The sequence below is a fragment of the Massilia atriviolacea genome (genome assembly GCF_003953935.1).
Lineage (GTDB): Bacteria > Pseudomonadota > Gammaproteobacteria > Burkholderiales > Burkholderiaceae_D > Telluria_A > Telluria_A atriviolacea.
On the sequence record NZ_RXLQ01000026.1, the window covers coordinates 1 to 56453 of the forward strand.

Below are 56453 nucleotides of genomic sequence, written 5' to 3' on the forward strand. Positions count from 1 at the left end.
GAACTGGCGGCCTTCCAGCCATCCCAGCGCTACGTACTGATCGACCAGCAGCGCCTGGACCTGAAGGCGCTGGATGCAAATGACGACCTGCTGGCGCTGTTGTTCAGGATCGAACTTTCACAGATCCCCGATGTCTTACATACGCATTTGCGGGTGCTGGCGACCTGGCTCCGGGACACGCCCCAGACCAGCTTGCGCAACTCGGTGTGGGCGTGGTGGAAAGCGCTGCTCGCGCGCAGGAATGACGATCAGGAAGTGCCTGACTTGAATAGTGTGGAGGTGGCTGACATGGAATCGACGACGCTAAGCTGGGCCGAGCAGTTGCGCCAGATCGGCTTTCAGCAGGGAGTCGCTTTGGCGGAAAAAGCCAAGGCAGAAGGTATGGCAGAAGGTAAGGCAGAAGGTAAGGCAGAAGGTATGGCAGAAGGACACTTGATGGCACTGCGCGGCGTGTTCAACAGCCTGTTGCGTATCAGATTCGGCACGGTCCCGGACCTGGCTGCGCAACGCATCGAACACGCCAATCGAACCGAACTTGAACACTGGATCGAGCGCACCGTCGACGCGCCCAGCGTGGAAGCGCTGTTCGACGCTTAGCGAGCGTTCTGCCAGTCGGGCACGGCCAGTCAGGCACGGCCAGTTGGGCACGGCCAGTCAGGCACGGCCAGTTGGGCACGGTCAGTCTGGCACCGATGGTTGCATGACAGGCCATGCGGCTCGGTGCATCGATGACGCCGAGCTGGAAGAGTTTGTTGACTGGATTCACCCTTGCCATGATGCGGCCATAGTGAAGGTGCTCTTCGGCGGCGATGCGGCGTCCGGGCAGGCGCGCCGCCCACTTGCTTACTTGAGCATCGATTCGAGCGCAAACAGCTCGGCTGGCTCCTCGCGCCGGCGCACCAGGTGCACCGTGTCGCCGTCGACCATCACCTCGGCGGCGCGGCCGCGCGTGTTGTAGTTGGACGACATGGTAAAACCATACGCCCCGGCCTGCATGATGGCCAGCAAGTCGCCCGGTTCCACGCTCAGTTCGCGTTCGCGCGCCAGCCAGTCGCCCGACTCGCATACGGGGCCGACCACATCGTAGCTGACGGCGGGCGCCGTGCCGGCCCGCACCTGTTGCACGTCCATCCAGGCCTGGTACAGGGCCGGGCGCATCAGGTCGTTCATGGCGGCATCGACGATGCAAAAGTTCTTTTCGGCGCCAGGTTTCAGGAACTCCACCTGGGTCAGCAGCACGCCGGTATCGCCCACGATCGCGCGGCCGGGCTCGAAAATCACCTTGATCGGCGCGCCGCCGTAGCTGGCCGCGCGCCAGGCATCGATGCGCGCGAACACGCGTCCCAGATAGTCGCCCACCGGCACCGGCGCGGCGTCGCCAGCGGCGCCGTAGTTGATGCCGATGCCGCCGCCCATGTCGAGATGGTCGAGCACGATGCCTTCGGCGCCGAGCGCGTCGACCAGTTCGATCAGCTTGTCGAGCGCTTCGAGCAGGGGCGCATCGTCGAGCAGCTGCGAGCCGATGTGGCAATCGATGCCGACCGGCGTCAGGTGCGGCAGGGCCGCCGCGCTGCGGTAGGTGGCCAGTGCATCGTCGAAGGCGACCCCGAACTTGTTCGCTTTCAGGCCGGTGGCGATGTAGGGATGGGTCTTGGCGTCCACGTTCGGATTGACGCGCAGCGATACGCGCGCCTGCTTGCCCATCGCGGCGGCCACCTCGTTCAAGCGGTGCAGTTCGGGAATCGACTCGACGTTAAAGCACAGGATGTCGTGCGACAGCGCCAGGCGCATTTCCTCGACCGTCTTGCCGACCCCGGAAAAGATGACCTTGGCCGGATCGCCGCCGGCGGCGATTACGCGCAGCAATTCGCCGCCCGAGACGATGTCGAAACCGGCGCCGCGGCGCGCCAGCAGGTCGAGGATGGCCAGGTTCGAATTGGCTTTCATCGCATAGCAGACCAGCGCATCGCGCCCGGCGCAGGCGTCGGCGAAGGCGTCGAAGTTTTCCAGCAATGCCGCTTTCGAATACACATAGGTCGGCGTGCCGAACTCCTCGGCGATGCGGGGCAGGGGGGTGCTTTCGGCGTGCAGGACGCCGTTCAGATGAAAGAAATGCGGCATGGTGTAGGTGGGAGCGTTATTGGGCGGCTGGGGTGGGTGCGGGCGGCGTTGTGGCGTTGGCGGGTGCGACGGGCTTGGCGGGCGGCTTGGGCAGGTACAGCGGGCCGGTCTGGCCGCAGGCGCCCAGCAAGCCAAAGACCACGGCGGCGATGCCGATATTGAGCGCGGATGAAGACTTCACGATTAGAATCACGGTTTGATTGGCAGACCTTGGAGTGTAGCATGAGCGAAAAAGAATTTTTGGACCTGGCCGAAACGACCTTGAACAAGATCGAAGAGGCGATGGACCGGCTGAACGACGAGGATGTCATCGATGTCGAATGCAAGCGCAGCGGCAATGTGCTGGAGATCGAATTCATCGACAGCGGCAGCAAGATCATCGTCAACAGCCAGGCGCCGATGCAGGAACTGTGGGTGGCCGCCAGGTCGGGCGGCTTCCACTACAAGCGCCAGGGCGGGGCCTGGGTCAACACGCGCGACGGCAGCGAGCTGTTCGCCGCGCTGTCGGAGCTGGCCAGCGCCCAGGGCGGCGCCCGCGTGACCCTGTAGGCGACACCGCAAAACCGGGGTCAGACCCCAAGCGGTAAAACCGGGGTCAGACCCCAAGCGGCGACACCGGGGTCAGACCGCAACCGGTAAAACCGGGGTCAGACCCCAAGGGGCAACACCGGGGTCAGACCGCAACCGGTAAAACCGGGGTCAGACCCCAAGGGGCAACACCGGGGTCTGATCCCGGTTTTACCTGTTCGTCAGAACAGCTCGTTCTTGACCGCGTCCTTGACCTTTTCCTCGGCCGGCGTGCCGCGCGCGCCGATGTCGAGGCTCTGCACCCCGGTGCCGGGCGGATTTTCGACATAGTAGTAGTCGTCGCCCGCCATCACCAGCCCGTCGGGCACCGGCCGTTCCTCGTTCGGCACCCCCTTGAGCGCCTTTTGCATGAAGCCGATCCAGATCGGCAGGGCCAGCCCGCCGCCGGTTTCCTTGTTGCCCAGGTTCTTCGGCTGGTCGTAGCCGATCCAGGCGATACCCACCAGTTTCGGCGTATAGCCGGCGAACCAGGCGTCGATCGAATCGTTGGTGGTGCCGGTTTTGCCGGACACATCGGTACGCTTGAGCGACAGGGCCTTGGTGGCGGTGCCGTAGCGCACCACGTCCTTGAGCATGCTGTCGACCAGGAAGGCATTGCGCGCATCGATCACCCGGTTCGCTTCGTCGCCCGACTTGTCCGGCGTGGCTTGCGACAGGATCTTGCCGCTGCTGTCGGTCACCTTCGAGATCAGGTAGGGACTGACCCGGTAGCCGCCGTTGGCGAACACCGCGTAGGCGCCGGCCAGCTGCAGCGGCGTGGTCGAGCCGGCGCCGAGCGCCAGGGTCAGGTAGGGCGGGTTCTTGTCGGCCTCGAAACCGAAGCGGGTGGCGTATTCCTGGCCGTACTGGGCGCCGATCTTGTTGAGGATGCGGATCGAAATCATGTTCTTCGACTTGGTCAGCCCGCGCCGCATGGTCATCGGTCCTTCGTACTTGCTGTCGTAGTTCTTCGGCTCCCAGGCCTGGCCGCCGGTCTGGCCGGCGTCGAACGAGATCGGGGCGTCGTTGATGATGGTGGCCGGCGACAGGCCGCGCTCGAGCGAGGCCGAGTAGATGAAGGGCTTGAACGAGGAGCCGGGCTGGCGCCAGGCTTGCGTGACGTGGTTGAACTTGTTGCGGTTGTAGTCGAAGCCGCCCACCAGCGCGCGGATCGCGCCATCGGTGGTGTCGGCGGCAACAAAGGCCGATTCGATTTCCGGCATCTGCGTCACCGACCACGCTGTCCCGCCATCCTGGCTGATGCGGATCACGGCGCCGCGCTTGATGCGCCGGTTGGCCGCGGCCTTGCTCGAGAGCCAGCTCTGGGCGAACGCCAGGCCGGGACCGCTGATCTTGACTTCCTCGCCCGAGGCCGTCACAGCCGTGATGCCCGTGGGCGAGGCCTGCAGCACCATGGCGGCGACGATGTCGTCGCTGTCGGGATGCTCGGCCAGTTCGTTCTCGATCGCTTCGTCGGCTTCTTCCTTGGACTTGGGAATGTCGATATACGCTTCCGGGCCGCGGTAGGGGTGGCGCTTTTCGTAATCCATCACGCCGCGCCGCAGGGCCAGGTAAGCGGCATCCTGGTCGGCCTTGGTGACGGTGGTGAAGACGTTCAGGCCGCGCGTGTAGGTTTCTTCCTTGAATTGCTCGTACACCAGCTGGCGCGCCATTTCGGCCACGTATTCGGCGTGCACCCCGAATTCGCTGCTGTCGGTCTTGATGCGCAAGGTCTCGGCCTTGGCTGTTTCGAACTGGTCCGGCGTGATGTAGCCCAGCATGTGCATGCGCTGCAGGATGTATTGCTGGCGCGTGCGCGCGCGCTTCGGATTGACCACCGGATTATAGGCCGACGGCGCCTTGGGCAGGCCGGCCAGCATGGCCGCTTCGGCCACACTGATGTCTTTCAGGTTCTTGCCGAAGTAGATCTGGGCCGCCGAGGCGAAACCGTAGGCGCGCTGGCCCAGGTAGATCTGGTTCATGTAGACCTCGAGGATCTGGTCCTTGGTCAGGTTTTGCTCGATCTTCCAGGCCAGCAGCACTTCATAGGCCTTGCGCTTGAGCGTCTGCTCGCTCGACAGGAAGAAATTGCGCGCCACCTGCTGGGTGATGGTCGAGGCGCCCTGCTTGGCGCCGCCGGTGGCGTTGTGCAGGGCCGCGCGCAGGATGCCGGTGTAATCGACCCCGCCGTGCTGGTAGAAACGGTCGTCTTCGATCGCCAGCACCGCCTTCTTCATGACGTCGGGAATATCCTTGATGTGCACCAGGTTGCGGCGCTCTTCGCCGAACTCGCCGATCAGCACATTATCGGCCGAAAAAATCCGTAAAGGCATCTTCGGACGGTAGTCGGTCAGGGTGTCGAGCGGCGGCAGATTCGGGTAGGCCATGGCCAGCGCGAAGACCACGATCAGCAAGCCCACCAGGGCCGTACCGGTCAGTCCGCCGAGGACAATTAACAACAGTCGCTTGGGCGAGCGCGCCCGCGCGTTGCGCGGCGGGGAGGAGGGGCTGGCGTCCGGTTTGGAAGAGCTCATGCGGGTCGAATCTTTCGCTTTATGGGTGCCCCTCATTATAATGCACCGCCACTGCCTTCGGCAGCCCGCCAAGTACTTGTCTTTTGGAACATTTGTACCCCTCAGACAACTGTCATGACGCCCGGTTCACAGAGTGTCGCATTCCAACCTACAGGCATAAAATTTCAAAACAGAAATACCTTTACATGGGATCACGCTTATTGCTACGATTTAATGTACTGCCTTATGTATGGATGCTAAATGGCGGTTTTGTAACAAATTCCCCGCGTCGGGCACTTTCATTTTTGGTTCTGCAAGGCCCGTTTTGCAGCGTAAGCATTGAATATAGGTAGGTAAGGGAGTACGGTCTTGATGGTCAATTTAGGTTCCTTGTTCGGTCAATCCAGCCCGCCTTTGCTCGGCCTGGACATCAGCACCTCCGGCGTCCGGCTGGTCGAGCTGGTCGTGGTCGGCAAAAACGAGCTGCGTCTCGAACGCTACGCGTCCGAACCGTTCCCACGAGGAGCGGTCGTAGACGGCAATATCGAAAATATCGAGCAGGTGTCGGAGGCGGTGCGCCGCGTCTGGAAGAAAAGCGGCACCCGCGTCAAGCTGGTTGCGCTCGGCATGCCGCCGGCCTCGGTGATCACCAAAAAGATCATCCTGCCGGCCGGCTTGTCGGAAGACCAGCTCGAAATCCAGGTCGAGTCCGAAGCGAGCCAGTACATTCCCTTCGCGCTCGACGAGGTCAGCCTCGACTTCGACGTGATCGGACAGGCTCCCAATTCGGCCGACGACATCGACGTCATGCTGGCGGCCGCGCGCAAGGAAAAGGTCGAAGACCGCGTGGCGATCGCCGAAGCGGCCGGCCTGACCGCTGTGGTGATGGACATCGAATCGTACGCCGCCCGCGCCGCGCTGGAACGCGTGACGTCGCAGATGAAGGGGGCCGAGGGCCAGATCGTGGCGCTGTTCCAGATCGGCGCCCAGGTCACCCACATTTCGGTGATGCTCAACGGCGAGACCATCTATGAGCGCGAGCAACCCTTCGGCGGCAACCAGCTGACCCAGGATATCGTGCGCTCCTACGGCCTGTCTTTCGACGAAGCCGACGCCAAGAAGAAAGCGGGCGACCTGCCCGACAACTTCCAGGCCGACCTGCTCGCGCCCTTCCTGGAAAACGCGGCCCTCGAAGTGACCCGCGCGATCCAGTTCTTCTACACCTCGACGCCCTACACCCGCATCGACCAGCTGTTCCTGGCCGGCGGTTGCGCGCTGATTCCCGGCCTGCTCGACATCGTCGCAAGCCGGACCAAGATTTCCAGCGCGGTGGTCTCGCCCTTCAAGGGCATGTCGCTGGGACCGTCCGTACGCGAGCAGCAGCTGCGTAGCGAGGCTCCCGCCTACCTTGTCGCCTGCGGGCTCGCACTGCGGAGGTTTGGCTGATGATTAAGATTAACCTGCTTCCCCACCGGGAAGAAAAGCGCAAGCAAAAGAAGAGCGCCTTCGTGGCCCTGATGGCCTTGTCGGCCGTGATCGGCGTATTGCTGGTGATCGCCGTCGGCGGTTACAACGCGCGCCGCATCGCCATTCAGGAACAGCGCAACGGCGCATTGAGCGCGGCGATTGTCGAACTCGACAAGAAGATCGTCGAAATCGCTTCCCTGAAACAGGAAATCGAAGCGCTCAAGGCACGCCAGCAGGCGGTCGAAGACTTGCAGGGCGAGCGCAACCAGCCGGTCTACCTGCTCGACGAACTGGTCAAGCAGACGCCACAGGGAGTGTACCTCAAGTCGTTCAAGCAGGAAGGCCAGCGCGTCAGCGTGAGCGGCTTCGCCCAGTCGCAGGAACGGGTTGCCGAACTGCTGCGCAATATCGCGGGCAATTCGCCATGGCTCGAGCGTCCCGACCTGACCGAGGTGCGTGCGGCGACACTGGCGCAAAGTAAAACCGGCAAGAAAGTCGTCGAGTTTACGCTGAACCTGCACATCAAGCGCCAGCGCGAAAAGGAAGAAGCGCTCAAGCCGGGCCAGAAACCGGCAGCTGACGCCACCGCCGCCCCCGGCTCACCGGCACCCGCGAAAGCGGCCCCCTAGCCAGATCGGATTGAAAGAATGAACAAAGACTTTACATCGATGGGTGGCTCGCTCAGCGCCCAGTTCCAGAACCTGGGGGATCGCCCGCCCGGACAGTGGCCGATCGTGCCGCGCATCCTGTGCGGCATCGCCGTGGTGGCGGCGGTCGTCACGGCCGGTTACTTTTTCTACTGGAGCACCCAGTTCGAAGAGTACGACGCGCTGGCCGCCAAGGAACTGACCCTGCAGGAAGAGTACAAGACCAAAGTCGCCCTGGCCATCAACCTCGATGCCCTGATCGCCCAGAAAGCCCAGGTCGACCAGTACGTCGAGCGCCTGCAAAAGCAATTGCCGAGCAAGGCTGAAATGGCGGCCCTGCTGTCCGACATCAACCAGGCCGGCGTCGGCCGCGGCCTCTCGTTCGACCTGTTCCGGCCGGGCCAGGTCGTGGTGCGCGATTACTACGCCGAACTGCCGATCGACATCCGCGTGACCGGTACTTACCACGACATCGGCGCCTTCGCCAGCGACATGGCCAACCTGCCGCGCATCGTCACGCTCAACAATATGTCGCTCACGGCCAACAAGGATGGCGTGCTGGCGCTCGAAGCGGTCGCCAAGACCTTCCGCTACCTCGATCCCGAAGAAGCGAACGCGCAGCGCAAGGTGCGCGCGGACCGCGAGAAGCAAGCCAAAGCAGGCAAAGGGGCGGCCAAATGATCATCAAACGCAACTGCCTCGCGCTGCTGAGCGGCGCCGTCCTGCTGGCCGGCTGCGCCGACAGCGACGTCCAGGAAGTGAACCAGTGGATGGAACAGACCAAGAAGGAAACCAAGGTCAATGTGCCGCCGCTGACCGAGCCGACCACCTTCGTGCCGTTTGCCTACAGCACCGTCGGCCAGGTCGATCCTTACGACCCGAACAAGCTGCTGGCCGAGCTGGCCCGCAGCTCGAGCGCCAACAACCCGCTCAAGCCGGACGACAGCCGCCCCAAGGAAGTGCTCGAAGCCTTCCCGCTCGATACCATGTCTATGGTGGGCAGCATGAAATCGAAGGGCGTCATGTACGCGCTGGTACAGATCGACAAGACCATCTACCACGTCAAGCAGGGCGACCGGGTGGGCCAGAATTTCGGCATCATCACCGGCGTGAACGATGAAGCAATCAGTATCAAGGAAACGGTCCAGGACGCCGGCGGCGAATGGATCGAACGCCCCACCAAGCTAGAGTTGCAGGAACGCAAGGAGAAGAAATGATCGCACTGAGAATGAATGGCGCCGCGCTGATGGGCACGGTGATCCGCATGGGCGCATTATTGGCTCTGGCCTTTGGCGCCAGTAACGCCATGGCGCAAGACAACGCGATCGAATCGATCACGGCCAACCAGCAAGGATCGAACGTGGTGGTGAACGTGGCGATGAAAAACGCCCCGACCAAGCTGCCGATCGGTTTTTCGATCACCAATCCGACCCGCATCGCCCTCGATTTCGGCGCCACCGTGAATGCCACCGGCAAGACCGCCCAGGACGTGAACCTGGCCGACGTGCGCGGCATTAACGTGGTCCAGGCCGGCGCCCGCACGCGCCTGGTGCTGAACCTGAAGCGTCCGCTGAACTACGCCACCGCGATCGACGGCAAGTCGATCATCGTCACCATCGACGGTTCCGGCGGCGTGGCCCAGGCCGTCGACAGCGCCGGCCAGCCGGTCCTGAACGGCGTCTCGTCGACCTCGGCCCCGTTGCCGCCGCCGGCCGGCGCCAAGCGCCAGGTCTTGCGCGACCTCGATTTCCGCCGCGGCGCGAACGGCGAAGGCCGGGTCGTGGTCGACCTGCCGAACAGCCAGGTCGCGGTCGACGTGCGCCAGGTGGGCAACACCGTGGTGGTCGATTTCATGAAGACCGGCTTGCCGGAAACCCTGCGCCGGCGCCTCGACGTGACCGATTTCGGCACCCCGGTGTCGCAGATTACCACCGTCTCGCAAGGCGACAATGTGCGCATGACCGTGGAAGCGCGCGGCCTGTGGGAACAGACCGTGTACCAGAGCGATACCCAGCTGGTGATCGACGTCAAGCCGATCAAGGAAGATGTCAACAAGCTGACCCAGGGCACCCAGGGTTATCGCGGCGAGAAAATCTCGTTCAACTTCCAGAACGTGGAAGTGCGCGCGGCGCTGCAGGCGATCGCCGACATTTCGGGCCTGAACATCATCACCAGCGATTCGGTCAGCGGCAACCTGACCCTGCGCCTGAAGGAAGTGCCATGGGACCAGGCGCTCGACGTGGTGCTGCAAGCGAAGGGCCTGGACATGCGCAAGAACGGTTCGGTCCTGTGGATCGCGCCCAAGGATGAACTGCTGACCAAGGAAAAGCTGGAACTCGAACAGCGCGCCCAGATCGCCGACCTCGAGCCGCTCAAGTCGGAAATCTTCCAGCTCAACTACCAGAAGGCCGACGCCTTCCGCACCGTGTTCGGTATTAATCCCGACGGTTCGCAGAAGGACGATAGCGACAGCAACCGCTCGCGCGTGCTGTCCAAGCGCGGCAGCGCCGTGATCGACCCGCGCACCAACCAGCTGTTCATCACCGATATCGCGTCGAAACTGGAAGACTTGCGCAAGCTGATCCAGAAAACCGACGTCGCCTCCAAGCAAGTGCTGATCGAAGCGCGCCTGGTCGAAGCCAATGACGGCTTCAGCCGCAACCTGGGCGCCAAGATCGGCTTCGCCGACCTGCGCACCCTGCGCGGCGGCGATTCCGGCTACAAGGTGCGCGGCAACGAGCGCATCGCCATCGGCGGCAACCTGGTCGGCATCGGCCAGGTCACCGGCCAGACTCCGGACACGGGCAATGGCTACACCAATACCACCATGCTGAACCTGCCGGCTGCCAACATCAACGGCAACCCGGCCGCCACGCTGGCCGCCAGCCTGTTCTCTGCCGCCTCGAACCGCTTCCTGAACCTGGAACTGTCGGCGCTGGAAGCGGACGGCAAGGGCAAGATCATTTCCAGCCCGCGCGTGGTCACCGAAGACAAGAACGTGGCCGTGATCGAGCAGGGTATCGAACTGCCGTACGAAAAAGCCACCAGCAGCGGCGCCACCTCGATCGAATGGAAAAAAGCCAACCTGCGCCTCGAAGTAACCCCGCAGATCACGCCTGACGGCAACGTCGTGCTGGAAGTGAACGTCAACAAGGATTCCAAGGGCGATGAAACGCGCGCGGGCTTTGCGATCAACACCCAGCACGTGCAAACCAAGGTGATGGTCGAAAACGGCGGCACCGTCGTGCTGGGCGGTATTTACCAGCAGGCCGAAACCAACAATGTCACCAAGGTGCCTTTGCTGGGCGACCTGCCGGTCCTTGGCCATCTGTTCAAGAGCACCGCGCGCACCAGCACCAAGACCGAACTGCTGGTCTTCATCACCCCGAAAATCGTCGCAGATCGCCTGTCGACGCGCTAACACCGAGTTTATTTAATCAGGACTTACCATGCTGCCCACTTATTTACAACGCGCTTTTGCGCATCCGGTTCGCTTGCTGACCTGCGTCTCCATGGCCGTGGCCCTGGTAGCCTGCGGCGGCGGCGGGGGCGATCCGGGCGGATCGACCTCGATCACCAATCCGGGTACCACCCCGGCCGAGCCGAAAATTACCCTGCAACTGGTCGACGCCGAAAACAAGCCGATTACCACCCTTTCCGGCGGCCAGGCCGGCCAGGTAAAAGTCACCGTGCTCGACAGCAGGGGCAAAGCCGCGCCGAATGAAGTCGTCAAATTCACCGCCGAAGACACCCTGCTGCAGTTCACGCCGGTGTCCGGCACGGCACTGACCGACGCCTCGGGCGTGGCGATCATCACCGTCAAACCGGCCAACGCGAACGCGGCCGGCGCCGCCACGATCACCGCCTCGGTCGTCGCCGCCGGCAAGACGGTCACCGGCGTCATCAACGTGGCAGTCGGCGCGGCGCCGCTGACGCTCGGCACCATCGACTTCGTGCCGAAACGCGAAGGCGAGATCCTGCCGGCCTTCGGCACCGCCCTGCTGCAAATCCCGGTCACCAGCGGCGGCGTCCCCGCCACCACGGTCACGGGCCTGACCATCAATTCCCTGTGCAGCAACGACGGCACCGCCAGCCTGGTGCTCGGCTCGGTGGAAAAAGGCGTGCAGTCGGTCACCTACACCAACAAGGGCTGCCTGCGCGTGACCGACACCATCACCGTGTCGCTCGGAAACGTCAACCAGACCATCAACATCAATGTCGGCAAGGCCAATATCGGCACGATCCAGTTCGTCGGTTCGGACCTGCAGGGCAGCTCGATCGTCCTGCGCGGCTCCGGCGGCCTGGGCCGTAAGGAATCGGCCATCCTGACCTTCCGCGTGCTCGACCAGAACAGCATCGGCTTGCCTGGCGTGGACGTGACCTTCACCGCGACCACCAACACCGGCGGCCTGATCGTGCAACCGGCCAAGGCCACCTCGGACGCCACCGGCAACGTGACCACCACCGTGGCATCGGGTACGATCCCGACGCCGGTGCGCGTGGTTGCCCAGGCGACCCGTAACGGGACCACCATCAGCGGCCTGTCCGACAGCCTGATCATTTCGACCGGCCTGCCGATCCAGAAATCGATGTCGCTCAGCGCCGACAGCTACAATATCGACGGCCTGAACTACGATTCCGCCACCGCCAAGGTCACCGTCCTGATGGCCGACCAGTACGGCAATCCGATCTCCGACAACACGGCGGTCAATTTCGTCACCGAAGGCGGCGCCATCGCGACGCCGGAAGAAGGCGGTTGCAAAACCAAGGGCGGCGGTTGCACGGTCGACATCAAGAGCCAGGCTTTCCGTCCGATCAACGGCCGCGTGACCGTCATGGCCTACGTCCAGGGTATCGAAGACTTCGTCGATACCAATGGCGATGGCCTGTACAGCTGCCGGGAGCCGATCCTTGCCAATCCTAAGGACCCAACCCCGTATCGTCCGCTGGTCGACAGCTGCACGGTCGGCACCGGCGAAGGTTTCAAGGACCAGGGCGATCCTTTCCTCAATACCGGCGACCATGCGATCATTCGCGGCAACCCGGGCGGCGATACGCTGCAACGCAATCCCGTCAAGGACCTTGACCGGAAGTACACTCCTGCCAAGGGCGATCTGCCATTCCCGTACAATCGTACGGTCTACAGTGCCGAAGGTAACCAGCAGTGGGGCTTGAACTATATCTGGCGCGAGACCGAAATCGTCTTCAGCGGCGACGAGCCGACCTTCATTCGCCAGTTCCCCCTCGGCAATGGCCTGTTGCGCGACTGGACGGAGGCCGACGGACCGACCTACGTCATCAAGGGCCTGAGCGGCGCCAATTGCTCGAGCCAGGTGCTGTACTTCCGTATCGTCGATGTGAACAACAATCCGCTGCCAAGCGGCACCACGGTCACCGCCGTGGAGGCCGACAAGGTTGGGCCGGCATCCATATCGCCGAATACGGTCGGGGCCACCAACCGCCTCGGCGGTACCCAGCACTGGGTGAACATCAAGGCCGACCAGAACTGCTTGGCAGGCGAATTTGCCATCCGCACCACCACGCCGCGCGGCAAGGGCTTTTCGTCCACCCTCTTCAAGTCGGCTCCGGCCGCTCCTTGAAGTCGGAGAATATCTTCCTGGTAGGGCTGATGGGGGCCGGCAAGACCACCATCGGCCGCATCCTCGCCAGGAAGCTCGGTAAACGCTTTGTCGATTCCGACCACGAGATCGAGGCCCGCACCGGCGCCACGATCCCGTGGATCTTCGAAATCGAGGGCGAGGCGAGTTTTCGTCGCCGTGAGGCCGAGGTCATCCGTGACCTCACGGCGCAGGACGGACTCGTCCTCGCCACCGGCGGCGGGGCCGTGCTCGACCCCGCCAGCCGCGCCTACCTGAAACAACGCGGCCGCGTGGTCTACCTGCGCGCCAGCGTCAACAGCATCATGCTGCGCACCACCCACGACAAAAGCCGGCCGCTCCTGCAGACGGCCGACCCCCGCAAGAAACTCGAAGAATTGACGGCCCAGCGCGAGCCGCTGTACCGCGAGATTGCCGACCTGGTGATCGATACGGGCCGACCTAACGTACAATCGATGGTCCAAACAATTCTGACGCAGTTGTCCGCGCTCGGCCCCGCCGCCGCGCGAACGGCGCGTGGATCCACTATGCATACTCTGCACACGCAGCATACATCGCAAGCACCGAATACCGATCCCGCGCGGATCTTCCTCAACGTCGACCTGGGCGAACGCAGCTATCCGATCACGATCGGCGCCGGCCTGCTGTCCGACCCGGCGCTGCTCGAGCGTCACATCGCCGGGCGCAAGGTCGCCATCGTCACCAATACCACCGTGGCCCCGCTGTACCTGGAGCGCGTGGCCGCCCCGCTGCGCGCTTGCGGGCGCGACGTGCTCGAGATCGTCCTGCCCGACGGCGAACAGTTCAAGAACTGGGACAGCCTGATGACCATCTTCGACGCCCTGTTGGAGCACAGGTGCGATCGCAAGACCACCCTGGTGGCCCTGGGCGGCGGCGTGATCGGCGACCTGACCGGGTATGCCGCCGCCAGCTACATGCGCGGCGTGCCCTTCGTGCAGATGCCGACCACCCTGCTGTCGCAGGTCGACTCCTCGGTGGGCGGCAAGACCGGCATCAACCATCCGCTCGGCAAGAACATGATCGGCGCCTTCTATCAGCCGCGCGCCGTGCTGGCCGATACCGCGTCGCTGGACACCCTGGCGCCGCGCGAACTGTCGGCCGGGCTGGCCGAAGTGATCAAGCACGGCGCCATCATCGACGCCGCCTTCTTCGACTGGATCGAAGCGAACATCGGCAAGCTGATGGCGCGCGACCCCGAGGCGCTGGCGCACGCCATTTCGCGCTCCTGCGAAATCAAGGCCGACGTGGTGCGCCAGGACGAGCGCGAGGGCGGCCTGCGCGCCATCCTCAACTTCGGCCATACCTTCGGCCACGCGATCGAAGCGGGCATGGGCTACGGCGCCTGGCTGCACGGCGAAGCGGTCGGCTGCGGCATGGTCATGGCGGCCGACCTGTCGCACCGCCTCGGCCTGGTCGACGCGGCCACCGTGGCGCGCATGCGCGCGCTGGTCGGCGCGGCCGGCCTGCCGACCGTGGCGCCCCATCTGGGCACCGAACGCTGGCTGGAACTGATGGAAGTCGACAAGAAGAACGAAGGCGGCGCCATCAAGTTCATCCTGATGAAGCCGCTGGGCAGTCCGAGCATCACCAGCGCCCCGCGCGATCAATTGCTGGCCACCCTGGCCGCCTGCGTCGGCTGACATGCATCCCGACGCCCACCTCGCCCCGTACGCCGTGCATTCGGAGACGGCGCGCGGCCGGCGCCATCCCGAAACCTCGCACGCCTCGCGCAGCCAGTTCCAGCGCGACCGCGACCGCATCATCCACTGCTCGGCCTTCCGCCGGCTCGAATACAAGACCCAGGTCTTCCTCAATCACGAGGGCGACATGTTCCGCACGCGCCTGACCCACAGCCTGGAAGTGGCGCAGGTCGGGCGTTCCATGGCGCGCAACCTGCGCCTGAACGAAGACCTGGTCGAAGCGCTCGCGCTGGCGCACGACCTCGGGCACACGCCGTTCGGCCATGTCGGCCAGGATGTGCTCGACGAGTGCATGAAGGACCATGGCGGCTTCGAACACAATCTGCAAAGCCTGCGCGTGGTCGACGAACTCGAAGAGCACTACGGCGCTTTCGACGGCCTGAACCTGATGTTCGACACGCGCGAGGGCATCCTCAAGCACTGCTCGCTGACCAATGCCAGATTGCTCGGCCCCGTGGCGCAGCGCTTCATCGACCGCACCCAGCCCTCGCTGGAAGCGCAGCTGACCAACCTGGCCGACGAAATCGCCTACAACAGCCACGATATCGACGACGGCCTGCGTTCGGGCCTGATCACGATCGCGCAGCTGGAGGAAGTCGATTTTTTCGCGCGCCGCTGGCACGATGTGCAGAAGGCGTATCCGGGCCTGTCGGGCCGGCGCGCCATCTACGAGACCTTGCGCCGCCTGATCACGGTGCTGGCCGACGACCTGATCGAAACGTCCGGCGTGCTGCTGGCCGAAGCCGCCCCGGCCGACGTCGACGCGGTGCGCGCCGGCGCTCCGCTGATCCGTTTTTCGGACCCGATGCGCAAGGATGCGACGGAGCTCAAGCGCTTCCTGCGCGCCAACCTGTACCGCCATTTCAAGGTGAACCGGATGCGCGTGAAAGCGAGCCGCATCGTGCGCGAACTGTTCGAGGCCTTCATGGCCGAACCGGTGCTGCTGCCGCCCGACTACCAGCTCGCTAGCGGCGACCTGACCAGGCAGGCGCGCAAGATCGCCGACTATATCGCCGGCATGACCGACCGCTATGCGATCCGCGAACACCGGCGCATTTTCTCGCTCGACGATCTGTAGCGGGATGTGCCGTTAGCGTTCTCGTCAGAACAGGGACGGGGCGCCCAGGTCCTGCAGCAGCTTCTTGACCGGCGCCGGCAGCGGCGCGCTGTCGATGCGCGCCAGGTCCCACCACAGGTAGGGCGCGGCCAGCGGGGCGCGCTGCGACAGATTCACTTGGTAGGGCGCGATGTGCAGCTTGTAGTGCGTGAACACGTGCACCAGCGGCAGCAGCGCCTGGACTTCTTCCACCATGCCGAAGGCGCTGGCCGCCGGCCCCACCGCCTCGATCGCGAGCGCGCCGCGCAGCGCATGGCCGTCGACTTCCGGCAGCGACATCAGCCCGCCCCAGATACCGCTCTGCGCGCGCTGTTCGAGCAGCACCTGGCCGCTGTCGATCACCACCAGCAGGGCGGCCTGCTTCTCGGGAATGGTCTTCTTCGGTTTGCGCACCGGCAGTTCGGCGGTGCGGCCGCTGGCGTAGGCCACGCAGCGCCCGCGCAGCGGACAGCGCGTGCAATCGGGCTTGCTGCGGGTGCAGAGCGTGGCGCCCAGGTCCATCAAGCCCTGGGTGTAGGCTTCGATGCCCTCAAGCGGCAGCAGCGCTTCTGCGCGCTGCCACAAGCCGTCTTCGACCGCCTTCAGGCCCGGAAAGGCATCGATGCCGAACACGCGCGCGAAGACGCGCTTGACGTTGCCGTCCAAAATGGCGGCGCGCGTGCCGCTCGAAAAGGCGGAAATCGCCGCCGCCGTCGAGCGGCCGATGCCCGGCAGATCGGCCAGCAGCGCCGGGTCGCTCGGGAAGATGCCGCCGTATTCGTCGACCACGCGCTTGGCGCAGGCGTGCAGGTTGCGTGCGCGCGTGTAGTAGCCAAGGCCGCTCCACTGCGCCATCACCTCCTCGGAAGGGGCGGCGGCCAGGTCGTGCAGGGTAGGGAAGCGTTCCAGGAAGCGCGCATAGTAGGACAGCACCGCGGCCACCTGGGTTTGCTGCAGCATGATCTCGGAGAGCCAGATGCGGTAGGCGTCGCGCGTGTTCTGCCAGGGCAGGGCGTGGCGTCCGTGCGACTGTTGCCAGTCGATGACGGCAGCGGAAAACGAGGGGTCTTCCAGCTGCCCGAACTCGGTCAGCCGTTTCACGCAGCCGCTTCGAATGCCGCCGCGGTGCTGCGCTGCATGGCCGCTTCCACATTGCCCGCCAAATCGTTCAGGCGCCCCTTGACCTTCTCCAGCGCGAACTGGCTCGCTTCAAACGATTCGATCTTCGTTTCCAGGCTGTCGGTGGCATCGTGGATGCGCTGGATCGACGCCAGACGGTGCTTGAGCTGGTCCTTGTGCTGGCGGATCTGCGCTTCCAGCGGCGACATGATCACCTTCAGCCACGCTTCCACGTCGGCGTTGGCGGCGCGGTAGCTGCGCCGCACGCGCGAGGCGATCGAATCGAAGAAGCGCTCGATCACGGCGTCGCGGCTGGTGATGAGCAGGGTCGTGGTGCCGAACTGCTTGGTGTAGACCTCCTCGATGGCGTCGATCTCCTTGCGGTACTTGTCGAGCGAGAGCGTCATCGGCACGGCCAGGCTGAGGCCATGCTCGGCCGCGAATTTACGGTACATCATTTCCATCATCTCGCTGATCTCGGCGATCTTGCGGTTCGAGACATCGAGATTGGCGCGCGCTTGGTCGAAGAAGTGCTTGACCGGGCCGCGGATGCCGGTGGTGACGAAGCGCGATGCCGCCATCGCTTCGCGCACTGCCGCGATTTCCTTGTGCACGATGTCCATGCCGAGCGTGGTGTAGAGCTCCGTGGACAGGCGCGCGAACACGGCGCGCGTGCCCTGCAGCTTGAACAGGCTGCCGTCGAATTCCTTCTTCTCGACCTCGACGCGGCGCATCATGTGGGCGATCACGCCCTGGTTCTTGCCGCGCAGGCTTTTCAGTTCCTGCAGCTGCTCGACGATGTCGCGGATGCGCGAACCGATGGTGGCCTGCTGGATCCCGACCACCGCGTTCAGGTCGTCCGCGAGCTGCTTGCGGATGATGTCCTGCTTGGCCGGAATCAGTTCGTTGAACAGGGCTGCTTCGAGCGCGCCCAGGCGGCTTTTCTCGAGCAGCGCCATGTCGCCGTTGATCTTGCCGACCAGGGCCTTCTGGGCCGACACCGGGAACACCTGGCGCGGCTCGAGGGCCAGCATATGGGCCACCGTGGTTTGCTGGCGTTCGATCTCGGCGTCGTTTTCAAGCTCGGTCTTGAGCTCGTCCCACATGGCGTCGATCTTGTTCATGACCACGATGCGCCCGGAACCGGCACCGATGTGGGTGCGCCAGACTTCGATGTCGCTCTTGGTCACGCCCGTTTCGGCGGCCAGGATGAACAGCACAGCGTGCGCGTTCGGAATCAGGTTCAGGGTCAGTTCCGGCTCGGTGCCGATCGCGTTCAGGCCCGGCGTGTCGAGGATGACCAGGCCTTGCTTCAACAGCGGGTGAGGGAAGTTGATGATCGCGTGGCGCCACAGCGAAATCTCGATCATGCCGTTGTCGTCCAGGGTGGCGGCGACATCCGGGTCGCTCTCGTCGAACAGGCCGTAGCGCTTCGCTTCCTCGACCTTGACGTGCTTGGTCAGGCTGACCTGCTTGAAGGTTTCGTGCATTTCCTCGCCGGCGTCGAGCGCCAGCGGCAGCACGGTCCAGGCGGACGGATCGTCGCGGTAGTCGCCGGTCGACAGGTTGCTGGCGCGCGTTTCGATCGGCAGCAGGCGGATGCAGGGCGGAAAGGCCGGGTCGTACATCAGCTCGGTCGGGCACATGGTGGTGCGGCCGGCCGCCGACGGCAGGATGCGCTGGCCGTAATCGGCAAAGAAGATCGCGTTGATCAGTTCGGATTTGCCGCGAGAGAATTCCGCCACGAAGGCCACCGACAGGCGGTCGTCGGCCAGGCGCGCCAGCGCGCGCGCGATGCGCTGCTCCGTTGCCGCGTCGGTCAGTTCGGCCGCATTGACCCATACCTGATACTTTTCCAGCGCCATCGCCACGTCCTGACGCCACGCGCTGTACTGCTCAAAATCTTGCACCATTATGCTCACATTGCCCTCGCGTACAGGTTCTTGCGAATCCTGCTCGATTGTCATTTTTGACAATTTACACAATAAAAAGTCGACCGCTGTCCCTGCTTGATCTGACGAATCTCTGCCCCACAGTTGCGGCAAGGCACTCCAGCACGATCATAGACGAAATATGTCTGTTGGAAATAGCCCGATTGCCCATTTACAGCAATAAAGTCACGTAAAGTGCTGCCCCCTTGCACAATAGCCTCAGACAGGATAAGGCGAATGGCCTCGGCCAGTCTGTTGTAGCGTTCCCGGCCGATGCGCGAGGCCGGGGTTTTCGGGTTGATTCCGGCCCGGAACAGGCTCTCGCAGGCGTAGATATTCCCCACGCCGACGACGATATCGCCCGCCAGCAACACCTGCTTGATCGGCGCCGAGCGCCTGCGCGTCTCGCGGTACAGCAATTCGCCCGAAAAACCGTCTTCCAGCGGCTCGACGCCGAGGCCGCGCAGCAGGATGTGCCGGGCGAGTTCGCCCTCGTCGCCGGGATGCCACAGCACCGCCCCGAAGCGGCGCGGATCGTTCATGCGCAGCACTTGCGGGCCGGCGTCGCCGCCGACGACCAGGTCGAAATGGTCGTGTTTTTTCGGTTCCGTGTCCAGCGGCAGCACGCGCAGGTGGCCGGACATGCCCAGGTGAATGATCAGGGTGCCATGATCGAAGGCGATCAGCAAGTATTTACCGCGCCGCCCCGTGTGCAGGATGCGTTGTCCCGCCAGCAATTCCGACAGGCCGGGCGGAAACGGCCAGCGCAAGCCGTCGCGGCGCGTCAGGACGCTGTCGACCACGCGGCCGTCGAGATGGGGCGCGACGCCGCGCCGGGTGACTTCTACTTCGGGCAGTTCAGGCATGCTTGATAGGAAAAATTCATGTCGGTGAGGCTGAGGTGGCGTACGCAAAGCGTGGGTTGGGCGTAGAATCGGACATCATCGCTGTCATTCTGGAACCACCTTGAAAAACGCTTTCGCCATTGTAACCCTGTCCGGACTGCTGTCGGCGTGCGCCGTGGCGCCAACGCCTCAGGCGGACACGCCTGCCGCAGCCCAGGCCGACGCGCCCGCGCCTGCCTCGTTGCCGGCAAGCACGGACGCCCCCCTGCCACCGGCCGCCGAGGTGCTGGCCGAAGGCGAGAGGGCGTCGGCGCCGGACGAGCCCTCGCCCGACCTCAAGCTGCCCAACGTGGCCTTGACCAAGGACATGCTGTACAAGCTGATGAAGGCCGAATTCGAGTTCCGCGGCGGCGTCTGGCAGGGCCCGTACATGACCCTGATGGGCCTGGCCCAGCAGACGCGCGACCCGCGCCTGGCCCAGCGCGCCGCCGAAATGGCCCAGGCCGCCCAGCAGGGCAACGAAGCGCTGGCCGCGATCCGCCTGTGGCGCGAACTGGCGCCCGAGTCGGACGAAGCGACCCAGTACTACATCGCCGCCTCGGTGATGGCCGAAGACCTCGGCGAAGCGGGCGAGCTGTTCGCCACCCGCCTGCGCGAGGCGGCGCCGGCCAGGCGCGGCCTGGTCATGTACCAGATCCAGCAGCTGCTCACCCGCGCGCGCGACAAGGCCGCCGCCGGCGCCCTGCTCGAACGCCTGCTGGCGCCCTACAGCGCCATGAGCGAAGCGCGCGTGGTGCTGGCGCAGTCGGCCTACACGCGCGGCGCCGCCGACGCGGCGCTGGCCCATGCCCGGGAAGCGCTGCGCATCAAGCCCGATTCCGAAATCGCCGTGCTGACCCTGGCGCAAGTGAGCGGCGAGCAGGCCGACGTGGCGCCCTTGCTGGCCAGTTTCCTTGCCGCCAACCCCGGCGCGCGCGAAGTGCGCGCCGCCCACGCCCGCATTCTCTTAACGCAAAAGCAATATGACGCGGCGCGCAAGGAATTCGAGGCCCTGCTCAAGGAGCAGCCCGACAATCCCGGCACCCTGTACGCGCTGGGCATCCTGTCGATGCAGCTGAACGACCCCAGGGCGGCCGAGGGCTACCTGGCCGGCTTCGTCACCGCGGTCGACAAGAACCCCGGCGAGGAGCGCGATCCGGCCAAGGTGCTGATGATGCTGGCGCAACTGGCCGAAGAGCGCGGCGACCTTCCCGCCGCCCGCGCCTGGCTCGGCAAGGTCGACCAGGAGGACGCGCCGACCTGGTTCGCGGCGCAGTTGCGCAGCGCCCAGCTGATGGGCAAGCAGGGCGACCTGGCGGGCGCGCGCGCCTTCCTGGGCGCGCTCAAGACCGAAGAGCCGGCCCGGCAGGTGCAGGTGGTGCTGGTGCAAAGCCAGGTGCTGCGCGAGGCCGGCAAGATGGACGAGGCCTACGCCGTGATGGAGGAGGGCGCTGCGCGCTTCCCGGCCAATCCCGACCTGCTCTACGATTTCGCCCTGCTGGCCGAAAAAATGGGCAAGGTCGAGGTGATGGAAAAGCACCTGCGGCAAGTCATGCAGCTCGCGCCCGACAACCACCATGCCTACAACGCGCTGGGCTACTCGCTGGCCGAGCGCAATGTGCGCCTCGACGAAGCGCTGGCGCTGATCGACAAGGCCCTGAAGATGGCCCCGGCCGATCCCTTCATCATGGACAGCATGGGCTGGGTCCAGTACCGCCTGGGCAACCTGAACGAAGCCGAGGCCCACCTGCGCCGCGCCTACGCCCTGCGCAACGATGTCGACATCGCCGTGCACCTGGGCGAAGTGCTGTGGCACAAGGGCCAGAAGTCGGACGCCCAGCAGCTGTGGCGCGAAGCGCGCGCCAGGGACCCCAAGAACGACACGCTCAAGAGCACGCTCGCACGCCTGCAGCTCAAGCTCTGATGGGCGCGGCCGCGATCGGTCATAATGCCGCGCATGTCCTTTACGCCGTCCCACTGCCATGATGCTTAAAAACCGCTTCCTCGTGCTGGCCTTCGCCGCCACCACGCTCCTGTCCGCCTGCGTCACGCCCACCAATCTGTCGAAGGACAGCGTGGCCGCCTACCGCGACGCCATCGAACTGAACGGCCGGCTGACCGTGAACTACCAGAAGGACGGCCAGACCGAAACCCTGACCGGCAAATTCAACTGGAACCAGACCCCGGCCGCGGTCAACGTCAGCCTGGCTTCGCCGCTGGGCCAGACCATCGCCACGATCAGCGTCACCCCCGAATCGGCCACCCTGGTCCAGGGCGACCGCGCCCCGCGCGTGGCGCGCGACATCGACAGCCTGACCGCGCAGGCGCTGGGCTGGTCGCTGCCGGTATCGGGCCTGCGCGACTGGCTGCAGGGCTATGCCACCGGCGCCGACGGCCAGCGCTTCGCCGCCTCGCCCGCCGCCAACACGGTCACCACCGCCGACGGCTGGCGCCTGACCTACGTGAGCTGGCAGGATGCCGGCGCGGGCAAGCCCGTGCCGAAGCGCATCGACGTGGCCCGCGTGGCCAGCGCCACCGTGGAAGCGATGGAAATCCGCATCGTGATCGACCCGCAAGGCTGACATGCGCGCCACGTCCCTGCACGACTGCCCGGCCCCGGCCAAGTTGAATCTTTTCCTGCACGTCAACGGGCGCCGCGCCGACGGCTACCACCTGCTGCAAACCGTGTTCCAGATGGTCGACCATGGCGATGTGCTGCATTTCGACCTGCGCGCCGACGGACGCATCCGCCGCACCACCGAGGTGCCCGGGGTGCCGGAAGAAAGCGACCTGATCGTGCGCGCCCTGCTGCTGCTGCAGGCGGCCTACCAGGCCCGCCACGGCCGCCCGGCGCCCGGCATCGACGTCGCCATCGACAAGCGCCTGCCCATGGGTGGCGGGCTCGGGGGCGGCTCCTCGGACGCCGCCACCGCGCTGATGGCCGCCAACGCCCTGTGGCAGGCGGGCCTCTCGCGCGAGGAACTGATGGCGCTGGCCTTGCCGCTGGGCGCCGACATCCCGTTTTTCATCTTCGGGGAAACCGCCTTCGCCGAAGGCGTGGGCGAGGCCTTGCAGCCGGTCGCGGCCCCGGATTGCTGGTATCTGGTGATCGAACCGGGCGTCGCCGTCCCCACCGCAGCAATATTTTGCTCGGAACAGTTGACAAGGAACACGGAGCCGGTCAGAATAACGGACTTTTCCAGACACACCATGAAACACACAGTGTTCGAGGGGTTCGGAAAAAATGATTTGCAAGCAGTGGCAGTGAGTCTGTTCCCGCCGGTAGCACAGGCGATCGACTGGCTCTCGGCGCACGGTGATGCCAGGATGACTGGTTCGGGAGCGTGTGTGTTTTGCGCGTTTTCCAGCGAAGCGGAAGCTGATACGGTACTGCGACAAGTGCCCGGCATCTGGACAGCGTGGAAAGCAAAAGCGCTGATGCATCATACTCTCAAGACGGTGTTGCAAGTTAGTGTGGTTTTAGAATAGAATTTGGCCTGGCGTTGTGTTTGACGATAAAATGTCAAGTGTGACGACAAGCAGTCAGTTGCGTAGGGGAATCGCCAAGCTGGTTAAGGCACTGGATTTTGATTCCAGCATACCAAGGTTCGAATCCTTGTTCCCCTGCCATTCGTTTTGCCTGGTCTGTCGATGCGAAGTGTGCGTCCAGCAGGCGGACTTGGTGGCCTCGCTCTCGCGAGTCACTTGTTAGCTCAGCGTCGGCCGGTCTGTTCAGGCTGGCGACATTCAAAGAAATCAACGCTTACCTCTTGGGACTCCCATGGCTTACGAAAACCTGATGGTTTTTACCGGCAACGCTAACCCTGCGCTGGCTGAAGGAGTCGCAAAAAATCTCGGCATCCCTCTCGGCAAAGCAGTCGTCTCCAAGTTCTCGGATGGCGAAGTCATGGTCGAGATCAACGAGAATGTCCGCGGTAAAGACGTTTTTGTCCTGCAATCGACCTGCGCACCGACCAACGACAGCCTGATGGAAATCATCCTGATGGTCGACGCCCTCAAGCGCGCGTCCGCCGGCCGCATCACCGCAGCCATCCCTTACTTTGGTTATGCCCGCCAGGACCGCCGTCCGCGTTCGGCGCGCGTGGCCATCTCGGCCAAAGTCGTGGCCAACATGCTGGAAAAAGCCGGCGTCGAGCGCGTCCTGATCATGGATCTGCACGCTGACCAGATCCAGGGCTTCTTCGATATCCCGGTCGACAATATCTACGCTTCCCCGATCCTGCTGGGCGACCTGCAAAAACGCAATTACGACGACCTGCTGGTTGTCTCGCCCGACGTCGGCGGCGTGGTGCGCGCGCGCGCCCTGGCAAAACGCCTCGGCTGCGACCTGGCCATCATCGACAAGCGCCGCCCGAAGGCGAACGTGTCGGAAGTGATGAACATCATCGGTGAAGTCGAAGGCCGCAACTGCGTCATCATGGACGACATGGTCGACACCGCCGGCACCCTGACCAAGGCGGCCGAAGTGCTGAAAGAGCGCGGCGCCAAGAAAGTGGTGGCGTATTGCACGCACCCGGTGCTGTCGGGTCCTGCGATCGACCGCATTTCGGCTTCGCCGCTGGACGAACTGGTGGTCACCGACACGATTCCGCTGTCGGCCGCCGGCCAGGCCTGCGACAAGATCCGCCAGCTGACCTGCGCACCGCTGCTCGCTGAAACGTTCAAGCGCATCAGCAAGGGCGATTCGGTGATGTCGCTGTTTATCGACTAAACTGCGCCACTGATCCGGCCGGCAGGCATACCCGATTCACAGGGTGGCAAGGCGGGAACCGCGCGTTTCCGGCCTTGCCACCCTGAAGTTTATTTCAGATTCAATTTCCGGACACCCCAGGGTGTCCGTTTTCGAGTGCCCCTGGTCGCGGGGGCGCTCACACCGCAGGGCGATCAAGCCCCGCCTATTTTGGAGTAACACATGAAAGTTATCGCATTCAATCGCACTTTGCAGGGGTCCGGAGCGAGCCGCCGCCTGCGTATCGCTGGTCAAACGCCAGGTATCATCTACGGTGGCGCCGAAGCCCCTGTGCTGATCCAGCTGGACGGCAACGCGCTGTTCCACGCGCTGAAAAAAGAAGCGTTCCACGGTTCGGTCCTGGAAATGGAAATCGACGGCAAGACCCAGCCAGTCCTGCTGCGCGACTTCCAGATGCACGCATACAAGCAATTGGTCCTGCACGCCGACTTCCAGCGCGTCGATGCCAACAGCAAGCTGCACAAGAAAATCGCCCTGCACTTCGTGAACGCCGACGTCTCGCCAGCAGTCAAACTGCACGGCGCGATCGTTTCGCACGTCCTGCAAGAGCTGGAAGTATCCTGCCTGGCAACCGACCTGCCAGAGTTCATCACCGTCGACCTGACCAACATCGATGTTGGCCATTCGATCCACGTTGCTGACCTGGTCCTGCCAAAAGGCGTGGTCGCGATCACCCACGGCAAGAACCCAACCGTCGCTACCGCTGCTGTGCCAGCTGGCCACGTGTCGGCCGAAGCCGCTGCCGAAGCCGCTCCAGCCGCTCCAGCCAAAAAAGGCAAGAAGTAATCATTCGCGCGCCGCTGCGGTGGCGTGTTGAAGAAAAACCCGCTTGGCCTTGCGCCCAGCGGGTTTTTTATCGTCTGTTATCCTTGCATTCCACTATTCAGAATAGAACATCATGCCCATTCGCCTGATCGTCGGCCTCGGCAATCCCGGCCCCGAGTACGAACAGACCCGCCACAACGCCGGCTTCTGGCTGGTCGACCAGCTCGCCAACAGCCTGCCCGGCTGCCGCCTGCAGCGCGAATCGCGCTTTAACGCCTTCGTGGCGAAAACCGCCCTGGCCGGCCAGGAAGTATTTTTGCTCGAACCGCAAACCTTCATGAACCTGTCCGGGCAGTCGGTCGGCGCGCTGGCGCGGTTCTACAAGATCGTTCCTGACGAGGTGCTGGTCGTGCACGACGAGCTCGACCTGGCGCCCGGCGTCGTCAAGATGAAAAAGGGCGGCTCCAGCGGCGGGCATAACGGCCTCAAGAGCATCACCGCCGCGCTCGGCACCCAGGATTACTGGCGCCTGCGGCTCGGCATCGGCCATCCGCGCACCCTCGGTTCGCAACAGCCGGTGGCCGATTTCGTGCTGCACCGGCCGCGCAAGGAAGAGCAGATCCTGATCGAGGAATCGATCGACAAGAGCTTGCGGATCCTGCCGCTGGCGGTCGAAGGCAAATTCGACATCGCGACGATGCAGCTGCATACCGCCTGATGCCCGCTGTTAGCCGGATTTGTTAGCCGGATTTGACCATGATCCGGCTGCGCAGGTCGCGCTGCATGCGTTCCAGCGGCGCGCGCATGCGCAGGTAGTCGGCCGGGGTGCACGTCCTGCCGGGATGGCGAAATCGCAGGCTGCGCGCGACCAGCACCCGGTTCGCCTGGCGCGCGTAACTGGCCTGGTAGGTCAGGCCGGCTTCGTTGACGGACAGCGCTTTCGGCAGCGCCAGGATGCGGATGCCGGGGGCGAATGCGATCACCGTGTCGTCGGCGGCATCGAGCGCGGGGCAGATGAAGTCCTGGGTGCGCGTCTTTTCTTCCGCCATGGCCGCCACCGATTCGGCAATCCCGCCCCAGAAATTGAAGGTCGTCGCCACCCCGGCCGATCCCGGCAGGTCGGCCAGATTGTCGCTCACCCCTGTAAATTCCATCCGGTATTGCTCGCCCGCGCCATCTGACCGGCCGGCGTCGAAGCTGCCGTCGCCGTGCTGGCCCATCGCCTGCAGCATGCGCTCGACGAACAGCGCGCGCTCGGCCGGCGCCGTGTCGCGCACGGCCTGGCGGTAGGCTTCGGCCAGCGCGCCGCCGGCCGTGCGCACCACCGTCAGCACGCCGCGCCCGTTGCGGCCGACGTCCACGCGCGCCAGCATGCGGTTGCTCTCCGCCTGCATCGATGGGGTCCGCGCCAGCTTGCCGCTGGCGGCCAGCAAGACCGGTTTGCCGAGCAGGGCGGAAGGAAGATAGCCGGCCTCGACCGAATCCGAGGAGGGGTCGAGATACAGGTCGAGCGCCGGCACATACGTGATCGCATGATCGAGCATGCCCAGGGTGGGCGCGTCCGGCAGGCTGTACGCGTTGCCGCCGTTGAGCAGCGCGGCGCCGCTGTCGATGCCTGCCGCCCCCAGCAGGGCGGCGAGCAGGACCGCGTGATCCTTGCTGTCGCCGTAGCGGTTCTCCAGCACGGTCGATGCCGCATGCGCAGGCCCGCCGGCGCCGACGGGCACGGCGACATGGCGCAGATGGCGGCGCACCCATTCCGACAAGGCCAGCGCTTTGGCGCGCGGCGCGTCCAGGCCGGCCGTCGCCTCCCGCGCCAGCGCGGCGATGGCCGGCGTGACTGCTGCCTGCGCCTTTGCGTGCGCGTGGTAGGCGCGCGCCAGGGCGCCATAGTTGGGGAAGGTGGACACCGCCAGCCGCTTGCCGTAATCGAGATAGCTGACCGAGTCCGATTCGATGCGCCGGTTCGGCCCGCCGATGTATTTCCACTGGTGAACCTGGCGCCCGGAGGCGCTGGGCGCGGGCACCGGCGCGAAGCCTGCCGCATCGGCATACAAGCTCATCGATGCCGGCATGTCGTAGATCAGGTGAAACTGCTTGCTCGCGTAAAACTGCGACGAGGACAAATCCTCGAAGTGCCCGGGAAACAGGGCGGCCTTGCGGTGGAGGAGGTAGCGGACGGCCACCTTGTCGCCCGCCGCGACCTCGGGAAAGGCGACGATTTTCAGGCGCGCCTCCTGGAACAGGGGCGCTTCGCCGACGGCCGGATCTGGCTGGTCTTCGATCTGCTGCGGCGGCACCGCGATGCGGCGGCCATCGGCTTTCAGGGTGTAGGCGTCGAGTTCGCCGAGCTCGTCGAGGCGGGCGTTGTAGCGGATGACGTAGCGGCTGTGCGCCTGCGCCGCGCGCGGCAGGACGATGGTCTTGACGTTGTCGACCGTGAGGCGGTAGCTGCCGTCGGTCTCGACCACATAATGCTGGATGTATTTGTCGATGACGATCGAGGGATCGGTGCCGGTGTCGGCGGTGGAGGGAGCGGCGCTGGCGTGGGCGTTGGCAAGCAGGAGCAGGGCGCTCAATACGGCGGCAAGGCAAGTGGGCATGAAGGGCTCCGGAAGAGACATCAGCGGCCCATGTTACGCAGGCGCCCCGCGGCCGCATTTGACTTGCCGCAATCGTGCTCGGGTAGCGCCAGGGATGGCAGTTTCGTGTGCCGACGGCACTGCTCCGGGCGCTACAATGTCCTTTCTTTTCTAGCGGGAGACTTTATGCCGTCGCCATCGTCTTTGACATCCCCGATGGGCGAAGAACGTGATCCCGCCAACACCGCGACGCGTTACGTGACGAGCACCTGCCACGCGTTCGGCCATCCCGAATTCAGTGTACGCGTGAGCGGAACCCACATTCCCGAGGTCGATGTGCAGTGGCTTCTCGATTACCTGGCACAGGCGGTGGCGCGCGGGGAGCGCTTCAGCGCCGGCGACAGCCTGCAAGTCGGGTGGATGGCCACGATCGTGCAGGCCGGCCCCGGCGGCACGCTGTGCGTGACCGAACCGGACATGCGGTCGATCCCGATCGCCTTCGTCGACGCGGTCGACCGCACGCTGGCGCACCTGCGCAGTCAAGGCGATATCGTGGCCAGTATCGATCCAGCGCGCGAGCCGGTGTTTCCGTCGCTGCGGCAGACGGCGGTGGTGCATGTCGATTACAGAACGTCAGGAAGCATCTTGCTGAGCCGCTTCGAGCCGCAAGGGGCACGCTCCGGCTGGTGGATCACCGATTGCGAAGGCGAGGACGACGCGCAAGATCCGACGCGCTTTACGACGATATCGCTCTACCGGCTTGCCCTCGACCGGCCCGAACTGGTCAAGCTGTTTGCTCTGCCGCCCGGCCTGCAAGTGTTTGTCGAGGGAACGCGCATCCATGTGATCGATGACGAAGGGGAATTGATTGCCCTTCCAGGTTCATTTCTCGACAGGCTGCAACAGCGGCATCTGGCCGGCTGAGGCAAACCGGCAACAGGCCGCCGGCCGTGACCGCCCAGACCACCATTGCCCGTTCCTGAAGCGAAGCATGGCATTCTGACGATCGATGCGCCGGGAGTCGCCTTGTTTGCCGGCTGCCGGTAACATAGCCATGCGGGCCGCGCCCGGCTCCGCCTTTTATTCACGTTCGATTCGCCTATGCACGCACTTTCCTTCCACGCCGGCCCGCGCGCGCTGGCCCACCTCCGCCAGCACGGCCTGCGCGCGCGCGACATCGCCGTCGTCCCGGCCGCCGCCGGCGGTCCCAAGGGCTTGATTTTCCAGTCGCTCGACCAATGGCTGTTCGGCGACTGGTTTGCGCAAGCCCCGCGCGAGCGCGCCCTGATCGGCGCTTCCATCGGCGCCTGGCGCATGGCCGCCGCCTGCCAGGCCGATCCGGTCGCCGCCTTCGCCCGCTTGGGCGAGCTGTACTGCGGCCAGCGCTACACCGCCAAGCCCTCGCCGCAGGAAATCGACGCGGTTTGCCGCAAGCTGCTGCACGAACTGGTCGGCGGCCACGAAGCGCAGGTGACCGCTCACCCTCACCACCGCCTGCATGTGATCGCGGCGCGCGGACGCGGTTCGCTGGCCGCGCCGGCGCACCGGCGGGCCGAAGCGACCGGCTTCGCCGCCGCCGCGCTGCTCAACCTGGCCTCGCGCGCCAGCCTGGCGCGGATGGCGGAACGGGTGGTCGTGGGCGACGCGCGCGGCGCCCCGGCCTGGATGGCGCCCGGTTTCGACAGCTTCACCACCCATTTCGCCACCCTCGACAGCGCCAACCTGGTCGACGCCCTGCTGGCCTCGGGCACCTTGCCGATGCTGATGCCGCCGGTGCGCACCATTGCCGGCGCCCCGCCCGGCGCCTACTGGGATGGCGGCCTGATCGATTATCACCTGGCGCTGCCGTACTCGCATCTGGAGCCCGGCGAAATCGTGCTGTATCCGCACTTCAGCGAGCACATCGTGCCAGGCTGGCTGGACAAGGCCATGCCGTGGCGGCGCATGGCGCGCGGCCCCCGGCGCGGCTGGCTCGACAATGTGCTGCTGGTCGCGCCGACGGCGCATTTCCTCAGCACCCTGCCGCGCGGCAAACTGCTGGACCGCAAGGATTTCAATTTCTACGGACTGGACCACGACGCGCGCATCCGCCACTGGCAGCAGGCGATCGGGCAGGGCCAGCGCCTGCGCGACGAGTTCGCCGCATTTGTGGACCAGCCCGACCTGGCGCGCATCCGGGCGTTTTGACAGGCCGCGCGATCCCGACGTCGGCCAGAAACCGCCTGCGCGCCAGCCGGGCGAACGCAGCTTTTGGAGAAGGGTGGCGCTGAGGGTTACAATAGCCATATTCTTTGACAAAACTCGCATAAAATCAGCGACAGCGCTGCATTTTCGCGAGTTTTGTTGTCATTTATCGTAGTGATGGTGGTTGACGTAAAGTCTTGCCTGGCGTGTTACGCCACGATCCGCATCCGCCTAACTTATTGATCATTAAAGGTTTTTCATGAGTCTCCAATGCGGCATCGTCGGCCTGCCCAACGTCGGCAAGTCCACCCTCTTCAACGCGCTGACCAAGGCCGGCATTCCGGCTGAAAACTATCCGTTCTGCACCATCGAGCCGAACGTCGGCGTGGTCGAAGTGCCCGACCCGCGCATGGCTGCGCTGGCCGACATCGTCAAGCCGGAACGCATGGTCAACGCCATCGTCGAATTCGTCGACATCGCCGGCCTGGTTGCCGGCGCGTCGAAGGGCGAGGGCCTGGGCAACCAGTTCCTGTCGCACATCCGCGAAACCGACGCCATCGTCAACGTGGTGCGCTGCTTCGAAGACGACAATGTGATCCACGTGGCCGGCAAGGTCAGCCCGCTGGACGATATCGAAGTCATCCAGACCGAGCTGGCGCTGGCCGACATGGGCACCGTCGAAAAAGCCATCCACCGCGAGAACAAGAAAGCCCGTTCCGGCGACAAGGACGCCGCCAAGCTGGTGGCCCTGATGGAACGCATGATGCCCTTCCTGAACGACGCCAAGCCGGTGCGCGCGATGGGCCTGGACGCCGACGAAATGCTGCTGATCAAGCCGCTGTGCCTGATCACCGCCAAGCCGGCCATGTACGTCGCCAACGTCTCCGACACGGGCTTCACCAACAACCCGCTGCTCGACCAGCTGACCGCCTACGCCAAGTCGCAGAACGCGCCGATCGTGGCCATCTGCGCCGCCATCGAAGCCGAAATCGCCGACCTCGACGATGCCGACAAGGGTGCGTTCCTGGCCGACATGGGCATGCAAGAGCCAGGCCTGAACCGCCTGATCCGCGCCGCCTACAAGCTGCTCGGCCTGCAGACTTACTTTACTGCTGGCGTGAAAGAAGTACGCGCCTGGACCATCCATATCGGCGACACCGCCCCGCAAGCGGCCGGCGTGATCCACACCGACTTCGAGCGCGGCTTCATCCGCGCGCAAACCATCGCCTACGACGATTACGTCGCCTACAAGGGCGAGTCCGGCGCCAAGGAAGCGGGCAAGATGCGCGCCGAAGGCAAGGAATATGTGGTCAAGGATGGCGATGTGCTGAACTTCCTGTTCAACGTGTAAGTCGACTCCGCAACTGCTGCGGGATTCGCCGAGTAGCGGCGGATTCCGATGACAAGCAACCCCGTGCATCCTCGTGATCGCGGGGTTTTTTGTTGCCTTAACGATTTTCTGTAATTGTGAGCCCCGGCCGGCAAGGCCCGATGCTGTGACACGCGTCATGGGCGCGCAACAGCAAGCACCTACAATCAATAATCTATTTGCAACAGCAGCATCGGCCAGGCGCCCCTGGCGGCTGGCGGCCGGCGCGCTGCATTGGCGAACGGAACAACGACGATGGTGATGGCGGACTCCCCCCTGAACAAGGATGCGGCCTGCGCGGCGGCCCAGTCCGACGTGGCCTACAGCCAGCTGGTCGCGCGCATCCGCCTGGTGCTGACCGTCTCCGCCGTCCTGGTCGCCGTCCTCGACCACGCCGGTCCCGGCCCGGCCAACTTCACCGCCCTCCTGGTCCTGTCCGCCTACGCGCTGCTGTGCGCGGCGGTCTACCTGTGTCCCCGCTGCCAGCCGCGCTGGACGCGCGGCAAGCTGCGCCACCGGCTCGACGTGGCCGTGTCGGCGGCGGTGGTGGCGGCGGTCGGCCACGCCGACATCTTCCCGCTGGTCTTCCTGTTCTTCGCCATCGTGGTCGCCTCGCTGCGCTACGGCCTGGCCGAAGGCGTGCGCGTCACCATCGCCACGGTCCTGCTGTACTACCTGGCGGCCATCGTCACCCAGCCCGAGGTGGCGCCGGCGCGCATGCTGCTGCGCGTGGCGGTGCTGCTCGCGTTCGGGCGCGTGATCGCGCAACTGGGCGAGCTGCACATCCTCGCCGCGCGCCGCCAGGCCCTGCTGCGTGAAATGAACCAGGTGGCCAACCCGCGCTTCGGCGTCGACCGCAGCATGACGGCCGCACTGGAACAGGTGCGCGCCTTCTTCATGGCCGACAGCTGCCTGCTGCTGCTGGGCGATCCGGACACGGGCGGCCACGCGCTGCGCAGCGTGCATGCCGATACCCCCGGCGTGGTCGCGCCGGTCCCCATCGACGCCGCCCTGGCGCGCGCCATGCTGCCCGCACCCGGCACGCACGTGCTGCTGTTCGTGCGCGGCTGGCGCGGCTGGCGCTGCTGGCGCGACGTCGGCGGCTGCGCGCTCGCCCACGCCGGCGATAGCGCCGCCTGGACGGCGCACGATCCCGGCGCGCTGCGCGAACTGGCCGACCTGCTCGGCGCCGCCTCCTTCGTCAGCGCTCCCGTGCGCTTCGGACGCGGCAAGGGCCGCCTCATCGTCGCCGCCGGCACCCGCCACCTGGGCCGGGGCGATGCCCTGTTCCTGGCGCGCATCGCGGAACAGGGCCTGCGCGCCATCGACCGCATCGACCTGCTCGACCGCATCGCTTCCGACGCGGCCGCCCTGGAGCGCAAGAAGATCGCGCTCGACCTGCACGACACCGCCATCCAGTCCTACATCGGCCTGCAGCTTGGCCTGGTCGCGCTGTGCCGCAAGGCCGCTCCCGGCAATCCGCTCGCCCCCGATCTCGACAAGCTGGTGACGATGGCGGCCGACGTCATCGCCCAGCTGCGCGACGAGGCGCAGCGCGCCTGTGCCGCGCCGGCCGCCGGCGACGCCATGTTCGTGGCGGCGCTGCGGCGCCAGGCGGCCCAGGCGCTGGCCGCCTACGGGGTCGCGGTGCGGATCGACGCCGCGCCCGGCCTGGCGCTGGGCGACCGCCTCGGCGCGGAAGCGCTGCAGATCGTGCGCGAAGGCATCAGCAACGTGTGCCGCCACAGCGCCGCCAGATCGGCGAGCGTGGCGCTGCGCTGCGACGGCGCCACGCTGCGCATCGAGATCGTCAACCCGCACGGCGGCGCCGCGCCGCCGCCGTTCCAGCCGCGTTCCCTGGGTGCGCGCGCCGCCGCGCTGGGCGGCACCGTGGTGCAGCATGCCGGCCCGAACGACACCCTTGTCACAGTGGAGATCCCCTTATGAAAACCGATGCACACGACAGCATCAAGGTGATGCTGGTCGACGATCACCAGACCATGCTGTGGGGCCTGCAAGCCCTGGTCGACGCCGAACGCCCGCGCATGGCCGTGGCGGGCACGGCGCGCACCTGCGACGAGGCCCTGGCCGGCGCCGTGCAATGGGCGCCGGACGTGATCCTGCTCGACCTGGACCTGGCTGGCGTGTCCACCGTCGACTTCCTGCCCGAACTGCTGGCCAACGGCGTCTCGCGCGCGCTGGTGCTGACCGCCGCCCACGAACCCGAACTGCTCGACCTGGCGGTGCGGCGCGGCGCGCGCGGCATCCTGCACAAGGAAGTCTCGGCCGACCAGGTCGTCAAGGCCATCGCCAAGATCCACCGGGGCGAACTGTGGTTCGACGCCGATACCATGGACCGCGTATTCGGCCAGATGCTGGGCTGGCGGCGCGCCCTGCGCAGCGAAGCGCCGGCCGAAAAGCACGCCGCCCTGACCGCGCGCGAACGCGCCATCGTCAGCGCCGCCGTCGAATTGAGCGGCTGCGCCAACCACGAGGTGGCGCAGCGCCTGTTCATCTCCGAGCACACCCTGCGCAACCATCTCAGTTCGATCTACCGCAAGCTCGATGTGCCCAACCGGCTCGGCATGTACGTCTACGCGATCCGCCACGGCCTGGTCGAACCGGCGCAAACGGGGCGGCGCGAACTTCAGTGAGCACCGAGCACCGGCATGATGGTGCGCACGATGACGATCATCGCGGGCCCCAGCACCACCATGATGATCGCCGGGAAGATGAACAGGGCCAGCGGAACCAGCATCTTGGTCGGCACCTTGGCCGCGTGCTCCTCGGCGCGCACCTGGCGCTTGTGGCGCAGGTCTTCCGAAAACACCCGCAGCGATTCGCCGATGCTGGTCCCGAATTTATCCGACTGCGCCAGCATGGTGGCGAAGGTGCCGACTTCCTCGATGCCGGTGCGTAGCGCCAGGTTGCGCAGCGACTGCGCGCGGCTGGCGCCGGCGCGCATCTCCAGGTTGGTCAGGTGCAGTTCCTCGGCCAGCGCGCGGCTGCTCATGCCCATTTCGTCGGCCACCCGCACCAGGGCCGCGTCCAGCCCCAGTCCCGCTTCCACGCACACCAGCATCAGGTCGGCGGCGTCGGGAAAATGCTCGAAAATCTCGCGCTTGCGCTCGCGCAGGCGCAGCCACAGCGCCAGGTTCGGCGCATAGCAGCCGGCCAGCGCCGCGATCCCCAGGTTCATCAGGACCGTCATCTCGTCCATGCCGGTCAGGGCGCGCAGCAGCAGCCAGGTGCCGCCCGCAAACAGCAGCGGCAGCACCGTCTTCAGCCCGAAGTAGATCAGGCGCGCATCGGCGCGGCGGATGCCGGCGTTGATGAAGCGCAGGCGCAGGGGCGAGCTTTCCCAGTCGCCGGCCGGCGCCAGCACGCGCGCGAACGGGCCGACCGCCTGCGCCACGGTGGCGCTCCAGTCGGTGGCGGCGGCCGGCTTGCCGATCGCGTCCAGGCGCCGCAGCACGCGGCTGGGCACGAACAGCATGAACAGGCCGGCGATGGCGGCGGAAACGGCCAGGCAAACCAGGACAGCGAGCACGAACATGATGATCCCCTTGTCGACGACGGATTAGATGCGGATACGGATGATGTGACGCAGCAGCAGCACGCCGAAGGCCATCGACACCAGCATGCCGCGCACCAGGTTCTGCCCGAGCGGGTCGTTCCACAAGGGCGCCATGAACTCCGGATTGAACACGCTCATGAGGCCACCGATGGCGAACGGCAGCAGCGACAGCAGCCAGGCCGACATGCGGCCCTCGGCCGAGAGCACGCGCACATGCCAGAACAGCTTGAGGCGCTGGCGGATCAGGCGGCTCAGGTTGCCCAGCACCTCGGTCAGGTTGCCGCCCGAATCGCGCTGGATCAGCACCGCCACCACGAAGTAGCGCAGGTCGGTGATCGGCGCGCGCACGCTCAGGTTGCCCAGCGCCTGCTCCAGCGAGACGCCGAAATTGATCTCGTCGTGCACCAGCCGGAATTCGCCGGCGATCGGGTCGGGCATCTCCTCGCCGATCATCTGCAGCCCGGCCCCGAAGGCGTGGCCGGCGCGCAGGGCGCGCGCCAGCAGGTCTAGCGCGTCGGGCAATTGCCGCTCGAGCCGGGTCAGGCGCCGCCGGCGGCGCCGCTGCACGTACGCCAGCGGCAGCCAGGCAAGCATGCCGGCGGCCAGGGCGCCGGCCAGGAAGGGCTGGTGCAGCACGCTTGTGACCAGCAGGAAGCCGGCCGCTCCCAGGGCCGCGCAGGCCAGCAGCAGCCTGGCGACGGTCCAGTTCAGGTTCGCCTGCAGCAGGTAGCGGTCCAGCTGGTGCGCGCGCGGCAGGCGCAGCAACAGGCGCTGGAACGGCGGCAGCTCGCTCATCATGCGCTCGCGCAGCAGGTGCGACTGGGCCGAGCCGTCGCCCGCCGCCGACATGGCGTTGAGGCGCTGTTCGATCTTCTTCGCCTGCGGTCCCTTGTAGGTTTTCCAGATCAGGTACAGGCCTTCGAGCAGCAGCACCACCGCGATGAAGACCAGCACCGACAGCAGCGGCGACAGCGGTCCGTTGGCGTGAGAAAGCATGCTGGCCTCCTATTGGTAGCGGCGGGTGCTGTCGAACATGGCGTCCGGCAGGGTCACGCCGAAGGCGCGCAGGCGCTCGCTGAACTTGGGACGCACGCCGCTGGCCTGGAAGTAGCCTTCGACCGCGCCGTCGGCGCCGACCCCGGTCTGGCGGAAGGCGAAGATCTCCTGCATGGTAATGATGTCGCCCTCCATGCCGGTGATTTCCTGGATGCTGGTGATCTTGCGCCGCCCGTCAATCAGGCGCAGGCCCTGGATCACCACCGTGATGGCCGAGGCGATCTGCTGGCGCGCCGCCTTGTGCGGCAGGTTCAGGTTGGCCATGCCGATCATGTTTTCCAGGCGCGCGAGCGCGTCGCGCGGGTTGTTGGCGTGGATCGTGGTGAGCGAGCCGTCGTGGCCGGTGTTCATCGCCTGCAGCATGTCGACCGCCTCGGCCCCGCGCACCTCGCCGATGATGATACGGTCCGGGCGCATGCGCAGCGCATTGCGCACCAGCGCGCGCTGCGTGATTTCGCCCTTGCCTTCGATGTTGGCCGGGCGCGTCTCCATGCGCACCACGTGCGGCTGCTGCAGCTGCAGTTCGGCCGCATCTTCGATGGTGACGATCCGTTCGGCTGGCGGAATGAAGCCGGACAGGATGTTGAGCAGGGTGGTCTTGCCGGCGCCCGTGCCGCCGGCGATGATCATGTTGACCTTCGACCTGCACAGCCCTTCGAGCACGGTCGCCATGTCGGGCGTGAGGCTGTGCAGGTCGTGGATCAGGTTCTCCATCCTGAGGGGAATGTGGGCGAAGCGGCGGATCGACATCATCGGGCCGTCCAGCGCCACCGGCGCGATCACGGCGTTCACGCGCGAGCCGTCCGGCAGGCGCGCGTCGACCATGGGACTCGATTCGTCGATGCGGCGCCCCACCAGCGAGACGATCTTGTCGATGATGCGCAGCAGGTGCTTTTCGTCGGTGAAGCGCACCGTGCTCAGTTCCAGCCGGCCCTTGCGCTCGACGAAAATCCGGTTGTAGCTGTTGACCAGGATGTCGGACACGGTCGGATCGGCCATCAGCAGTTCGAGCGGGCCGAAGCCGAGCATCTCGTGCTGGATGTCGCGGATCAGCGAGCGCCGCTCGGATTCGTTGACGGCGGCCTGCTCCTCGTCCAGCAGGCGCTCGGCCATCACCGCGATCTCGGCGCGCAGCATGGGGCCCGGCAGCGCTTCGAGCGCGGCCAGGTCGAACTTGTCGAGCAGTTTCAGGTGGATGCGGCTCTTGATGGCGTGGTAGTCGTCGCTGGCGCCGGCTGCCGCCACGCGCAGGTCGGCCTGGCTGTCGATGGCATTGAGTTGTTCACGGAAGGACATGGGATTCTCCGGTTTGACGGCCGAACAAGCGTCCGAACAGGCGTGCCGGCGAGCGCTCCTGCGCCCTGTCCGGGGCCGGCGGGCGCGCCGTCAGCGCGGCGGCCAGGGCGGCCACGTCGTGCAGCACCGGGTTGGCGCGCGCGCTGGCCAGCAGCGGTTCGCCATGGTCGATCGCGGCCGTGACCTGCCTGTACGAGTTGGGCACCGTGTGGATCGCGAACTTGCCCAGCGCCCGCTCCAGGTCCGCCACGCCGATCTGTCCCTTGCGCTCGAAGCGGTTGACGATCAGTTCGATCTTGTCGGCGCCGTAGTCGAGCGACTTGAAGATGGCCAGCATCTTCTTGGCGTTGCGGATCGAACTCAGGCCCGCCTGCAGCACCGGATAGATGCGGTAAGCGCGGTCGAGCGCCTTGATGCTCAGGGTGGTGACCGGGCGCCCGATATCGAGCACCACGTAGTCGTAATGGCGCACCGCCAGCGCCAGGATCGCATCCACATGGGCGGCGCCGATATCGGCCGCCTGGGTGTGGTCTTCCGGCGCGGCCAGGATGCTGAAGTTGGGCGCCACCCTGACCGTGCTGGCGGCCAGGAAGGAGGCGTCCAGGCGCGCGATCGCGCGCGCCACGTCGGCCAGGGTCGAGGGGGCGCGGCCCTCGTGCACGAAGGCCAGGGCGTCGCCGAACTGCAGGTTCAGGTCGACCAGCAGCACGGAACTGGCGCGCGCCAGCTGCAGGCCCATGCTGGTGGCCAGGAAGGTCGCGCCGCTGCCGCCCTTGCAGCCGATGAAGGCGAGCACCTTGCCTTCGCCGGGCGCCTGGACGCCGCGCAGCCTGGCGCCGGCGCGCGCCAGCGCCGCTTCCAGGTCGGCCGGCGCGAGCGGGGCGGGCAGCACTTCGCGCACGCCGGCGCGCATGGCGTCGATCAGGAAATCGGGCGACGCGGCGGCGCACAGCAGCAGCACCGCGATCTCCGGGTGGCGCGCGCCGACGGCGGCCACGGCGGCCAGGCCGGCGCTGTCGGCGCAGCCGTCGACCAGCATCAGGTCCGGCTTGTCGCGCGCGGCCAGCGCCGCCAGGTCGGCGCCGCCGCCGAGGGTGGAAACGACGACGTGCGCGCCGGCCTGCAGCAGCTGGCCGATCTCGGCGAGGCGGGTTTTGTCGGGCGATACGAGGGCGACTTTCATGGCGTGTTCCTAAGGTTGCGGTTATTGGCAAATGAGCGCGTTGTTCGGATCGCGCCGCATCATTTCGCGCGGCAGGTAGGTGCTGAAGGTGGGCAGCGCGCGCGGCGGCAGCAGCGCGCCAGGCAAGGGCGAGAGCCAGCGGTACTGCAGGCTGGTGATGCTCACCGTCACCCCGGCGCAGTTCTCGGCGTTGCAGCCGGACGGCTCCCAGGCCAGCGCCACCGCGCCGATGTCGGGCACCATCATGCGCATCTTCTGCAGCACCTGGCCCTGGTTGGCCGGGTCGGCGCACACTACCGCGTAGCGCGCGCCGGCGCGCGTGGCCTCGGTGGCCGCGTTCCAGGTAAACAGCATGCGCGCCATGTCGGTCGCGCCGAGCAGGAACATGAAGAAGAGCACCAGCACGAAAGCCAGTTCGATGCTGGTCGCGCCATCCCGGCGCGCGCGCTGCGGGGTCGTTTTCATAGTGGGCTGCGCATGGTGGCGCTGATGTCGTTGAAGGCGATGACCGAGAACCTGGCGCCGAACATGTTCGCCACCATCGGCCGGAACTGGTAGCCCGACACGCGCACCGTGACGGTGTTGATCAGCGGGTCGCTGCCGGCCGTCTGCCAGGTCGGCGCCGGCACGTTGGCGGCGGTGAGCGCGGGGTCGAGCAGGGCGCCGGTGCCGGCCACGTTCCCGTACAGGATCAGGTTGCGCGCCTCGGCCGCATGGGTGCCGGGCGTTTGCACGGACAGGTAGCGCACCGCGTCGCGCACGGTCTTGGCGGTGGTGTTGTAGCGGTATACGGCGCGTCCGAGTTCGGCGCACAGCAGCGTGACGATCAGCAGCAGCGGCAGCACGAACGCGAATTCGACCAGCGCCACGCCTTGTTGACGGTGTCTCATGGCTCACCTCACCAGTACCGGCACCAGCGGCCCGCCGATTCCGCCCGGGGTGCCTCCCGGTGCGCAGGGCGAGCCGGCCATGCCGGCCAGGCCGCGAAACTCCAGTTTGGCCGGGTCGTTCGGACCGCTCAATGGATGGAGCATGAACATGCACACGAAATCGATCACCCGCGAGGCGCCGTCGATCACCGGGACGATCGCCAGGCGCCGGTTGGTGCCGTACTGACGGTGCTCGCCGGCGCTGCCGGGCGTGGCCAGCTTCTGGAAGCTGTTCAGGCGGTTGTTGTCGTTAAAGGCGATCTGCGCGCCGGCCTTGATGCTGGTGCCGGTATCGGCCAGCGACGCGTATGCGGCGCGCTTGGTGACGTAATTCCGGGCGCTGGCATGCGAGCCGGCGGCGGGGGTGCCGGAAAAGGCGTTCTGCGGCACCGCGTTGGTCCAGTTGGCGGCGGTGTAGGAGTAGCCGCTCTGGTCGGGGTGGTTCAGGCTGGGCGAGTCGCTGTTCTTGTAGACCCCGAAGCGGTAGTTCCACGGGCGGTCCACGCTGGTCTGGGCGCCCGGCGTGCCGAGCGTGTCGCCCAGGCGCGTGCCGCAGCGGCCTCCTTCGGCCAGTTCGGCGGCCGTTTCGCTGGCGCTGTTGCTGCCGTCGAGGTTATACCAGCCCATTTCGCCGGCCGCTGCCGCCGCGCCGCCCTTGTCGAACACGGTGACCCATTCGCCGACCAGGAAGCCGTAGTTGTTCGCCGGCGTGCCGCCGGCCTTGGCCTTCATCGCCACCGGGATCGGGCAGGTGCTCTGGGCGCTGCCGCGCGTGGCCACCGCGCTGGCCAGCACCGCGCGGGTGGCCGGATTGGCGGTGCCGTTGCCCTGGAAGACGCCGAGCGCGTGCAGCAGCCACATACGCACGCCGTTCTGGCGGTGCTCGCACTGCGCGTAGCGGGCGCCGGCGGGCGTGGTGGTGGGCATGTAGGCCGCATCGCGAAAGCTGATGCCGGCGTCGGGCAACTGGCCCTTGCCGTCCCAGCTGGGCGACTGCAGGTTGACCCGGTTCAGGTTGGCCGCCGTGGCGCCGGCGCGGCGCGCCCGCGCCAGCGCGCCGGACTGGCCGTCGAGCTCCTGGGCCGCCGCCAGGGCGCAGCTGTCCATGGCGGTCTGCAGCTCGGTCTTCACGATGAACAGGCGCCCCAGGTCGAAGGCGATGGCGACAAACCCCAGCAGGAAAAACAGCAGGAAGCAGACCGTCAGGATCACCGCGCCCTGGCGGCGCCGGTGACAGGCATATCGAGTGAGCGGGATCATGGTTTTCATCCGAAAAATGACGGGCCGCGGGCGCGCCGCGGTCCGTCGGCCGGTGGAATCAGGCGCAGGTGCCGCCGGTCAGGCAGGCTTCGACGCGGGAGATGAAGCCGGAGAAGCTGGTGCCGGTGAGGTTACGCAGCGCCACCACCAGGATGATCGAGACGACCGCGATGATCAGCGCGTATTCGACCACCTGGGCGCCTTCGTCGTCGCGCAGGAAGGCGCCGATGCGGCGGTTTGCGGTGTTGAGCAGGGCGTTCATGATAGGGACCTTTCACTGTCGGTTGAGATGGGAGCAACGGTGCGGCGGCGCTCAGGCGCAGGTGCCGCCGGTCAGGCAGGCTTCGACGCGGGCGATGAAGCCGGAAAAACTGGTGCCGGTGAGGTTACGCAGCGCCACCACCAGGATGATCGAGACCACCGCGATGATCAGCGCGTACTCGACGACCTGGGCGCCTTCGTCGTCGCGGGCGAAGGATTGGAGCGACCGGCTTATCGTTGTCAAAAAAGTGTTCATGTGGCGTACCTTTCGTGTGAGATGGATGGGTCGAACCTGCCCGCCCCTGCGGGCGGGATACTGCGCCGGCGCCGGCCCCGTGGCCGCCGCCGGATGCTTCAGCGGGCGGCGGGGCCGCCGGCGTTGATGACGGTGACCACCGGCGGTGGCGTCTTGAAGCTGTCCTGGTAGCGCGCCATGGCTTCGCGCGCGGCCTGGCCGTCGATCCCGGACGGCAGCGGCGCCTTGCCGCCCGCCTGCGGGTCGATGGTCATCGCGCTGCGCGCCTGGCGCACGGCGTCGCCGAAGCGCGCGTCGTAGCGCGGGGCGCTGGCGCAGCCGGCCAGCAGGATCAGCAGGGCCAGCAAGGCCAGGGCCGCGTAAAAGATCGCTCTGTTCATGGCGCTCTCCTTATGGTTGTTTGGCGGGGGCGGACCTGCCTTCGGTCTTGCCCATGAAGATACGGTCGGCGCGGCCGGCCGGCGCGTGGTGGTCGGTCGGCGCGGCCAGCGCGCCGGCCGGCTTGACCAGGCGCGGCGTGATGATGAAAATGAGCTCGGTCTGGTCCTTCTGGAACTCGGTCGAGCGAAACAGCGCCCCGAGCACCGGAATGTCGCCCAGGCCGGGAAAGCGCGACAGGGTTTCTGTCACGTTGTTGCGGATCAGGCCGGCGATGGCGAAGCTCTGGCCGTCGTTCAGCTGCACGGTGGTGTCGACCCGGCGCGTGGTAATCGAGGGCAGTACCGAGGTCACGCCGCCGCTGGTGGTGAAGGGCGAACCGGCCTGCGCCAGTTCCGACACTTCCGACACCAGCTTGAGGTTGATGCGGGTGCCGCCCAGCACCGTCGGCGAAAACTTCAGGCCGACCCCGAATTCCTTCTCTTCCAGGGTGACGGTGGTGCCGCCGCCCTCGCGCGACTGCGCCACCGGAATGAAGATCTTGCCGCCGGACAGGAAGCTGGCCGACTGGCCGCTGATGGCCATGATGTTCGGTTCGGCCAGCACCCGCACCAGGCCATCCTTTTTCTGCGCGTCGACCCCGAACAGGGTGGCGCCGCGCGCGCCCGCCGCCAGCCTGGCGCCGGCGGCCGAGTTGCCGCCGCGGACGGCGGCGTCGGCCACGATGCCGAGCGCGGCGCCGGAACTGCCGTGACTGAAGTTGCCGGCCAGCGCAGGCGCACCGCCCAGGATGCCCGAGATCACGCGCGAGCTGAGCCCATCGGCCGAGGCGACCATGCGCGCGAAGTCGATCCCGAACTTGTCGAGCAGGGTCTTGCTGACCTCGGCGATTTTGACTTCCAGCATCACCTGCTGGGGCGAGCTCACGCGCAGCAGGTTCAGCACGCGCTTGCCGCCGTAGGCGCCGGCCACGCGCAGCGCCTCGTCGAGCTGGCTTGCATCGCGCACGCTGCCGGTCAGGACGATGGTGTTGTCGGCGCTCTTGACGAGGATGCCGGTTTCCTCGGGCATCAGCTCGTTCAGCTTGGCTTGCAGGGTGGCCGGGTCGATGGCCACCACGATGTCGCGCAGAAAGCAGGTGCCGCCGGCATCTTGCAGGATCAGGCTGGTGGCGCCGGCTTTTTTACCGAGCAGGAACAGGTCGGTCGGGCTGAGCAGAAGAACCTCGATGTCGCCGACGCTATCGCCCTCTTGCGGATCGGCGGCGGCCGCCGCCGGGGGCGCCGGGGTTGCTTGTCTGGCGTCGCGCTGGCCGCTGGCGACGATGCGGGTCACCGGCGCCGTCAGCGGGATCACCGACGATTTTCCGAGCATCACCTGCGCCGCCGGCGCCACGACGATCGACTTGCAATGTTTGCCGCCGGCGGCGCCCGCGGCCGCCGTTGCGTAGCAGGGGGCGGCCAGCATGCCCGCCGTCGCGACGCTCAAGGCCGTCATGCGAATGTGCTTGTTCATGATGTGTGGGTCTTTCGTGACGGTTCAAAAGCAGGTGGTCGCCAGCACGCCGTGCTGGATCACGTCCACGCACTGGGCGCGGCTGGCCGATTGCACGGGACGCGGCGCGCGCCTTGGCGCCGGGGCCGGGGCTGGCGCCGCCAGGGCGGGCGCAGCCCTGGCGGTGCCGAACAGCGCGTCCTTGGTGATGCCGGCGGTGGCCACGGTCTGCTGGTCGACCTGGTTGCGCAGCACCAGCGACAGGGTGCCGACGCTGCGCGCCAGGTCCAGCTTCTCGGAATCTTCCAGCGTCAGTTCCAGGGTGACGGCGCTGACCACCTTCGGCTTGGTGTCGTCGCGTCCGGCTTCCTGGGCGACCGCCAGCACCAGCACCCGTTCCAGCACCGTCTTGCTGATCTGCTTGCCTTCTTCGGTGCCGGATTTTTCCTGCTGCGCATTGACCATCACGTCGACATAGTTGCCGGGCAAGGCAAAGCCGGCCACGCCCACCACATCGTTGACGCGCACCGTCATGGCGCGCTTGCCCTCGGCGATGACGGCCGACAAGCCGCCCTTGGTGCCGAGCGGCGCCAGTTTGCCGTCGAGCATGGGTTCGCCGCGCGAGATGCCTGTTTTGGCGATGCGGTCCTGCAACTGGCTGGCATCCTTGAAGGCGCCCGGGGGCGTGGCGCCGGCCGGCCAGTCGAGCCGGGACAGCATTTCGGCATTGATCTTGCTGCCCGGTTCGATGTCGACCGCCGCGACCACCACCTTGTTGACGGTCACGCCGCCCTGGCGCGATACCCAGCCGGCGGCATACACGGCGGCCACCAGCCCGATGACGAGGGCGAACGCGATCAGCCCGAGTGCCTTGAGGTTTTTCATGGTGCTCTCTTTCGCAGGTGTCAGACCAGGTTGAATTGCTGGGCGACCAGGCAGGCGCTGGTGCCGGTCGCGATGCTGATGCCGTAGGCCAGCTTGCCGACCGAGGGCATGGCGCCGGGCGCCAGCTGCGGCCTGCCGCTGGCGACGGCGGACCAGAACAGGCCGCGCATGGCGCCGCCGGCGTTGGCCAGCAGGCGTCCCATGACGCGCTTGCGCAGGCCGAAGGCGAGGGCGGCGAGGCCGGCGCTCAGCACGCAGAACAGCAGCGCCTGCAAGGTCGCGTTAAAGCCGAGGAAGGCGCCGACCATCGCCATCAGCTTGACGTCGCCGGCGCCCATCACGCCCATGGCGTACAGCGGCAGCATGGCGGCCAGGCCGAGCAGCATGCCGGCCGGGGCCCAGCTCCAGCCGGCCTGCCAGACGGGCGGGACGATGCTGTTGTAGACCAGGGCGAAGACGATGCCGCCGCCGGTGAGGAGGTTGGGAATGCGCATGGTGCGCCAGTCGCAGATGGCGGCCGCCAGCAGCAGGGCCAGCAGCACCCCGGTACGCGGGTCGGTGACCAGCATGCCGAGCAGTTCGAAGAAGGAGGCGGTGTCGTTCATGTCGGTGCCGGTAAGGTTGTCGGAGGAAGCCGCAAGGCCGGGTGGCGTTTGCGCGATCGGTGAGACGAGTATATGAAGACGGGCCCGGCGGCGAATCGGCCGGATGTCCTGTTGCGCATGGGAGGAAATGCCCGATTTGCGCCGGCGCCGATGGGACGGAAGGACCAGGCGCGGGCGGGGCGGGGTAGTACGAATGTCATGCCCTGGCGTGCGGGCGGACTGGCAGCGGGGGCGGAAGCTGCGTTTGCTGCCGACATCGGCGCACCCCCATTACTACACAAGTGTATAATAAGTCGCATGAACCGCCCATCCCGACACATCGACGCCCGCCTGATCGCCTCCGGCATGGCCCTGCTGCCCCAGACCGGCTGCGCCGGGCTGTCGGTGCGCAAGCTGGTCGAACATGCCGGGGTCAACCTCGGCATGTTCCATTACCACTTCAAGAACAAGGACAATTTCCTGCGCGTGCTGCTGCAGCATCTGTACGAAGACATGTTCGCCGCCCTCACGCTCAAGGCGCAGGGGGCGCAGCGCAGCGCGCAGAACCTCGACAGCGCCCTGCGCGTGCTGGCAAGTTTCGCCGGCAGGCACCGCCACCTGCTGCTGATGCTGCTGTCCGAAGCACTGCGCGGCGAAGCGCTGCCGGCCGCATTCCTGCGCGAGAACCTGCCACGCCACATCGCCGTGCTGGCGCAGCTGCTGCGCCAGGGCCAGGCCGAGGGCGACATCATCGACGCCCCGCCGATGCAGCTGCTGCCGTTCATGCTCGGCGCGATCGCCGGTCCCCTGTTCGCCGGCGGCGCCGTCGAACGCCTGCCCGCCGCCCCGCCCGAGCTGGCGGCGCTGGCGCAGCAGGCGCTGTTGTCGGACGCCGCCATCGCCCTGCGCATCGACCTGGCCATGCGCGCCGTCCTCATCGCTTCGAAGGAGCTTGCGCCGCCATGAACCTGTTCCCGTCCTTGCTGGCGCGCCTGTGCGCCACGGCCCTGCCGCTGACCCTGTGCGCCGCCTGCGGCGAGGCGCCGTCCGATGCCTTTCCCGGCTACGCCGAAGGCGAGTACGTGCGCCTGTCCGCGCCCCTGGCCGGCACCCTGACCGCGGTGCACCTGCAGCGCGGCGACCGGGTCGGGGCCGGCGCGCCGGCCTACGTGCTGGAACAGGCCAGCGAAACGGCGGCGCGCCAGGAAGCGCACAGCCGGGTCGGGCGCGCCGAGGCCCTGCTGGCCGATGTGCGCAAGGGGGCGCGCAGCGACGACATGGCGGCGCTGGCGGCCGCGCTGCGCGAAGCCGAAGCGGCGCAGGCGCTGTCGCAGGCCAACCTGGAGCGCGAACGCAAGCTGGCGCACGACAAATTCATCTCGCGCGCCCGGCTCGAGCAGTCGGCGGCGCTGCTGGCGGCCGACCGCGCCCGCGTGGAACAGGCGCGCGCGCGCCTGCGCAGCGCCGCCGCCAGCGCCCGCAGCGACCAGGTGGCGGCGGCCGAAAAAGAAGTCGAGGCGGCGCGCGCGCAACTGGCGCAGGCCCAGTGGAAGGTCGACCAGAAAGCCCAGTCCACGCCGGTGGCCGGCATGGTCAGCGACGTGGCCTACCGCGCCGGCGAATGGGTGCCCGCCGGCGCGGCGATTGCCACCTTGCTGCCGCCGGCGAACGTCAAGGCGCGCTTCTTCATTCCCGAAACGGCGCTGGGCACGATCCGCGTGGGGCAGGGCGCCGTCATCGCCTGCGACGGCTGCGCCGCGCCGCTCAAGGGGCGCGTGACCTTCATCGCGCCCGAGGCCGAGTACACCTCGCCCCTCATCTACAGCAAGGAAAACCGCGCCGCGCTGGTGTTCATGGTGGAAGCGGCACCCGAGCCGGGCCAGGCCGCGCTGCATCCCGGCCAGCCGCTGACGGTGCGCACGGAGCGCCCGTGAGCGCGCCCGAGATCGTCATCGACGTGCGGGGATTGACCAAATCCTATGGCGGGCGCATGGTGGTCGACCATGTCGACATCCGCGTCGAGCGCGGCCGCATCTACGGCTTCCTGGGCCCGAACGGCAGCGGCAAGACCACCACCATCCGCATGCTGTGCGGCCTGCTCACGCCCGACGAAGGGCAGGGCCGCTGCCTCGGCTACGACATCCGCACCGAGGCGCGCCGGATCAAGAAGCAGGTCGGCTACATGACGCAAAAATTCGGCCTGTACGACGACTTGAGCATCGAAGAAAACCTCGACTTCGTGGCCCGCGTGTACCAGGTCGCAGGGCGCCGCCAGCGCATCGCCGCTACCCTGGAACGCCTGGGCCTGAGCGCCCGCCGCGCGCAGCTGGCCGGCGCGCTCTCGGGCGGCTGGAAGCAGCGGCTGGCGCTGGCGGCCTGCCTGATCCACGACCCGCAACTGCTGCTGCTCGACGAACCGACGGCCGGCGTCGACCCGTCCGCGCGGCGCGCCTTCTGGGACCAGATCCACGAGCTGGCCGCGGCCGGCATGACCGTGCTGGTGTCGACCCATTACATGGACGAAGCGGAGCGCTGCCACCAGCTGGCCTATATCGCCTACGGCAAGCTGCTGGCGCGCGGCAGCGTGGCCGAGGTGGTGGCCGGCGCCGGCCTGCACACCTGGTCGCTCAGCGGGCCGGACCTGGCCGGCGCGGCCCGGCGCCTGCGCGGCGCGCCCGGCATCCGCACGGTCGCCCCGTTCGGCATGACCCTGCATGCGAGCGCCGACTCGGCCGAGGCCTTTGCCCAAGCGCTGGCGCAGCCGGGCCTGGCGGCGCTCGCCGCCACGCCGATCGAGACCAGCCTGGAAGACGTCTTCATCGCGCTGATGCAGGACGCGCAGGATAACTTCGGCGGGGCGGCGCCATGAACTGGCGGCGCATGCTGGCGGTGCTGCTCAAGGAGCTGCGCCAGGTCGGGCGCGACCGGCTCACCTTCGGCATGATGGTCGGCATTCCGATCATGCAGCTGGTGCTGTTCGGCTTTGCCATCAACAGCGACGTGCGCCACCTGCCGCTGGCGGTGGCCGACCTCGACCGCAGCGTGTTTTCGCGGCGCCTGGTGGCGGCGCTGGAAACCTCGCAGTACTTCCGCACCGTGCGCCATGTGCGCGCTGCGGCCGAGGGCGACGCCCTGCTGGCGCGCGGCGAGGTGCAGTTCGTGCTGGTGGTGCCGGGCGATTTTTCGACCCGGCTGGTGCGCGGCGAACGGCCGGCGATCCTGCTGGCGGCCGACGCCACCGATCCGGCGGCCACCGGCAACGCGCTCGCTTCGGTCGACGCGATCGCGGCGCGCGCCATCGGCTCGGAGCTGCGCGGGCCGCTGGCGCGCCTGCGGCCGGGCGCAGCGCCGTACGAGATCCGCAGCCAGCGCCGCTACAACCCGGAAGGGCTGACCCGCTACAACATCGTGCCGGGCTTGATGGGGGTGATCCTGACCATGACCATGGTGATGATGACGGCGCTGGCCATGACGCGCGAGCGCGAACGCGGCACCATGGAAAACCTGCTGGCCACGCCGGTCTCGCCGCTCGAAGTCATGATCGGCAAGATCGTGCCGTACATCCTGGTCGGCTACATCCAGGTGGGCGTGATCCTGCTCGCTTCGTCGCTGGTGTTCGACGTGCCGATGGTGGGCAGCCTGGCGCTGCTGTCCTGCGCGCTGGTGCTGTTCATCGCCGCCAACCTGGCGATCGGCTTCACGTTTTCGACCATCGCGCGCAACCAGATGCAGGCCATGCAGCTGACCTTCTTTTTCTTCCTGCCGTCGATGCTGCTGACCGGCTTCATGTTCCCGTTCCGGGGCATGCCGGGATGGGCCCAGGCGATCGGCGAAGTGCTGCCGCTGACGCACTTCTTGCGCATCACGCGCGGGATCATGTTGAAGGGGAACGGGCTGGCCGAGGTGCTGCCGCACGCCTGGCCGATCGCGCTGGCGATGGCCGTGGCCGGCGCCGTCGCCATGCTGCGCTACCGGCAGACGCTCGATTAGAGCGGCCGCCGGTTCGGCGACTCAGCCGGCGTCCGGGCGCGCCTTGCGGCGGCGCCGCACCAGCGCGCCGATACCGAGCACGCCGGCGAAGGCGATGCCGGCCACCGGCAGCGGCACGGGGCTCGACGCCTTGGGCGGCGGCGTATTGGCGTCGCGCAGCGCTTCGGGGAAGGGGCGCGCTCCGACCGGGACGATCTTCCAGTCGGCCTGGTTGGGCGGCGTGCGCTTCATGTATTCGTTGAACGAAAACACCGGATTCGATCCCATCACGCGGCTCGACGGAATCTGCGGAATGCGCACCAGCAGCAGCGCTTCGATATCGCCCTGCAGCTGCTTTTCGTAGGCGGTCAGCTTGCGCGTCTTGCCCTTGGTCGCGCCCACCAGCTGCAGCAGGTCGTTGCCGGCCGCCTCGAATGCCACCGCCGGATACAGGCGCACCTGTTCTTCGGTCAGGTAGTCGTAGATCTTGCGGCCGCTGGCCAGGCTCATGTCCTTGGCCGACAGGTAGGCGTAGGCGCCGAGCGCCTTGAGATTGCTGGTCGGGCCGCGCTGCGGGATGTTCCAGCCTAGGCCCTTGAACACGTCCAAGCTGATGCCGGCGCAGTTGGCCTTGGCGTGCTGGTAGGTGAAGTCGTGGCGGTAAAAATGATTGAACACGCGCTGCACGCCGCCCTGGTAGGCCGCCGCCGTGCGCGGGTTGCTCAGCACCGCCACCAGCATGTACGAGGGCCGGTAATACTGCTGGCCGCTGTTGAGGTCCATCAGGTAGTTATCCATCGGGACCGGCGCGGCGATGATGCCTTTTTCGCTGACCGAATCGAGGTTGTAGAAGTTATTGACGATCCAGTCCGACCATTCGCCCTCGCGCCCGAGGTGGCCGGTGGCGACCGCGAAGTGGCCGCCGTAGGCTTCGTCGTCGTCGCCCTGGGCGCCGTTGAGCATCACGCCGATGACCGGCTTTTCCTGCCACTGGCGGGCCTGGCCCGGTTTGCGCTCCCACAGCAGGCGGGTCGAGAACGGGCTCGATGCGCCGCCGCCTTCCGCGCGCACATACGTGGCGAAGCTCTCGTCCTTGGCGAGCGGCTGGGCGCGCATCGTGCCCGGGTCGATCGCGAAGTCCTTGGGCCAGACGGTGCGCGCCACGAACGCCGGCTTGCCGTCGGCGTCGCTGTAGGCGCCGCGCATGCGCACCTCGCGCTGGGCGAAGAAGGCGGTGGTCTTGGCGTCCCAGTACGACAGGTTGCTGGCGATCTTGGGCGTCAGCGCCAGGCTGGTCAGCGCGTCGTCGCTACTGCGCACATGGGCGCCGTCCGGCAGGATGCGGACGTCGTCGAAAATCTGCGGAGCGCCCAGCCACACCAGGCCCGGGAGCGCCAGCTGGTCGCGGGTTCCTTCCGGCGCCCACTCCCTGGTGCCGCGCACGATGTCGCCGCCACGCTTGAAGCTCGATACCGGCTGCGACGGCAGCGGCACGGCCAGCACCTCGTTCTGAAAATACCACAAGCCCTGCTTGACCGTGACGCAGTCCGGGCAGTTGCCATTGCTGAGCCGAAACTGCATGGCCGGCAGCAGGCCGAGTCGTTCCGCGGCGAGGGCGCTTTTCAGCCCGGCCGGTTCGGCAGCCTGTGCGCCAGCCGACATCAGCAGCACTCCGGCGCCGAGTAAACAACGGGTTTTCGACATACTTTGTCCTTGAGCGTGAATGAGTAAAAGCGCAAGCTTGCAAATCTACACGTGTTGCGTGACATCATCATGATTTAACCTGCTTTCGGGCAAGAAAAAGGAAGGAAAAGACACATTCTTTGCCATTTTGTTGTGATAGGGGAAACAAGTAGTCCCCTTGTATTTCATTGTCGCCAACACAAGCATGGGCGTGCGCCGGTTTAATCGAGCGTCCATAGATGTTGCATTTTTATAATTCCCGGCACCGGCTTGCCGCCGAGGCGGGCAGGGCGGAAGCGGCATCTCGACAGGGCCCGGATGGTCGCATCGTCCCAGAGCCGGCCGGCGCTTTGCTCCACGCGCGCGCCGGCGACGCGGCCATCGGGCGCGATCAGCAGGGCGACCCTGACCGGATAGGGTTCGTCGAGGTAAGCGCGCGGCTTGGGCCATTGCGGCGTCGGGCAGGAGCCGGCGACGACGCAAGCGGGGCTGCTGGCCGGCGAGGTCGCTTGTGCGTGCGCTGGCTGTGCGAGCGACACCAGACACGCGAGGGACAGAAAATGGCGCATGAATCAGGCTGTGTTCGCCAGGGATGCACTGGCAAGGACGCCAATGTACACCATTGCACGCCCGCAGCCCCGATCAGCGATCCGGAACTTCCGGCGCGGCCAGGAACAGCGCTTGAAATGGGTGGCATGGCGCCCTGGGACGGAAACTGAGATAGACTTGCCGGATCCTTTCACTACCATGTCAACACGATGGCAATCTTGTCCGAACTGATCCTGTACCCGATCAAATCCTGCGCCGGCATCTCCGTGCGCGAAGCCACGCTGACCCGCTCCGGCCTGTCGGTGGACGCGGTGTACGACCGCGAATGGATGCTGATCGACGAGCACGGGCAGTTCCTCACGCAGCGCGAGCATCCGCGCATGGCGCTGATCGTGCCGCGCCTGCTGTCCGACACGCTGGAGCTGCGCGCGCCGGGCATGCTGCGCCTCGAGATTCCGCTCGGCCTGCCCGATCCCGACCACGAAGTCACGCGCGAAGTGACGGTCTGGGAAGACACCGTGCTGGCCTACGATTGCGACGAGACCACCGCCACCTGGTTTTCCAAGGCCATCGGCGTGGCGTGCCGGCTGGTGCGCTTCCACGCCACCGCCACCCGCGTGTCGAGCACCAAGTGGACCGGCGGGCTGGCCGAGCCGACCCTGTTTTCGGACGGCTATCCGATCCTGATGGTCGGCCAGGCCTCGCTCGACGACCTGAATGAAAAAATGCGGGCGGCAGGGCGCGAGGCGCTGCCCATGAACCGCTTCCGCCCGAATATCGTCATCGAAGGCATCGACGCCTTCGAAGAAGACTACGCCGAGCATTTTGCGCTCGGGGCGGCGCGCCTGAAACCGGTCAAGCCCTGCTCGCGCTGCCCGATTCCGGCGGTCGACCAGGCCACCGGCGAGCCGGGACCCGATCCGCTCGACATCCTGCGCACTTACCGCAGCAAGGCGGTCATGGACGACAAGATCTGTTTTGGTATGAATGCAATTGTGACCGATGGTGACGGCGAGCGCCTGCACGTCGGCCAGCCTGTGACGATGACGCTGGCATTCTGAGGCCGTAGCGGCCGCGTAAATACGACAGGGCGTATTTTTTTCGTTTTCGGGGCCGGGCGGAGGGTGTAAGGTGGCACAATTGTCGAGGTCGACAGAAAAAGGTGGGAACCGTATGCATGACCCCGACGCCCCGGCGCGCGATGTGGAAGCCGAAAACGAGTCCTTGCGCGCGCGCCTGGACTACCTGGTGGAGCAGGCCGAGCGCAATCACGAGATCATGTGCCGGCACCAGGCGTTCGACCTCGAAATCGTCGGCTCGGACAGCTTCCAGGCGCTGATCGGCACCATCTTCCGCAGCCTGCCGGCGATTGCCGGCCTCGATATCGTGACCCTCAGCCTGGTCGACGAAGATGCCGACATCCGCACCGTGATGGACAAGCTGGGCGTGGACTTCAACGACTTTCCGCACATGATTTTCGTGGACGCGGTGGCGGCGCTCGGCTTCGTGCCCTCGCGCAGCGAGGTGTTCACCGGGCCGCCCAAGCCGATGCTGGGGCCTTACCACCCGGCCGTGCACCAGCCGATGTTCCCCAATCAGCCGCCCGGCCTGCAAAGCATCGCGCTGGTGCCGCTGCTGCGCAACAAGCGCCTGATCGGCAGCCTGAACCTGGGCAGCCTGGACGCCACCCGCTTCACGCCGGCCATGGCCACCGACTTCATCGAGCATATGGCGTCGATCATCGCGATCTGCCTGGAGAACGTGATCAGCAACGAGATGCTCAAGTATATCGGGCTGACCGATTCGCTGACCGGGGTATACAACCGGCGCTACATCGACCGCCGCCTGCTGGAAGAAATCGGCCGTGCGCGGCGCCAGGCCTACCGTATTTCGTGCCTGTACATCGACATCGACCATTTCAAGCAGGTCAACGACAGCCTGGGGCACCAGGGCGGCGACGAAGTGCTGCGCGAGGTGGCCGCGCGCATCAAGGCGGAGCTGCGCATTTCGGATGCGCTGGGGCGCTTCGGCGGCGAGGAATTCGTGGTGCTGCTGATCGATGCGGACCTCGACAGCGCGACCCAGGTGGCGCAGCGCATCCTGCACGGCATCGCGGATACGCCGTTCCTCCTGTCGGGCGGGGAGCGCCTGGCCGTGTCGGTGTCGATCGGGGTGGCCACCCTGGACGATTTCGAACGCGACCACGCGATCGAAGGCGTGGCGCAGGCGCTGGTGGCGCATGCGGATACGGCGCTGTACAAGGCCAAGGAGAGCGGGCGCAACCGGGTGGTGTCGTTCACGTAACCGTCGTTGCGGGGACTGCCGCGTCGTTGGCGCCGTTAGTGCGTCGTCCCCGCCTGCGCGGGGAAGACGGGCTAGCGGGGAAGACGGGCTAGCGGGGAAGACGGGCTAGCGGGGAAGACGGGCTAGCGGGGAAGACGAGCCAGCGTAGCCTCCGGGCTAGCAGGAGTGGACCTGCTAGTGCAGCAAGCGTTCCTCGGCGCGGTTCACCGCCTCGGCCGAGCCCCTGAGCACCACCACATCGCCCACTTCCAGCTGCGTCAGCGGCGTCACTTCGAGCCGCTCCTTGCCGCGCCGTACCGTGGTCACGTCGGCGCCCAGCTCGGCCAGGTCCAGCTGGTCGATGCGCTTGCCGACCGACGCCGCATCGTCATGCAGGATCACCGAATGCAGGCGCACGAACAGGTGCTCGGGATCGTCGTTGGCCTCGTTCGTGCCATGGAAATACCCGCGCAGCGAGGCGTAGCGTTCGTCGCGCGCGCTCTGCACCCGGTGCACCACGCGCCGCAGCGGCACGCCCATCATCACCAGCGCGTGCGAGGCGAGCATCAGGCTGCCCTCCAGCGCTTCCGGCACCACTTCCGCCGCGCCGGCCTTTTTCAGCACATCGAGATCGGTATCGTCGTAACTGCGCACGATTACCGGCAGGGTCGGCGCCAGTTCGTGCACCAGGTGCAGCACCTTGATCGCCGACGCCGTGCTGGCATACGTGATCACCAGCGCGCTGGCGCGGTAAATACCGGCCGCCACCAGGCTTTCGCGGCGCGCGGCGTCGCCGTACGACACATGCGCGCCGGCCGCCTGCGCTTCCTGCACCCGGGTCGGGTCCAGGTCGAGCGCCTGGTAGGCCACTTTTTCCTCGGTCAGCAAGGTCGCCAGGGTCTGGCCGCTGCGCCCGAAGCCGGCGATGATCACGTGCTTCTGGGTCGACATGGTGCGGCTGGCGATCTGGGTCAACTGGAGCGACTGCATCATCCACTCGTTGGACGAGACCTTCATCACGATCTGGTCCGACTTCGAGATGATGAACGGCGCCACCAGCATCGACAGCACCATCGAGGCCAGCACCAGCTGGATGATGAAGTCGTCGATCAGGCGCGCGCCGGAGGTCAGGTTGAGCAGCACGAAGCCGAATTCGCCCGCCTGCGCCAGCGCCAGGCCGGTGCGCATCGACACCCCGTCCGAGGCGCCGAACAGCTTGGCCAGGACCGCGATCAGCGCGAACTTGAGCGCCACCGGCAGCACCAGCAAGAGCAGCACCAGCCACCAGTTTTCCAGCACCAGGCCGACGTTGAGCAGCATGCCGACGGTGATGAAAAACAGCCCGAGCAGCACATCGCGGAACGGCTTGATGTCTTCTTCCACCTGGTGCTTGTACTGGGTTTCGGAGATCAGCATGCCGGCCACGAAAGCGCCCAGCGCCAGCGACAGGCCGGCATGCTCGGTGATCCAGGCCGCGCCCAGGGTAATCAGGAGCAGGTTGAGCATGAACAGCTCCTGCGAGCGGCGCTTGACCACGATCGTGAACCAGGTGCGCATGATCTTCTGGCCGATGAACAGCAGCAGCACCAGCACGATCACCGCCTTCACGCCGGCCCAGGCCAGGGTCTCGGCCAGTTCCTCGGGCGGCTTGCCGAGCGAAGGAATCAGGATCAGCAGCGGCACCACCGCCAGATCCTGGAACAGCAGGATGCCGATGATCTTGCGCCCATGCTGGCTTTCGAGTTCGAGCCGTTCGGTCAGCATCTTGACCACGATCGCGGTGGACGACATGGCCAGCGCCCCGCCCAGCGCAAAGGAAGCCTGCCAGGTGATGTTCAGCGAGGGCACCTGGGTCGCCAGCAGCCAGCCGAACAGCATGGTGGCCACGATCGTCATGACCACCTGCGCCATCCCCAGGCCGAACACGATGCGCCGCATCGCCATCAGCTGCGAGAGCGAAAATTCGAGCCCGATCGAAAACATCAGGAACACCACGCCGAATTCGGCCAGGGTTTCGGTGGTCTTGCTGTTTTCGGCCAGGCCCAGGGCGTGGGGGCCGATCAGGATGCCGACAGCCAGGTAGCCGAGCATCGGCGGCAGGTGCATCATGCGGAACGCGACGACGCCCAGTACGGCGCTGCCCAAGAGGAGGAGGGTGAGTTCTAGTCCTGAAAACATGCGGTGCCGTGTAAAGGAATGGTAAAGGCCGGGCAAAAACACCGTATGGAGACGATTTCTGCGTCTGGCAAGTTTTTTGCTTTCGCAATTCGTTTATACTTCTGCCATGAGTGTAACCCATGAAAAAACAATGCTGAAAGCTTTTGACAAAAACCTCACGCAACGTGCCATGCAACTGGCCCGCGAGACGCTGGAAATCGAAGCGGACGCCATCCGCGCCCTGCACGCGCGCCTGGAGACCGACGACAGCGTCGGCCAGGCGGTCGGCCTGCTGATGGAATGCGGCGGCCGCGTGGTCGTCTCCGGCATGGGCAAGTCGGGCCATATCGCGCGCAAGATCGCCGCCACCCTGGCCTCGACCGGCACCCCGGCCATGTTCGTGCACCCGGGCGAAGCGGCCCACGGCGACCTTGGCATGGTCACCGCGCAGGATGCCTTCATCGCCATCTCCAACTCCGGCGAAACCGCCGAGCTGATGTCGATCCTGCCGATCGTCAAGCGCATGGGAGCACCGCTGATCGCCATGACCGGCAACCCGCAATCGAGCCTGGCGCTGCTGGCCGACGTGCACCTCGACGTCTCCGTGGCCAAGGAAGCCTGCCCGCTCAACCTGGCGCCGACCGCCAGCACCACCGTCACCCTGGCGCTGGGCGACGCGCTGGCCGTGGCCCTGCTCGACGCCCACGGCTTCAAGGAAGAAGACTTCGCCCGCTCGCATCCGGGCGGCGCGCTGGGACGGCGCCTGCTGACCCACGTGCGCGACGTCATGCGCAGCGGCGACGCCGTGCCGCACGTGACTGCCGACGTCTCGCTCTCGGTGGCCCTGCTCGAAATCACCCAGAAGGGCATGGGCATGACCGCCATCGTCGACGCGGCCCAGCGCCCGATCGGCGTCTTTACCGACGGCGACCTGCGCCGCCTCATCGAGCGCGTGCAGGATTTTACGAAGATCACCATCCGCGACGTGATGCACGCCGATCCGCGCCGCGTCGGTCCCGACCAGCTGGCGGTCGACGCGGTGGCGATCATGGAACAATTCCGCATCAACCAGATGCTGGTGGTCGACGCCGACGGCAAGCTGGTAGGCGCCCTGCATATCCACGACCTGACCCGCGCGAAAGTGATCTGACATGACAGCGTCCCCCAACCAGCTGGCGCACATGCAGCGCGCCGCCGCCGTCAAGGTCATGATTTTCGACGTCGACGGCGTGCTCACCGACGGCAGCCTGACCTACGGCCCCGATGGCGAAGCGACCAAGACCTTCAATGTGCTCGAC

Annotated in this window: 52 protein-coding genes and 1 tRNA gene (1 of these 53 running past the window's edge); 30 read left to right on the forward strand and 23 right to left on the reverse strand. The window is 66.3% G+C overall.

Translation table 11 applies throughout. The features are described from left to right. Positions 1 to 597, forward strand: a 597-nt coding sequence (locus tag EJB06_RS32105) for an RpnC/YadD family protein (protein ID WP_370660160.1), incomplete at its 5' end; no start/stop codon positions are given. A 246-nt stretch (positions 598 to 843) separates the two neighbouring features. On the opposite strand, the gene lysA is transcribed toward EJB06_RS32105, so the two are convergent. Next, positions 844 to 2121: a diaminopimelate decarboxylase gene (gene lysA / locus EJB06_RS29365; RefSeq protein ID WP_126077574.1), complete on the reverse strand. Its 1278-nt coding sequence runs from the start codon at positions 2119 to 2121 to the stop codon at positions 844 to 846. 16 nt (positions 2122 to 2137) lie between these two features. Continuing rightward, the gene (gene lptM, locus EJB06_RS32110; protein ID WP_164558070.1) at positions 2138 to 2302 is read right to left on the reverse strand and encodes an LPS translocon maturation chaperone LptM; all 165 of its coding nucleotides are present in this window, start codon (positions 2300 to 2302) and stop codon (positions 2138 to 2140) included. 41 nt (positions 2303 to 2343) lie between these two features. On the opposite strand from lptM, the gene cyaY reads away from it, so the two are divergent. Further along, positions 2344 to 2670 (forward strand): iron donor protein CyaY, encoded by a 327-nt coding sequence (gene cyaY / locus EJB06_RS29370; RefSeq protein ID WP_126077575.1) that lies wholly within the window; start codon positions 2344 to 2346, stop codon positions 2668 to 2670. A 200-nt stretch (positions 2671 to 2870) separates the two neighbouring features. On the opposite strand, the gene EJB06_RS29375 is transcribed toward cyaY, so the two are convergent. Next, positions 2871 to 5222, reverse strand: coding sequence for a penicillin-binding protein 1A (locus EJB06_RS29375; RefSeq protein ID WP_126077576.1), 2352 nt, complete (start codon positions 5220 to 5222; stop codon positions 2871 to 2873). Positions 5223 to 5573: 351 nt separating this feature from the next. Here EJB06_RS29375 and EJB06_RS29380 point away from each other — a divergent pair, with 351 nt between their 5' ends. From EJB06_RS29380 to EJB06_RS29415, 8 genes are read left to right on the forward strand one after another with little or no spacing between them, the layout of a single operon-like run. After that, on the forward strand, positions 5574 to 6647 hold the full coding sequence (locus EJB06_RS29380) for a pilus assembly protein PilM (protein WP_126077625.1): 1074 nt from the start codon (positions 5574 to 5576) through the stop codon (positions 6645 to 6647). Continuing rightward, entirely contained in the window at positions 6647 to 7297 is a 651-nt protein-coding gene (locus EJB06_RS29385) for a PilN domain-containing protein (protein WP_126077577.1), read from the forward strand. Before EJB06_RS29380 ends, EJB06_RS29385 begins: the two co-directional genes overlap by 1 nt. A gap of 18 nt (positions 7298 to 7315) precedes the next feature. Then, the gene (locus EJB06_RS29390; protein ID WP_229427346.1) at positions 7316 to 7996 is read left to right on the forward strand and encodes a type IV pilus inner membrane component PilO; all 681 of its coding nucleotides are present in this window, start codon (positions 7316 to 7318) and stop codon (positions 7994 to 7996) included. Beyond that, the gene (locus tag EJB06_RS29395; protein WP_126077579.1) at positions 7993 to 8532 is read left to right on the forward strand and encodes a pilus assembly protein PilP; all 540 of its coding nucleotides are present in this window, start codon (positions 7993 to 7995) and stop codon (positions 8530 to 8532) included. Before EJB06_RS29390 ends, EJB06_RS29395 begins: the two co-directional genes overlap by 4 nt. Then, complete coding sequence (locus tag EJB06_RS29400; protein WP_370660161.1) at positions 8529 to 10736, forward strand: type IV pilus secretin PilQ; 2208 nt, start codon at positions 8529 to 8531, stop codon at positions 10734 to 10736. Before EJB06_RS29395 ends, EJB06_RS29400 begins: the two co-directional genes overlap by 4 nt. Positions 10737 to 10764: 28 nt before the next feature. Then, the gene (locus EJB06_RS29405; RefSeq protein WP_126077581.1) at positions 10765 to 12915 is read left to right on the forward strand and encodes a hypothetical protein; all 2151 of its coding nucleotides are present in this window, start codon (positions 10765 to 10767) and stop codon (positions 12913 to 12915) included. A 29-nt stretch (positions 12916 to 12944) separates the two neighbouring features. Beyond that, positions 12945 to 14594, forward strand: a complete 1650-nt coding sequence (gene aroKB / locus EJB06_RS29410) for a bifunctional shikimate kinase/3-dehydroquinate synthase AroKB (RefSeq protein ID WP_126077626.1) — start codon at positions 12945 to 12947, stop codon at positions 14592 to 14594. A 1-nt stretch (position 14595) separates the two neighbouring features. Further along, positions 14596 to 15732, forward strand: coding sequence for a deoxyguanosinetriphosphate triphosphohydrolase (locus EJB06_RS29415; RefSeq protein WP_126077582.1), 1137 nt, complete (start codon positions 14596 to 14598; stop codon positions 15730 to 15732). Positions 15733 to 15756: 24 nt separating this feature from the next. On the opposite strand, the gene mutY is transcribed toward EJB06_RS29415, so the two are convergent. Genes mutY through mutM form a run of 3 tightly spaced genes read right to left on the reverse strand, consistent with a single transcriptional unit; the run spans position 15757 to position 19666 of the window. Beyond that, positions 15757 to 16851 carry an A/G-specific adenine glycosylase gene (gene mutY / locus EJB06_RS29420; RefSeq protein ID WP_126077583.1) on the reverse strand — a complete coding sequence of 365 codons (1095 nt, stop codon included), beginning with the start codon at positions 16849 to 16851 and terminating at the stop codon, positions 15757 to 15759. Then, on the reverse strand, positions 16848 to 18782 hold the full coding sequence (locus EJB06_RS29425) for a dynamin family protein (protein ID WP_126077584.1): 1935 nt from the start codon (positions 18780 to 18782) through the stop codon (positions 16848 to 16850). Before EJB06_RS29425 ends, mutY begins: the two co-directional genes overlap by 4 nt. Positions 18783 to 18832: 50 nt before the next feature. Further along, the gene (gene mutM / locus EJB06_RS29430; protein ID WP_126077585.1) at positions 18833 to 19666 is read right to left on the reverse strand and encodes a bifunctional DNA-formamidopyrimidine glycosylase/DNA-(apurinic or apyrimidinic site) lyase; all 834 of its coding nucleotides are present in this window, start codon (positions 19664 to 19666) and stop codon (positions 18833 to 18835) included. Between the two features lie 100 nt (positions 19667 to 19766). Between mutM and EJB06_RS29435 the strand changes: the two genes are divergently transcribed. From EJB06_RS29435 to pth, 7 genes are all read left to right on the forward strand, one after another. Continuing rightward, complete coding sequence (locus EJB06_RS29435; RefSeq protein WP_126077586.1) at positions 19767 to 21608, forward strand: tetratricopeptide repeat protein; 1842 nt, start codon at positions 19767 to 19769, stop codon at positions 21606 to 21608. Positions 21609 to 21666: 58 nt separating this feature from the next. Continuing rightward, complete coding sequence (locus tag EJB06_RS29440) at positions 21667 to 22266, forward strand: outer membrane lipoprotein LolB (RefSeq protein ID WP_370660162.1); 600 nt, start codon at positions 21667 to 21669, stop codon at positions 22264 to 22266. Between the two features lies 1 nt (position 22267). After that, positions 22268 to 23173, forward strand: coding sequence for a 4-(cytidine 5'-diphospho)-2-C-methyl-D-erythritol kinase (gene ispE, locus EJB06_RS29445; protein ID WP_126077587.1), 906 nt, complete (start codon positions 22268 to 22270; stop codon positions 23171 to 23173). 64 nt (positions 23174 to 23237) lie between these two features. Beyond that, positions 23238 to 23314 (forward strand) — tRNA-Gln (locus EJB06_RS29450). A 151-nt stretch (positions 23315 to 23465) separates the two neighbouring features. Further along, positions 23466 to 24416: a ribose-phosphate pyrophosphokinase gene (locus tag EJB06_RS29455; protein WP_126077588.1), complete on the forward strand. Its 951-nt coding sequence runs from the start codon at positions 23466 to 23468 to the stop codon at positions 24414 to 24416. A gap of 201 nt (positions 24417 to 24617) precedes the next feature. Beyond that, complete coding sequence (locus tag EJB06_RS29460) at positions 24618 to 25241, forward strand: 50S ribosomal protein L25/general stress protein Ctc (protein WP_126077589.1); 624 nt, start codon at positions 24618 to 24620, stop codon at positions 25239 to 25241. A gap of 112 nt (positions 25242 to 25353) precedes the next feature. Next, positions 25354 to 25938, forward strand: a complete 585-nt coding sequence (gene pth / locus EJB06_RS29465) for an aminoacyl-tRNA hydrolase (protein WP_126077590.1) — start codon at positions 25354 to 25356, stop codon at positions 25936 to 25938. Between the two features lie 22 nt (positions 25939 to 25960). Here the strand turns inward: pth and EJB06_RS29470 are convergent, their stop codons facing one another. Further along, positions 25961 to 27823, reverse strand: a complete 1863-nt coding sequence (locus EJB06_RS29470; RefSeq protein ID WP_126077591.1) for a DUF3857 domain-containing transglutaminase family protein — start codon at positions 27821 to 27823, stop codon at positions 25961 to 25963. Positions 27824 to 28018: 195 nt separating this feature from the next. On the opposite strand from EJB06_RS29470, the gene EJB06_RS29475 reads away from it, so the two are divergent. From EJB06_RS29475 to EJB06_RS29495, 5 genes are all read left to right on the forward strand, one after another. Further along, a complete protein-coding gene (locus EJB06_RS29475; RefSeq protein ID WP_126077592.1) occupies positions 28019 to 28726 on the forward strand; it encodes an immunity protein Imm33 domain-containing protein in 708 nt (235 codons plus the stop codon). Between the two features lie 177 nt (positions 28727 to 28903). Next, a complete protein-coding gene (locus EJB06_RS29480; RefSeq protein WP_126077593.1) occupies positions 28904 to 29989 on the forward strand; it encodes a patatin-like phospholipase family protein in 1086 nt (361 codons plus the stop codon). A 256-nt stretch (positions 29990 to 30245) separates the two neighbouring features. Continuing rightward, positions 30246 to 31337: a redox-regulated ATPase YchF gene (gene ychF, locus EJB06_RS29485; RefSeq protein ID WP_126077594.1), complete on the forward strand. Its 1092-nt coding sequence runs from the start codon at positions 30246 to 30248 to the stop codon at positions 31335 to 31337. Between the two features lie 279 nt (positions 31338 to 31616). Further along, a complete protein-coding gene (locus EJB06_RS29490) occupies positions 31617 to 33302 on the forward strand; it encodes a sensor histidine kinase (RefSeq protein ID WP_126077595.1) in 1686 nt (561 codons plus the stop codon). After that, positions 33299 to 34009, forward strand: coding sequence for a response regulator transcription factor (locus EJB06_RS29495; protein ID WP_126077596.1), 711 nt, complete (start codon positions 33299 to 33301; stop codon positions 34007 to 34009). Before EJB06_RS29490 ends, EJB06_RS29495 begins: the two co-directional genes overlap by 4 nt. Here EJB06_RS29495 and EJB06_RS29500 read toward each other — a convergent pair. From EJB06_RS29500 to EJB06_RS29560, 13 genes are all read right to left on the reverse strand, one after another. After that, positions 34003 to 34911, reverse strand: coding sequence for a type II secretion system F family protein (locus EJB06_RS29500; RefSeq protein WP_126077597.1), 909 nt, complete (start codon positions 34909 to 34911; stop codon positions 34003 to 34005). The two genes, EJB06_RS29495 and EJB06_RS29500, sit on opposite strands and share 7 nt — an antisense overlap. Positions 34912 to 34935: 24 nt before the next feature. Then, positions 34936 to 35928 (reverse strand): type II secretion system F family protein, encoded by a 993-nt coding sequence (locus tag EJB06_RS29505; RefSeq protein WP_126077598.1) that lies wholly within the window; start codon positions 35926 to 35928, stop codon positions 34936 to 34938. Between the two features lie 9 nt (positions 35929 to 35937). Further along, positions 35938 to 37284 (reverse strand): TadA family conjugal transfer-associated ATPase, encoded by a 1347-nt coding sequence (locus tag EJB06_RS29510; protein WP_126077599.1) that lies wholly within the window; start codon positions 37282 to 37284, stop codon positions 35938 to 35940. Further along, the gene (locus EJB06_RS29515) at positions 37271 to 38467 is read right to left on the reverse strand and encodes a CpaE/TadZ family protein (RefSeq protein ID WP_126077600.1); all 1197 of its coding nucleotides are present in this window, start codon (positions 38465 to 38467) and stop codon (positions 37271 to 37273) included. The genes EJB06_RS29510 and EJB06_RS29515 overlap by 14 nt, the downstream gene beginning before the upstream one ends. 21 nt (positions 38468 to 38488) lie before the next feature. Continuing rightward, entirely contained in the window at positions 38489 to 38932 is a 444-nt protein-coding gene (locus tag EJB06_RS29520; RefSeq protein ID WP_126077601.1) for a TadE/TadG family type IV pilus assembly protein, read from the reverse strand. Next, positions 38929 to 39357: a TadE/TadG family type IV pilus assembly protein gene (locus tag EJB06_RS29525; RefSeq protein WP_126077602.1), complete on the reverse strand. Its 429-nt coding sequence runs from the start codon at positions 39355 to 39357 to the stop codon at positions 38929 to 38931. The genes EJB06_RS29520 and EJB06_RS29525 overlap by 4 nt, the downstream gene beginning before the upstream one ends. A gap of 3 nt (positions 39358 to 39360) precedes the next feature. Next, on the reverse strand, positions 39361 to 40656 hold the full coding sequence (locus EJB06_RS29530; protein WP_198420949.1) for a Tad domain-containing protein: 1296 nt from the start codon (positions 40654 to 40656) through the stop codon (positions 39361 to 39363). Between the two features lie 58 nt (positions 40657 to 40714). Further along, positions 40715 to 40918 (reverse strand): Flp family type IVb pilin, encoded by a 204-nt coding sequence (locus EJB06_RS29535; protein WP_126077604.1) that lies wholly within the window; start codon positions 40916 to 40918, stop codon positions 40715 to 40717. 51 nt (positions 40919 to 40969) lie between these two features. After that, the gene (locus EJB06_RS29540; RefSeq protein ID WP_126077605.1) at positions 40970 to 41173 is read right to left on the reverse strand and encodes a Flp family type IVb pilin; all 204 of its coding nucleotides are present in this window, start codon (positions 41171 to 41173) and stop codon (positions 40970 to 40972) included. Between the two features lie 98 nt (positions 41174 to 41271). Further along, the gene (locus EJB06_RS29545) at positions 41272 to 41553 is read right to left on the reverse strand and encodes a hypothetical protein (protein WP_126077606.1); all 282 of its coding nucleotides are present in this window, start codon (positions 41551 to 41553) and stop codon (positions 41272 to 41274) included. 10 nt (positions 41554 to 41563) lie between these two features. After that, complete coding sequence (locus EJB06_RS29550) at positions 41564 to 43066, reverse strand: type II and III secretion system protein family protein (protein WP_126077607.1); 1503 nt, start codon at positions 43064 to 43066, stop codon at positions 41564 to 41566. Positions 43067 to 43090: 24 nt separating this feature from the next. Next, positions 43091 to 43930, reverse strand: coding sequence for a Flp pilus assembly protein CpaB (cpaB, locus tag EJB06_RS29555; RefSeq protein WP_126077608.1), 840 nt, complete (start codon positions 43928 to 43930; stop codon positions 43091 to 43093). Between the two features lie 20 nt (positions 43931 to 43950). Then, a complete protein-coding gene (locus EJB06_RS29560) occupies positions 43951 to 44535 on the reverse strand; it encodes an A24 family peptidase (protein ID WP_126077609.1) in 585 nt (194 codons plus the stop codon). Positions 44536 to 44832: 297 nt separating this feature from the next. Between EJB06_RS29560 and EJB06_RS29565 the strand changes: the two genes are divergently transcribed. From EJB06_RS29565 to EJB06_RS29580, 4 genes are read left to right on the forward strand one after another with little or no spacing between them, the layout of a single operon-like run. Then, the gene (locus EJB06_RS29565) at positions 44833 to 45480 is read left to right on the forward strand and encodes a TetR/AcrR family transcriptional regulator (RefSeq protein WP_126077610.1); all 648 of its coding nucleotides are present in this window, start codon (positions 44833 to 44835) and stop codon (positions 45478 to 45480) included. Further along, complete coding sequence (locus EJB06_RS29570; protein WP_126077611.1) at positions 45477 to 46448, forward strand: HlyD family secretion protein; 972 nt, start codon at positions 45477 to 45479, stop codon at positions 46446 to 46448. Before EJB06_RS29565 ends, EJB06_RS29570 begins: the two co-directional genes overlap by 4 nt. Positions 46449 to 46504: 56 nt before the next feature. Then, the gene (locus EJB06_RS29575) at positions 46505 to 47383 is read left to right on the forward strand and encodes an ABC transporter ATP-binding protein (RefSeq protein ID WP_126077628.1); all 879 of its coding nucleotides are present in this window, start codon (positions 46505 to 46507) and stop codon (positions 47381 to 47383) included. After that, positions 47380 to 48504 carry an ABC transporter permease gene (locus tag EJB06_RS29580; RefSeq protein ID WP_126077612.1) on the forward strand — a complete coding sequence of 375 codons (1125 nt, stop codon included), beginning with the start codon at positions 47380 to 47382 and terminating at the stop codon, positions 48502 to 48504. The genes EJB06_RS29575 and EJB06_RS29580 overlap by 4 nt, the downstream gene beginning before the upstream one ends. 21 nt (positions 48505 to 48525) lie before the next feature. On the opposite strand, the gene EJB06_RS29585 is transcribed toward EJB06_RS29580, so the two are convergent. Then, complete coding sequence (locus EJB06_RS29585) at positions 48526 to 50187, reverse strand: hypothetical protein (protein ID WP_126077613.1); 1662 nt, start codon at positions 50185 to 50187, stop codon at positions 48526 to 48528. A 200-nt stretch (positions 50188 to 50387) separates the two neighbouring features. Further along, complete coding sequence (locus tag EJB06_RS29590; RefSeq protein WP_164558071.1) at positions 50388 to 50705, reverse strand: energy transducer TonB; 318 nt, start codon at positions 50703 to 50705, stop codon at positions 50388 to 50390. Between the two features lie 219 nt (positions 50706 to 50924). On the opposite strand from EJB06_RS29590, the gene EJB06_RS29595 reads away from it, so the two are divergent. Both EJB06_RS29595 and EJB06_RS29600 read left to right on the forward strand, forming a co-directional pair. Continuing rightward, entirely contained in the window at positions 50925 to 51776 is an 852-nt protein-coding gene (locus EJB06_RS29595) for an MOSC domain-containing protein (RefSeq protein ID WP_126077615.1), read from the forward strand. Positions 51777 to 51888: 112 nt separating this feature from the next. Continuing rightward, positions 51889 to 53019, forward strand: coding sequence for a GGDEF domain-containing protein (locus EJB06_RS29600; protein WP_126077616.1), 1131 nt, complete (start codon positions 51889 to 51891; stop codon positions 53017 to 53019). A 174-nt stretch (positions 53020 to 53193) separates the two neighbouring features. Here the strand turns inward: EJB06_RS29600 and EJB06_RS29605 are convergent, their stop codons facing one another. Continuing rightward, the gene (locus tag EJB06_RS29605) at positions 53194 to 55176 is read right to left on the reverse strand and encodes a monovalent cation:proton antiporter family protein (RefSeq protein WP_126077617.1); all 1983 of its coding nucleotides are present in this window, start codon (positions 55174 to 55176) and stop codon (positions 53194 to 53196) included. Between the two features lie 106 nt (positions 55177 to 55282). Here EJB06_RS29605 and EJB06_RS29610 point away from each other — a divergent pair, with 106 nt between their 5' ends. Both EJB06_RS29610 and EJB06_RS29615 read left to right on the forward strand, forming a co-directional pair. Beyond that, positions 55283 to 56305, forward strand: coding sequence for a KpsF/GutQ family sugar-phosphate isomerase (locus tag EJB06_RS29610; protein WP_164558072.1), 1023 nt, complete (start codon positions 55283 to 55285; stop codon positions 56303 to 56305). A 1-nt stretch (position 56306) separates the two neighbouring features. Further along, on the forward strand, positions 56307 to 56453 hold the 5' end (the start) of the coding sequence (locus EJB06_RS29615; RefSeq protein ID WP_229427347.1) for a KdsC family phosphatase. 396 nt of this gene lie beyond the right edge of the window; 147 of the gene's 543 nt are visible here — the first part of the coding sequence; its start codon is at positions 56307 to 56309; the stop codon falls past the right edge of the window.

Coding starts and splice junctions, on each gene's coding strand:
- EJB06_RS29425 (WP_126077584.1), bottom strand. CDS start 18,782: ATGGTGCAAGATTTTGAGCAGTACAGCGCGTGGCGTCAGGACGTGGCG.
- EJB06_RS29390 (WP_229427346.1), top strand. CDS start 7,316: ATGAACAAAGACTTTACATCGATGGGTGGCTCGCTCAGCGCCCAGTTC.
- EJB06_RS29515 (WP_126077600.1), bottom strand. CDS start 38,467: ATGAAAGTCGCCCTCGTATCGCCCGACAAAACCCGCCTCGCCGAGATC.
- EJB06_RS29400 (WP_370660161.1), top strand. CDS start 8,529: ATGATCGCACTGAGAATGAATGGCGCCGCGCTGATGGGCACGGTGATC.
- EJB06_RS29510 (WP_126077599.1), bottom strand. CDS start 37,284: ATGTCCTTCCGTGAACAACTCAATGCCATCGACAGCCAGGCCGACCTG.
- EJB06_RS29415 (WP_126077582.1), top strand. CDS start 14,596: ATGCATCCCGACGCCCACCTCGCCCCGTACGCCGTGCATTCGGAGACG.
- EJB06_RS29490 (WP_126077595.1), top strand. CDS start 31,617: ATGGCGGACTCCCCCCTGAACAAGGATGCGGCCTGCGCGGCGGCCCAG.
- EJB06_RS29565 (WP_126077610.1), top strand. CDS start 44,833: ATGAACCGCCCATCCCGACACATCGACGCCCGCCTGATCGCCTCCGGC.
- ychF (WP_126077594.1), top strand. CDS start 30,246: ATGAGTCTCCAATGCGGCATCGTCGGCCTGCCCAACGTCGGCAAGTCC.
- EJB06_RS29560 (WP_126077609.1), bottom strand. CDS start 44,535: ATGAACGACACCGCCTCCTTCTTCGAACTGCTCGGCATGCTGGTCACC.
- EJB06_RS29535 (WP_126077604.1), bottom strand. CDS start 40,918: ATGAACGCCCTGCTCAACACCGCAAACCGCCGCATCGGCGCCTTCCTG.
- EJB06_RS29550 (WP_126077607.1), bottom strand. CDS start 43,066: ATGAACAAGCACATTCGCATGACGGCCTTGAGCGTCGCGACGGCGGGC.
- mutM (WP_126077585.1), bottom strand. CDS start 19,666: ATGCCTGAACTGCCCGAAGTAGAAGTCACCCGGCGCGGCGTCGCGCCC.
- EJB06_RS29540 (WP_126077605.1), bottom strand. CDS start 41,173: ATGAACACTTTTTTGACAACGATAAGCCGGTCGCTCCAATCCTTCGCC.
- EJB06_RS29580 (WP_126077612.1), top strand. CDS start 47,380: ATGAACTGGCGGCGCATGCTGGCGGTGCTGCTCAAGGAGCTGCGCCAG.
- EJB06_RS29610 (WP_164558072.1), top strand. CDS start 55,283: ATGAGTGTAACCCATGAAAAAACAATGCTGAAAGCTTTTGACAAAAAC.
- EJB06_RS29480 (WP_126077593.1), top strand. CDS start 28,904: ATGCACGCACTTTCCTTCCACGCCGGCCCGCGCGCGCTGGCCCACCTC.
- EJB06_RS29470 (WP_126077591.1), bottom strand. CDS start 27,823: ATGCCCACTTGCCTTGCCGCCGTATTGAGCGCCCTGCTCCTGCTTGCC.
- EJB06_RS29520 (WP_126077601.1), bottom strand. CDS start 38,932: ATGAAAACGACCCCGCAGCGCGCGCGCCGGGATGGCGCGACCAGCATC.
- EJB06_RS29600 (WP_126077616.1), top strand. CDS start 51,889: ATGCATGACCCCGACGCCCCGGCGCGCGATGTGGAAGCCGAAAACGAG.
- EJB06_RS29395 (WP_126077579.1), top strand. CDS start 7,993: ATGATCATCAAACGCAACTGCCTCGCGCTGCTGAGCGGCGCCGTCCTG.
- EJB06_RS29440 (WP_370660162.1), top strand. CDS start 21,667: ATGATGCTTAAAAACCGCTTCCTCGTGCTGGCCTTCGCCGCCACCACG.
- EJB06_RS29545 (WP_126077606.1), bottom strand. CDS start 41,553: ATGAACAGAGCGATCTTTTACGCGGCCCTGGCCTTGCTGGCCCTGCTG.
- pth (WP_126077590.1), top strand. CDS start 25,354: ATGCCCATTCGCCTGATCGTCGGCCTCGGCAATCCCGGCCCCGAGTAC.
- EJB06_RS29385 (WP_126077577.1), top strand. CDS start 6,647: ATGATTAAGATTAACCTGCTTCCCCACCGGGAAGAAAAGCGCAAGCAA.
- EJB06_RS29570 (WP_126077611.1), top strand. CDS start 45,477: ATGAACCTGTTCCCGTCCTTGCTGGCGCGCCTGTGCGCCACGGCCCTG.
- EJB06_RS29375 (WP_126077576.1), bottom strand. CDS start 5,222: ATGAGCTCTTCCAAACCGGACGCCAGCCCCTCCTCCCCGCCGCGCAAC.
- EJB06_RS29525 (WP_126077602.1), bottom strand. CDS start 39,357: ATGAGACACCGTCAACAAGGCGTGGCGCTGGTCGAATTCGCGTTCGTG.
- EJB06_RS29495 (WP_126077596.1), top strand. CDS start 33,299: ATGAAAACCGATGCACACGACAGCATCAAGGTGATGCTGGTCGACGAT.
- EJB06_RS29455 (WP_126077588.1), top strand. CDS start 23,466: ATGGCTTACGAAAACCTGATGGTTTTTACCGGCAACGCTAACCCTGCG.
- EJB06_RS29405 (WP_126077581.1), top strand. CDS start 10,765: ATGCTGCCCACTTATTTACAACGCGCTTTTGCGCATCCGGTTCGCTTG.
- cpaB (WP_126077608.1), bottom strand. CDS start 43,930: ATGAAAAACCTCAAGGCACTCGGGCTGATCGCGTTCGCCCTCGTCATC.
- EJB06_RS29460 (WP_126077589.1), top strand. CDS start 24,618: ATGAAAGTTATCGCATTCAATCGCACTTTGCAGGGGTCCGGAGCGAGC.
- EJB06_RS29475 (WP_126077592.1), top strand. CDS start 28,019: ATGGGCGAAGAACGTGATCCCGCCAACACCGCGACGCGTTACGTGACG.
- aroKB (WP_126077626.1), top strand. CDS start 12,945: ATGGGGGCCGGCAAGACCACCATCGGCCGCATCCTCGCCAGGAAGCTC.
- EJB06_RS29505 (WP_126077598.1), bottom strand. CDS start 35,928: ATGCTTTCTCACGCCAACGGACCGCTGTCGCCGCTGCTGTCGGTGCTG.
- cyaY (WP_126077575.1), top strand. CDS start 2,344: ATGAGCGAAAAAGAATTTTTGGACCTGGCCGAAACGACCTTGAACAAG.
- ispE (WP_126077587.1), top strand. CDS start 22,268: ATGCGCGCCACGTCCCTGCACGACTGCCCGGCCCCGGCCAAGTTGAAT.
- EJB06_RS29380 (WP_126077625.1), top strand. CDS start 5,574: ATGGTCAATTTAGGTTCCTTGTTCGGTCAATCCAGCCCGCCTTTGCTC.
- EJB06_RS29530 (WP_198420949.1), bottom strand. CDS start 40,656: ATGATCCCGCTCACTCGATATGCCTGTCACCGGCGCCGCCAGGGCGCG.
- EJB06_RS29500 (WP_126077597.1), bottom strand. CDS start 34,911: ATGTTCGTGCTCGCTGTCCTGGTTTGCCTGGCCGTTTCCGCCGCCATC.
- EJB06_RS29605 (WP_126077617.1), bottom strand. CDS start 55,176: ATGTTTTCAGGACTAGAACTCACCCTCCTCCTCTTGGGCAGCGCCGTA.
- lysA (WP_126077574.1), bottom strand. CDS start 2,121: ATGCCGCATTTCTTTCATCTGAACGGCGTCCTGCACGCCGAAAGCACC.
- EJB06_RS29595 (WP_126077615.1), top strand. CDS start 50,925: ATGGCAATCTTGTCCGAACTGATCCTGTACCCGATCAAATCCTGCGCC.
- EJB06_RS29585 (WP_126077613.1), bottom strand. CDS start 50,187: ATGTCGAAAACCCGTTGTTTACTCGGCGCCGGAGTGCTGCTGATGTCG.
- EJB06_RS29575 (WP_126077628.1), top strand. CDS start 46,505: ATGGTGGTCGACCATGTCGACATCCGCGTCGAGCGCGGCCGCATCTAC.